The organism is Microbacterium sp. bgisy207 (assembly GCF_965345035.1).
In the GTDB taxonomy this organism is placed as follows: domain Bacteria; phylum Actinomycetota; class Actinomycetes; order Actinomycetales; family Microbacteriaceae; genus Microbacterium.
In genome coordinates this window covers 228,963-281,277 of the sequence record NZ_CBDRMG010000003.1, presented here as the reverse complement: position 1 = coordinate 281,277, position 52,315 = coordinate 228,963, and the positions used below count along the sequence as shown (strand labels likewise).

The 52,315-nt window shown below is 67.9% G+C and carries 51 protein-coding genes and 1 tRNA gene (1 of these 52 running past the window's edge); 36 read left to right on the top strand and 16 right to left on the bottom strand.

What is annotated here, in order from left to right; genetic code table 11:
• The first annotated feature begins 375 nt into the window (after positions 1-375).
• Positions 376-1,230: an endonuclease domain-containing protein gene (locus tag ACSGC5_RS04480; protein ID WP_434969407.1), complete on the top strand. Its 855-nt coding sequence runs from the start codon at positions 376-378 to the stop codon at positions 1,228-1,230.
• Positions 1,231-1,339: 109 nt separating this feature from the next.
• Here the strand turns inward: ACSGC5_RS04480 and ACSGC5_RS04475 are convergent, their stop codons facing one another.
• Entirely contained in the window at positions 1,340-1,876 is a 537-nt protein-coding gene (locus ACSGC5_RS04475; RefSeq protein WP_434969406.1) for a GNAT family N-acetyltransferase, read from the bottom strand.
• 2 nt (positions 1,877-1,878) lie between these two features.
• On the bottom strand, positions 1,879-3,546 hold the full coding sequence (locus ACSGC5_RS04470; RefSeq protein ID WP_434969405.1) for an ABC-F family ATP-binding cassette domain-containing protein: 1,668 nt from the start codon (positions 3,544-3,546) through the stop codon (positions 1,879-1,881).
• 588 nt (positions 3,547-4,134) lie between these two features.
• Between ACSGC5_RS04470 and ileS the strand changes: the two genes are divergently transcribed.
• The 4 genes from ileS to ndk are packed head-to-tail and all read left to right on the top strand — an operon-like array spanning position 4,135 to position 9,717.
• Positions 4,135-7,536: an isoleucine--tRNA ligase gene (ileS, locus tag ACSGC5_RS04465; RefSeq protein ID WP_434969404.1), complete on the top strand. Its 3,402-nt coding sequence runs from the start codon at positions 4,135-4,137 to the stop codon at positions 7,534-7,536.
• On the top strand, positions 7,533-8,885 hold the full coding sequence (locus tag ACSGC5_RS04460) for a bifunctional folylpolyglutamate synthase/dihydrofolate synthase (protein WP_434969403.1): 1,353 nt from the start codon (positions 7,533-7,535) through the stop codon (positions 8,883-8,885). The genes ileS and ACSGC5_RS04460 overlap by 4 nt, the downstream gene beginning before the upstream one ends.
• Entirely contained in the window at positions 8,882-9,298 is a 417-nt protein-coding gene (locus ACSGC5_RS04455; protein ID WP_434969402.1) for a DUF4233 domain-containing protein, read from the top strand. The genes ACSGC5_RS04460 and ACSGC5_RS04455 overlap by 4 nt, the downstream gene beginning before the upstream one ends.
• 2 nt (positions 9,299-9,300) lie before the next feature.
• A complete protein-coding gene (gene ndk, locus ACSGC5_RS04450) occupies positions 9,301-9,717 on the top strand; it encodes a nucleoside-diphosphate kinase (RefSeq protein ID WP_434969401.1) in 417 nt (138 codons plus the stop codon).
• 71 nt (positions 9,718-9,788) lie between these two features.
• Here ndk and ACSGC5_RS04445 read toward each other — a convergent pair whose 3' ends face one another.
• Positions 9,789-10,397, bottom strand: a complete 609-nt coding sequence (locus ACSGC5_RS04445; protein WP_434969400.1) for a vitamin K epoxide reductase family protein — start codon at positions 10,395-10,397, stop codon at positions 9,789-9,791.
• 324 nt (positions 10,398-10,721) lie between these two features.
• Here ACSGC5_RS04445 and ACSGC5_RS04440 point away from each other — a divergent pair, with 324 nt between their 5' ends.
• On the top strand, positions 10,722-13,160 hold the full coding sequence (locus tag ACSGC5_RS04440; RefSeq protein ID WP_434969399.1) for an Rne/Rng family ribonuclease: 2,439 nt from the start codon (positions 10,722-10,724) through the stop codon (positions 13,158-13,160).
• 4 nt (positions 13,161-13,164) lie between these two features.
• On the opposite strand, the gene ACSGC5_RS04435 is transcribed toward ACSGC5_RS04440, so the two are convergent.
• Complete coding sequence (locus ACSGC5_RS04435; RefSeq protein WP_434969398.1) at positions 13,165-13,446, bottom strand: DUF4031 domain-containing protein; 282 nt, start codon at positions 13,444-13,446, stop codon at positions 13,165-13,167.
• Between the two features lie 218 nt (positions 13,447-13,664).
• Between ACSGC5_RS04435 and rplU the strand changes: the two genes are divergently transcribed.
• The 10 genes from rplU (at position 13,665) to ACSGC5_RS04385 (ending at position 20,411) form a co-directional block, all read left to right on the top strand.
• On the top strand, positions 13,665-13,973 hold the full coding sequence (gene rplU, locus ACSGC5_RS04430) for a 50S ribosomal protein L21 (protein WP_434969397.1): 309 nt from the start codon (positions 13,665-13,667) through the stop codon (positions 13,971-13,973).
• A 21-nt stretch (positions 13,974-13,994) separates the two neighbouring features.
• On the top strand, positions 13,995-14,252 hold the full coding sequence (rpmA, locus tag ACSGC5_RS04425; protein WP_228178968.1) for a 50S ribosomal protein L27: 258 nt from the start codon (positions 13,995-13,997) through the stop codon (positions 14,250-14,252).
• 95 nt (positions 14,253-14,347) lie between these two features.
• The gene (gene obgE / locus ACSGC5_RS04420; protein ID WP_434969396.1) at positions 14,348-15,856 is read left to right on the top strand and encodes a GTPase ObgE; all 1,509 of its coding nucleotides are present in this window, start codon (positions 14,348-14,350) and stop codon (positions 15,854-15,856) included.
• Complete coding sequence (gene proB, locus ACSGC5_RS04415; protein ID WP_434969395.1) at positions 15,853-16,680, top strand: glutamate 5-kinase; 828 nt, start codon at positions 15,853-15,855, stop codon at positions 16,678-16,680. The genes obgE and proB overlap by 4 nt, the downstream gene beginning before the upstream one ends.
• A 10-nt stretch (positions 16,681-16,690) precedes the next feature.
• Positions 16,691-17,971 carry a glutamate-5-semialdehyde dehydrogenase gene (locus ACSGC5_RS04410; RefSeq protein ID WP_434969394.1) on the top strand — a complete coding sequence of 427 codons (1,281 nt, stop codon included), beginning with the start codon at positions 16,691-16,693 and terminating at the stop codon, positions 17,969-17,971.
• A gap of 51 nt (positions 17,972-18,022) precedes the next feature.
• Complete coding sequence (locus ACSGC5_RS04405) at positions 18,023-18,247, top strand: hypothetical protein (protein ID WP_434969417.1); 225 nt, start codon at positions 18,023-18,025, stop codon at positions 18,245-18,247.
• Positions 18,248-18,254: 7 nt separating this feature from the next.
• A complete protein-coding gene (nadD, locus tag ACSGC5_RS04400) occupies positions 18,255-18,851 on the top strand; it encodes a nicotinate-nucleotide adenylyltransferase (RefSeq protein WP_434969393.1) in 597 nt (198 codons plus the stop codon).
• Positions 18,848-19,837 (top strand): hypothetical protein, encoded by a 990-nt coding sequence (locus ACSGC5_RS04395; protein WP_434969392.1) that lies wholly within the window; start codon positions 18,848-18,850, stop codon positions 19,835-19,837. Before nadD ends, ACSGC5_RS04395 begins: the two co-directional genes overlap by 4 nt.
• Before the next feature lie 46 nt (positions 19,838-19,883).
• Positions 19,884-20,261, top strand: coding sequence for a ribosome silencing factor (rsfS, locus tag ACSGC5_RS04390; RefSeq protein WP_434969391.1), 378 nt, complete (start codon positions 19,884-19,886; stop codon positions 20,259-20,261).
• 74 nt (positions 20,262-20,335) lie between these two features.
• Positions 20,336-20,411 (top strand) — tRNA-Ala (locus ACSGC5_RS04385).
• Between the two features lie 37 nt (positions 20,412-20,448).
• On the opposite strand, the gene ACSGC5_RS04380 is transcribed toward ACSGC5_RS04385, so the two are convergent.
• From ACSGC5_RS04380 to ACSGC5_RS04360, 5 genes are all read right to left on the bottom strand, one after another.
• On the bottom strand, positions 20,449-20,826 hold the full coding sequence (locus ACSGC5_RS04380; RefSeq protein WP_434969390.1) for a VOC family protein: 378 nt from the start codon (positions 20,824-20,826) through the stop codon (positions 20,449-20,451).
• A 13-nt stretch (positions 20,827-20,839) separates the two neighbouring features.
• Complete coding sequence (locus tag ACSGC5_RS04375) at positions 20,840-21,673, bottom strand: MerR family transcriptional regulator (RefSeq protein ID WP_434969389.1); 834 nt, start codon at positions 21,671-21,673, stop codon at positions 20,840-20,842.
• Positions 21,674-21,739: 66 nt separating this feature from the next.
• Positions 21,740-21,886, bottom strand: a complete 147-nt coding sequence (locus tag ACSGC5_RS04370; protein ID WP_434969388.1) for a hypothetical protein — start codon at positions 21,884-21,886, stop codon at positions 21,740-21,742.
• A gap of 37 nt (positions 21,887-21,923) precedes the next feature.
• The gene (locus ACSGC5_RS04365; protein WP_434969387.1) at positions 21,924-22,142 is read right to left on the bottom strand and encodes a hypothetical protein; all 219 of its coding nucleotides are present in this window, start codon (positions 22,140-22,142) and stop codon (positions 21,924-21,926) included.
• A gap of 64 nt (positions 22,143-22,206) precedes the next feature.
• On the bottom strand, positions 22,207-23,496 hold the full coding sequence (locus tag ACSGC5_RS04360; protein WP_434969386.1) for a M15 family metallopeptidase: 1,290 nt from the start codon (positions 23,494-23,496) through the stop codon (positions 22,207-22,209).
• Positions 23,497-23,538: 42 nt separating this feature from the next.
• Between ACSGC5_RS04360 and ACSGC5_RS04355 the strand changes: the two genes are divergently transcribed.
• On the top strand, positions 23,539-24,822 hold the full coding sequence (locus ACSGC5_RS04355; protein WP_434969385.1) for a glycoside hydrolase family 3 N-terminal domain-containing protein: 1,284 nt from the start codon (positions 23,539-23,541) through the stop codon (positions 24,820-24,822).
• A gap of 24 nt (positions 24,823-24,846) precedes the next feature.
• Here the strand turns inward: ACSGC5_RS04355 and ACSGC5_RS04350 are convergent, their stop codons facing one another.
• Genes ACSGC5_RS04350 through ACSGC5_RS04340 form a run of 3 tightly spaced genes read right to left on the bottom strand, consistent with a single transcriptional unit; the run spans position 24,847 to position 27,325 of the window.
• Positions 24,847-25,572 (bottom strand): SOS response-associated peptidase, encoded by a 726-nt coding sequence (locus tag ACSGC5_RS04350; RefSeq protein ID WP_434969384.1) that lies wholly within the window; start codon positions 25,570-25,572, stop codon positions 24,847-24,849.
• Between the two features lie 9 nt (positions 25,573-25,581).
• On the bottom strand, positions 25,582-26,619 hold the full coding sequence (locus tag ACSGC5_RS04345) for an App1 family protein (protein ID WP_434969383.1): 1,038 nt from the start codon (positions 26,617-26,619) through the stop codon (positions 25,582-25,584).
• A gap of 4 nt (positions 26,620-26,623) precedes the next feature.
• Entirely contained in the window at positions 26,624-27,325 is a 702-nt protein-coding gene (locus ACSGC5_RS04340; protein ID WP_434969382.1) for a DedA family protein, read from the bottom strand.
• A 41-nt stretch (positions 27,326-27,366) separates the two neighbouring features.
• Here ACSGC5_RS04340 and ACSGC5_RS04335 point away from each other — a divergent pair, with 41 nt between their 5' ends.
• From ACSGC5_RS04335 to holA, 5 genes are all read left to right on the top strand, one after another.
• A complete protein-coding gene (locus ACSGC5_RS04335; RefSeq protein ID WP_434969381.1) occupies positions 27,367-28,710 on the top strand; it encodes an anthranilate synthase component I family protein in 1,344 nt (447 codons plus the stop codon).
• An 80-nt stretch (positions 28,711-28,790) separates the two neighbouring features.
• Positions 28,791-31,361: a leucine--tRNA ligase gene (gene leuS / locus ACSGC5_RS04330; RefSeq protein WP_434969380.1), complete on the top strand. Its 2,571-nt coding sequence runs from the start codon at positions 28,791-28,793 to the stop codon at positions 31,359-31,361.
• 91 nt (positions 31,362-31,452) lie between these two features.
• On the top strand, positions 31,453-32,037 hold the full coding sequence (locus tag ACSGC5_RS04325; RefSeq protein WP_434969379.1) for a ComEA family DNA-binding protein: 585 nt from the start codon (positions 31,453-31,455) through the stop codon (positions 32,035-32,037).
• Positions 32,038-32,049: 12 nt separating this feature from the next.
• Positions 32,050-34,452 carry a ComEC/Rec2 family competence protein gene (locus ACSGC5_RS04320; protein ID WP_434969378.1) on the top strand — a complete coding sequence of 801 codons (2,403 nt, stop codon included), beginning with the start codon at positions 32,050-32,052 and terminating at the stop codon, positions 34,450-34,452.
• Between the two features lie 9 nt (positions 34,453-34,461).
• Positions 34,462-35,490 (top strand): DNA polymerase III subunit delta, encoded by a 1,029-nt coding sequence (gene holA / locus ACSGC5_RS04315; RefSeq protein ID WP_434969377.1) that lies wholly within the window; start codon positions 34,462-34,464, stop codon positions 35,488-35,490.
• A gap of 56 nt (positions 35,491-35,546) precedes the next feature.
• Here the strand turns inward: holA and rpsT are convergent, their stop codons facing one another.
• Positions 35,547-35,807 (bottom strand): 30S ribosomal protein S20, encoded by a 261-nt coding sequence (gene rpsT, locus ACSGC5_RS04310; RefSeq protein ID WP_434969376.1) that lies wholly within the window; start codon positions 35,805-35,807, stop codon positions 35,547-35,549.
• 111 nt (positions 35,808-35,918) lie between these two features.
• Complete coding sequence (locus ACSGC5_RS04305; RefSeq protein ID WP_434969375.1) at positions 35,919-36,641, bottom strand: alpha/beta fold hydrolase; 723 nt, start codon at positions 36,639-36,641, stop codon at positions 35,919-35,921.
• Between the two features lie 87 nt (positions 36,642-36,728).
• Between ACSGC5_RS04305 and lepA the strand changes: the two genes are divergently transcribed.
• From lepA to era, 11 genes are all read left to right on the top strand, one after another.
• The gene (gene lepA / locus ACSGC5_RS04300) at positions 36,729-38,576 is read left to right on the top strand and encodes a translation elongation factor 4 (RefSeq protein ID WP_434969374.1); all 1,848 of its coding nucleotides are present in this window, start codon (positions 36,729-36,731) and stop codon (positions 38,574-38,576) included.
• A gap of 10 nt (positions 38,577-38,586) precedes the next feature.
• A complete protein-coding gene (locus tag ACSGC5_RS04295; RefSeq protein WP_434969373.1) occupies positions 38,587-39,231 on the top strand; it encodes a DUF1990 family protein in 645 nt (214 codons plus the stop codon).
• Complete coding sequence (gene hemW, locus ACSGC5_RS04290; protein ID WP_434969372.1) at positions 39,231-40,439, top strand: radical SAM family heme chaperone HemW; 1,209 nt, start codon at positions 39,231-39,233, stop codon at positions 40,437-40,439. The genes ACSGC5_RS04295 and hemW overlap by 1 nt, the downstream gene beginning before the upstream one ends.
• A 103-nt stretch (positions 40,440-40,542) precedes the next feature.
• Entirely contained in the window at positions 40,543-41,577 is a 1,035-nt protein-coding gene (gene hrcA, locus ACSGC5_RS04285) for a heat-inducible transcriptional repressor HrcA (RefSeq protein ID WP_434969371.1), read from the top strand.
• 49 nt (positions 41,578-41,626) lie between these two features.
• A complete protein-coding gene (gene dnaJ, locus ACSGC5_RS04280) occupies positions 41,627-42,742 on the top strand; it encodes a molecular chaperone DnaJ (protein ID WP_434969370.1) in 1,116 nt (371 codons plus the stop codon).
• A 2-nt stretch (positions 42,743-42,744) separates the two neighbouring features.
• The gene (locus tag ACSGC5_RS04275) at positions 42,745-43,482 is read left to right on the top strand and encodes a 16S rRNA (uracil(1498)-N(3))-methyltransferase (RefSeq protein WP_434969369.1); all 738 of its coding nucleotides are present in this window, start codon (positions 42,745-42,747) and stop codon (positions 43,480-43,482) included.
• A gap of 22 nt (positions 43,483-43,504) precedes the next feature.
• Positions 43,505-43,852 (top strand): HIT domain-containing protein, encoded by a 348-nt coding sequence (locus tag ACSGC5_RS04270; RefSeq protein ID WP_434969368.1) that lies wholly within the window; start codon positions 43,505-43,507, stop codon positions 43,850-43,852.
• A 64-nt stretch (positions 43,853-43,916) separates the two neighbouring features.
• Complete coding sequence (locus tag ACSGC5_RS04265) at positions 43,917-44,945, top strand: PhoH family protein (RefSeq protein ID WP_434969416.1); 1,029 nt, start codon at positions 43,917-43,919, stop codon at positions 44,943-44,945.
• Positions 44,942-45,412 carry an rRNA maturation RNase YbeY gene (gene ybeY, locus ACSGC5_RS04260; RefSeq protein ID WP_434969367.1) on the top strand — a complete coding sequence of 157 codons (471 nt, stop codon included), beginning with the start codon at positions 44,942-44,944 and terminating at the stop codon, positions 45,410-45,412. The genes ACSGC5_RS04265 and ybeY overlap by 4 nt, the downstream gene beginning before the upstream one ends.
• Complete coding sequence (locus ACSGC5_RS04255) at positions 45,409-46,743, top strand: hemolysin family protein (protein WP_434969366.1); 1,335 nt, start codon at positions 45,409-45,411, stop codon at positions 46,741-46,743. Before ybeY ends, ACSGC5_RS04255 begins: the two co-directional genes overlap by 4 nt.
• Positions 46,740-47,639 (top strand): GTPase Era, encoded by a 900-nt coding sequence (gene era, locus ACSGC5_RS04250; RefSeq protein WP_434969364.1) that lies wholly within the window; start codon positions 46,740-46,742, stop codon positions 47,637-47,639. The genes ACSGC5_RS04255 and era overlap by 4 nt, the downstream gene beginning before the upstream one ends.
• A gap of 15 nt (positions 47,640-47,654) precedes the next feature.
• Here the strand turns inward: era and ACSGC5_RS04245 are convergent, their stop codons facing one another.
• Positions 47,655-48,266, bottom strand: coding sequence for a hypothetical protein (locus ACSGC5_RS04245; RefSeq protein WP_434969362.1), 612 nt, complete (start codon positions 48,264-48,266; stop codon positions 47,655-47,657).
• Positions 48,267-48,459: 193 nt separating this feature from the next.
• On the opposite strand from ACSGC5_RS04245, the gene leuA reads away from it, so the two are divergent.
• Positions 48,460-50,220 carry a 2-isopropylmalate synthase gene (gene leuA, locus ACSGC5_RS04240; protein ID WP_434969361.1) on the top strand — a complete coding sequence of 587 codons (1,761 nt, stop codon included), beginning with the start codon at positions 48,460-48,462 and terminating at the stop codon, positions 50,218-50,220.
• A gap of 28 nt (positions 50,221-50,248) precedes the next feature.
• On the opposite strand, the gene ACSGC5_RS04235 is transcribed toward leuA, so the two are convergent.
• On the bottom strand, positions 50,249-50,974 hold the full coding sequence (locus tag ACSGC5_RS04235) for a trimeric intracellular cation channel family protein (RefSeq protein ID WP_434969360.1): 726 nt from the start codon (positions 50,972-50,974) through the stop codon (positions 50,249-50,251).
• Between the two features lie 36 nt (positions 50,975-51,010).
• Between ACSGC5_RS04235 and recO the strand changes: the two genes are divergently transcribed.
• Complete coding sequence (gene recO / locus ACSGC5_RS04230) at positions 51,011-51,769, top strand: DNA repair protein RecO (RefSeq protein ID WP_434969359.1); 759 nt, start codon at positions 51,011-51,013, stop codon at positions 51,767-51,769.
• Positions 51,766-52,315, top strand: partial view of an isoprenyl transferase gene (locus tag ACSGC5_RS04225; protein ID WP_434969357.1) — the 5' portion only. 263 nt of this gene lie beyond the right edge of the window; the window shows 550 of its 813 coding nt (coding positions 1-550); its start codon is at positions 51,766-51,768; its stop codon lies off the right edge, out of view. Before recO ends, ACSGC5_RS04225 begins: the two co-directional genes overlap by 4 nt.

The window sequence follows — 52,315 nt, the reverse complement described above, 5'->3', positions numbered from 1 at the left end:
CCAGGGACGTCACCGCTCGCGCAACGACGGGCATCCGCACGACGACGGATGGCTTGCGCGCATCGGGCTGTTGTTGTGCAGATCTCCGCGCGGTTGGGCGGACGGTGGGCATCCGCACCCAGCGCGACAGTGCCGTTGTTTCCTCGGCGCGTCTCCGCTTGCCGCCGCGCAGTGACGAGCATCCGCACAATGACGGATGGTTTGACCGTATCGGGCTGTTGTTGTGCAGATCTCCGTGCGAGGGCGGGGCCCGGGTTCGCGATAGCCGGGGGACGGCGGGGCGGATGTCTCCTCCCCAGGCTCTGATGGAGGCGAGTTGTGCGGCGTGGGGCGGTCGGGATGCCGTGCGGACCGTCGCGACCGGAGCCTGGAGGGGTGGCCACTACTGATCCGCTTCTTGCGCTCGCGCGTACGGTGACGGATGCCGGGGGAGTGGCGCGGTGCACCACGCTCGTCGAGCGCGGACACAGCCGCTACCGCATCGACCGGGCGATCGCGGCTGGGTGGCTGGTGCGTGTGCGCCGCAATTGGGTCGCGTTGGCGGATGCGGATGCGGAACTGGTCGATGCCTCACGTCGCGGCGTGGTGCTCACGTGCGTCACGCTCGCGCGTCGGCGCGGGCTCTGGGTGCCATCCGACGAGGAGGTTGCGCACGTGGCGGCACGGGCGGACTCCTCTGCGTATGACACGAGGGGCGTCGTCGTCCATTGGCGTCGCCCCGTCGTGCCGCGGCATCCGGATGCCCTCGAGGACTCGATCGAAAACGCGCTCGTGCTCGCTGCGACGTGCATGGCTCGTGAATCGGCGCTGGCGATCTGGGAGTCCGCGCTTCGGCAAGGCCTCGTTTCCCGAGAGGGGCTCAGCCGCCTCCACCTTCCGCCCGCCGCCCGCGCCCTGTTGACGAGCGCGGTGGGCTGGTCGGACTCGGGTCTGGAGACCCTGTTTCGTGACCGACTGCGGTGGCTCGGCATCCGTATTCTGCCGCAGGCATGGATCTGTGGGCACCGGGTCGATTTCCTGATCGGCGAGCGGCTGGTGATTCAGATCGACGGTGGGACGCACGTCGGTGCGCAGCGAACGAGCGACATCGCGCACGACGCCGAGCTCGTACTGCGCGGCTACCACGTGTTGCGGTTCTCTTATGCGCACATCATGCACGACTGGCCGCACGTGCAGGACACGATCATGCGCGCCGTTGCGCAGGGCCTGCACCTCGCACAACGCCCGTGATCTGCACGACGACCCCCCGCCGCGCCGCATCCGTCGGTTGTTGCGCGGATCACGGTTGTTGTGCGGCGCCGCCGGTGGCGACTTCGGGGGCGGATGCCTAGGGCTCGGGTTATGCCACGGATGCCGCGGGCCAGCCCGCCCTGTCGACAGCGAATGCCAGATGCGGCATATCAATGCCCCGGTAGCGGACGACGAAACGCTCGCGCACGGTCATCCCCAGTCGGATGGCGACGTTCATAGACCGGAGGTTCGTGTCGCGCACCCGCGCATAGACGCTGTCGGTGTCCAGGTGTGCGAACGCCCAGTCCACGCAGGCGCGGGCCGCCTCCGTCGCATACCCGTGTCCCCAGTGGCCTCGCGCGAGGTGGTACCCGACTTCGATGACGGTCCTATCTCCCACGGGCTGGGTCGTGATCCCGCAGTCACCGATCAGTTCTTCGGTATCCGCGCGCAGGAGTGCCCACAGGCCGTACCCCTCCGTCGCGTAGCGGTGCCGCTGCTTCGCGATCCACTCGTTCGTCTCCTCGAGCGAGAAGCCGTGCTCGTAGGCGGCCATCGCGATCGGGTCGCCGAGCGCCACGTGCAGGGCGGGGGCGTCGGATGCCTCCAGTTCGCGCATCCGCAGCCGCGGCGTGACCAGGTCCACGGTCAGGCCTCGGTCACTATGCCGGCCTCGACATGCCAGTGACGGGTGAGGCGCACCGTGTCGAGCATCCGGCGATCGTGGGTGACCAGCAGCAGGGTGCCGTCGTAGCTGTCGAGCGCCTGTTCGAGCTGCTCGATCGCGACGAGGTCGAGGTGGTTGGTCGGTTCGTCGAGCACGAGGACGTTCACGCCCCGGGCCTGTAACAGCGCCAGCCCGGCGCGGGTGCGCTCCCCGGGAGAAAGCTCATCGACGGCGCGACCGACGTGGTCGGCCTTGAGGCCGAACTTCGCGAGCAGGGTGCGCACGTCAGCGGCGGTCCATTCCGGCACCTGCGCTTCGAACGCCGTAGCCAGGTCCCGGCTGCCGGCGAGAGTCCTCCGCGCCTGATCGATCTCACCGATCGCGACGCTCGCGCCGAGACTCGCGCTCCCGGCATCCGGCTGCACGCGCCCCAGCAGCAGGCGCAGCAGCGTCGACTTGCCCGCGCCGTTGGGTCCCGTGATCCCGATCCGGTCGCCCGCGTCGATCTGCACCGATACCGGACCGAGCGTGAAGTCGCCCTGCCGCACCACGGCGGCGGATGCCGTCGAGACGACCGAGCTCGACCGCGGCGCCTGCCCGATCGTGAACTGCAGCTGCCACTCCTTGCGCGGCTCCTCGACCTCGACGAGGCGCGCGATCCGGCTCTCCATCTGCCGTACCTTCTGCGCCTGCTTCTCGCTGGACTCCGTCGAGGCCTTCCGCCGAATCTTGTCGTTGTCGGGCGCCTTGCGCATCGCATTGCGCACGCCCTGACTCGACCACTCCCGCTGGGTGCGCGCGCGGCTGACGAGGTCCGCCTTCTTCTCGGCGAACTCCTCGTACTCTTCCCGCGCGTGGCGCCGCACGGTCGCGCGCTCCTCGAGGAACGCGTCGTACCCGCCGCCGTAGACGCGGTTGGTGCCCTGCGCGAGGTCCAGCTCGACGACGCGCGTCACGATCGCCGAGAGGAACTCCCGGTCGTGGCTGACGAGGACGACCGCGCCGCGATATCCGCGCAGAAACCCCTCGAGCCGGGCCAGCCCGTCGAGGTCGAGATCGTTGGTGGGCTCGTCGAGCAGCACGACATCGAAGCGCGAGAGCAGCAGGGCAGCGAGCGCGACGCGCGCGGCCTGCCCTCCCGAAAGCGCGGTCATCGGCACGTCGATCGACAGCTCGAGTCCGAGTTCGGCGAGCGTGGCGGGGAGGCGCTCGTCGAGATCGGCCGCTCCGCTCGCAAGCCACCGTTCGAGCGCCGCCGCATACACGTCGCCGGGGTCCGCGGCGGGACCGGCATCCGAGGATTGGGCATCCGTGGAGCCGGCGAGCGCGGCGGCTGCCGCATCCATCTCCCGCGTCGCCTGGGCCGCGCCCGTGCGCCGCCCGACGTAGTCCGCGACCGTCTCGCCGGGGATCCGCTCGTGCTCCTGTGGCAGCCATCCGATGAACGCGTCGGCCGGCGTGCGGATGACGTTGCCCTCGAGCGGCTCGTCGATCCCGGCCAGGATGCGCAGCAGCGTCGACTTTCCCGCGCCGTTGGCGCCGACGACCCCGACGACATCGCCCGGCGCGACGACAAGGTCGAGCGCGCTGAAGAGCACGCGATGGTCGTGTCCGCCCGCGAGCTGCTTGGCGACGAGGGTGGCACTCATCCGTCCATTCTCGTCCACGCGGCATCCGTCGCCATCCGGGCGAGCAGCCTACGCACGGCGTCTGCTCTGTGCCGCCGATCTGCACAGGGACCGATGAATGCGCGGCATTCGTGCGTCGGTGTGCGGATGTCCGTGGTTGTACGGGCGGGTGCGCGGATGCCAGGACGTGCAGGTGCGCGGATGCCGGGACGTGCGGGTGCGACACGTTTGCTCGGCGACGGCGATCCGCACAAGGACGGATGAATGGGCGGCATCCGTGCGTCGTTGTGCGGATCTGCGTGGCTGTGCGGGTGGGCGCGGCGGGTGGGGATGGCGGACGCGGGTCGAGGGCGGGGACTGGGGCATGGGCGGGCGCACGGCGGGGCCTGGGCGCGGGTAGAATCGTGCCAGCAGCATCGATCCGGCCATCACCGGGGAGCTCTCGGAAGAACGGTCCCGCGAGGGGCTCAGTAGAACCGAGCGGGGCAGGCCCGTCACAGCCGCAGTGAGAGGGGCCGAACCGGACGCAGACCGGTACGGCACGCAGGGTGGTACCGCGGTCCGCGAGGATCGTCCCGGCAGACGTATCCGTGACCCCTGCGAGAGACCATGACCTACCCCCGCCCCTCGGCCTTCGGGCCCGCCGCCGACGTCTCCCCGAGCCCGCGGTTCCCCGCCATCGAGCGCGAGATCCTCGACTTCTGGCAGCGCGACGACACCTTCCGCGCGTCCATCGAGCAGCGTGAGGGCGCGCCCGAGTGGGTCTTCTACGACGGCCCCCCGTTCGCTAACGGCCTGCCGCACTACGGCCACCTGCTGACCGGCTACGCCAAGGACCTGTTCCCGCGGTTCCAGACGATGCGCGGCAAGAAGGTCGACCGGGTGTTCGGCTGGGACACGCACGGCCTGCCCGCCGAGCTCGAGGCGATGAAGCAGCTCGGCATCACGGAGAAGGCCGAGATCGAGCAGATGGGGATCGCCGCCTTCAACGCGAAGGCCCGGGAGTCGGTCCTCACCTACACGCGCGAGTGGGAGGACTACGTCACCCGCCAGGCGCGCTGGGTCGACTTCGAGCGCGGGTACAAGACCCTCGACACCGGATACATGGAGTCGGTCCTCTGGGCCTTCAAGACCCTCTACGACAAGGGCCTCGCATACGAGGGCTACCGCGTCCTCCCGTACTGCTGGCGTGACGAGACCCCGCTGTCGAGCCACGAGCTGCGCATGGACGACGACGTCTACAAGATGCGCCAGGACCCCTCGGTCACCGTCACCTTCCCCCTCGTGGGCGCGAAGGCCGAGGCGCTCGGGCTCACCGCCGTCCGAGCGCTCGCGTGGACGACGACCCCCTGGACCCTGCCGACGAACCTCGCGCTCGCGGTCGGTCCCGGCATCCGTTACGTCGTCGTGCCCGGCGGCCCGAACGGCGCCGCCGACGTGCACCGAACCCCCGCGGGCGAGGCGGACGACGCGCTCGAGGCGACCGCGCACGAGTACCTACTGGCCGAAGACCTGCTCGCCGGGTACGCGAAGGACCTCGGGTACGAGAGCGCCGAGGATGCCCGGGCGGCGGTCTCGCGCAGCATCCTGGGCGCAGAGCTTGCCGGGGTCGCGTACGACCGCCTGTTCGACTACTACGCGGATGCCGAGACCTGGGGCACCGGACACGCGTGGCAGATCCTCGTCGACGACTACGTCACCACCACCGACGGCACCGGCATCGTCCACCAGGCGCCGGCCTACGGTGAGGACGACCAGCGGGTCGCCGAGGCCGCCGGCATCCCGACGATCCTGTCCCTCGACGAGGGCGGCAGGTTCCTGCCGCAGGTCACGGATGTCGCCGGCGAGCTGTGGATGGATGCCAACCGTCCCCTCATCCGGCTGCTGCGCGAGCGGGGACGGATGCTGCGCGAAGCCAGCTACGAGCACTCCTACCCGCACTGCTGGCGGTGCCGGAACCCCCTGATCTACAAGGCGGTCTCGAGCTGGTTCGTGCGGGTGACCGAGATCAAGGACCGGCTGCTCGAGCTCAACGAGCAGATCACGTGGGCTCCCGAGAACGTCAAGCACGGTCAGTTCGGCAAGTGGCTCGAAGGGGCGCGAGACTGGTCGATCAGCCGCAACAGGTACTGGGGCTCGCCGATCCCGATCTGGAAGAGCGATGACCCCGAATACCCGCGCGTTGACGCGTACGGGTCGCTGGAAGAACTCGAGCGGGACTTCGGCACGCTACCGCGCAACGAGGCGGGCGAGGTCGACCTGCACCGCCCGTACATCGACGATCTCACGAGGCCCAACCCCGACGACCCGACGGGGCGTTCGACGATGCGGCGCATCGAGGACGTCTTCGACGTGTGGTTCGACTCCGGGTCGATGCCCTACGCGCAGGTGCACTACCCCTTCGAGAACCAGGAGTGGTTCGACGAGCACGCCCCAGCCGACTTCATCGTCGAGTACATCGGCCAGACCCGCGGCTGGTTCTACGTCATGCACGTGCTCTCAGGGGCGCTGTTCGACCGGCCGGCCTTCACGGGCGTCTCGTGCCACGGCATTGTGCTGGGCTCCGACGGCCAGAAGATGTCGAAGTCGCTGCGCAACTACCCCGACGTGTCGGAGGTGTTCGATCGCGACGGTTCCGACGCGATGCGGTGGTTCCTCATGTCCAGCTCGGTGCTGCGCGGCGGCAACCTCGTCGTCACCGAAGAGGGCATCCGCGCCGGGGTCCGCGAGTTCCTGCTGCCGTTATGGAACGCGTGGTACTTCTTCGCGACCTACGCCAACGCGGCATCCGGGCCCGACGGCGCCGGATACGAGGCATCCTGGCGCACCGACTCGACCGACGTGCTCGACCGTTACATCCTCGCGCTGCTCGGCGATCTGGTGACCGGGGTGGCGGCCGACCTCGACGTGCTCGACTCCACGAGCGCGGCCGAGAAGCTGCGCGACTTCGCCGAGGCGCTCACCAACTGGTACATCCGGCGCTCCCGCGACCGGTTCTGGCTGGGCGTCACGGACGATCCGGCCAGCCGCGAGGCGTTCGACACCCTCTACACGGTGCTCGAGACGCTCACCCGCGTGGCCGCACCGCTGATCCCGCTGGTTGCCGAGCGCGTCTGGCAGGGGCTCACCGGGGGCCGCAGTGTGCATCTGCAGGACTGGCCGGAAGCGGCATCCTTCGCCCCCGCCGCCGACATCCGCACCGCGATGGATGCCGTCCGCGAGGTCTCGAGCGTTGCCAACGCCCTGCGCAAGAAGGAGGGCAAGCGCGTGCGCCTCCCGCTGCCGCGGCTGACGGTCGCGGTGACGGGTGCCGCGGCCCTGAGCCAGTTCGAGGCGATCCTGCGCGATGAACTCAACGTCAAGAGCGTCGAGCTCGTCGAACTCACCGACGGCCTCGCGGAGTCCTACGGCATCAGCCAGCGGCTCGCGGTCAACGCGCGGGCGGCCGGTCCGCGCCTGGGCAAGCAGGTGCAGCACGTGATCGCCGGCGCGAAGGCAGGCCTGTGGAGCGAGCAGGACGGCGTGGTCGTCGTCGACGGCGTCGCACTGGAGCCCGGCGAGTACGAGCTGACGCTCGAGGCTGGGGGAGTGGCAGAGGGCACCGCGATCGCGCTGCTGGGCGCGGGAGGATTCGTGCTGCTCGACACGACCACGACACCCGAGCTGGAGGCCGAGGGGCTCGCGCGTGATGTCATTCGCGCCGTGCAGGACACCCGCAAGTCGGCAGGTTTCGAGGTCAGCGACCGCATCCGTCTGCGCCTGCTGTTCCAGGACCCGGATGACGGCCGCGCGGTCCAGTCCGCGTTCGAGGCTGCCGACGTGGCGGGGGAGACCCTCGCCGTCGACGCGCGGGTGCTGATCGCGGGCGAGCTCGACCCCGGCGAGGCAGGCGGCGTGAACACGTTCTCGGCCGTTGCCGCGCGCGGGCACGGAGCGAACGTCGCGGCGGGAACCTACGCGAACCGTGGATCGTTCATGGTCGTCGTCGAGCGCGTGGGAGGGGCCGAATGAACGACCGCGAGCGCGCGGACGCCGTGTACGACATCCTGCTGGCCCGCCAGGGCGAGCAGTGGGTGCAGCCGCGCATCGAGCGCACCCAGAAGCTCCTGGACTACCTCGATAACCCCCAGCGCACCTACCGCGTCATCCACGTCACCGGCACCAACGGCAAGACCTCGACCAGCCGCATCATCGAGAGTCTCGTCCGGGCCCACGGGCTGCGGACCGGCCTGTTCACGAGCCCGCACCTGGAGCGGTTCACCGAGCGCATCCTCATCGATGGTGAGCCCGTCGCCGACGAGGATCTCGCGGCCGCGTGGGACGAGATCGCCCCGTTCGTCGACCTCGTGGATGCCGAACTCACCGGAGCCGGCGATGCCGAGCTCACCTTCTTCGAGCTGCTCACCGTCCTGGCCTTCGTCGTATGCGCCGACGCGCCCGTCGATGTCCTGGTCCTCGAGGTCGGCATGGGCGGACTGTGGGACTCGACCAACACCGCCGACGGGGACGTCGCCGTGTTCGCCCCGATCGATCTGGACCATGCCTCGCGCCTGGGCGACACGATTGAGCAGATCGCCACTGTGAAAGCCGGGATCATCAAGCAGGATGCCGCGGTCGTGTCGGCCCGTCAGGCGTCGCCCGCTGAAGCGATCCTGCGCGGGCAGGCCGGGCGGCGCGACGCGTCCTTCGCGATCGAGGGGGAGCAGTTCGCGTTGCAGCGGTCGGCTCTGGCCGTCGGCGGGCAGCTCATCTCGGTGCGCGGACTCGCTGCCGAGTACGCCGATCTCTACCTCCCGCTGTATGGCGCTCACCAGGCATTCAACGCGGCGCTTGCCATCGCCGCGGTCGAGGCGCTCATCGGGGGCGGGCGTCAGCCGATCGCTCCGGACGTGCTGGTAGAGGGGCTTGCGAGCGTCACCTCTCCCGGACGACTCCAGCTCGTGGGCACGAGTCCCACGGTGCTGGTGGATGCCGCGCACAACCCCCACGGAGCCCGTGCGCTCGCGCAGGCGCTGGGCGAAGCGTTCGACTTCGACGAGTGGGGACTCGTGGTGGGTGTGCTGTCCGATAAGGACGCCGACGGGATCATCGCGGAACTCAGCGAGGTGGCGACGGAGATCTTCGTGACGGCGCCGGACTCGGACAGGGCGACGGATGCCGACGCTCTTGCCGATCTGATTGAGGCACGCGGTATGCCGGTGGCGGTTTTCCCGGAGCTCGAGGCGGCTGCGGAGGCGGCGCGGGCCTGGGCTGTGCAGGCACAGCGGCGCGCGGTGATCATCACCGGCTCCGTCGTCCTGGCCGGCGAGGCCATCACCCTCTCGGCCGAGAACGCGTGGAAGGGTGGAGCACAGGCATGACCACTGCAGAGCCGGCATCCGCCCCGCGACCACGCCGACGCCGCGGCGCCCGCGAGTCCCTGGGCTCGGTGGTTCTCGGCTTCGAATCGATCATCGTATTCCTCGGTGGACTCGTCGTGTACGGCCTTCGCGTCCTCCCCGAGGGCATCGAGCCATGGTGGGGAATCGTCGGCGGGTCTGTCCTGGCGCTCCTCATGATCGTCACCTCTGGCCTGTTGCGGCACTCGTGGGCCGTCGTCGTGGGGTGGCTGTTGCAGTTCGTCGTGCTGCTCGGAGGGTTCCTCGTGCCGACGCTGTTCGTTGTCGCACTCATTTTCGGCGGCATGTGGGCGTATGCGACGATCAAGGGGGCGGCTTTGGACGCCCGCAACGCCCGACTCGCGGCACCCCCGGAACCTCAGAACGGAGAATGACGATGTCGACCGAAGAGACCCTCGTCCTGGTCAAGCCCGACGGTGTCGCGAGGGGGCTCACCGGCTCGATCCTCGCCCGCATCGAGGCGAAAGGGTACGCGCTTGTCGACATCCGCCTCGTGGAGCCCGATCGCGATCGGCTTGAGCAGCACTACGCCGAGCACGCCGGAAAGCCCTTCTACGAGCCGCTTCTCGAGTTCATGATGTCGGGCCCCTCTGTGGCCATTCGCCTCGCGGGCAACCGCGTCATCGAGGGCTTCCGCTCCCTCGCAGGCACGACCGACCCCACAACCGCTGCACCAGGAACCATCCGCGGTGACTTCGGTCGCGACTGGGGTCTGGCAGTGCAGCAGAACCTCGTGCACGGCTCCGACAGCCCCGAGTCGGCCGCGCGTGAACTGGAGATCTGGTTCGGCTGAGAACCGCCAAGCGCGGTATGACGCTCACCCACACAGCCGGCACTCTCTGCGCACGACCTCGAGTGCTGAGGTCAAAGACCGAAGATGTTGGTGAGGGCGCGCGTCGGGGCCAGCTGGGCCACGATGATGATGATGCCGTAGCTGACGATCGTGGCCAGCGGTACCCACGTCATGAGCTGGCCTGAGACTCGGAGCAGGCCGGGAGAGCGTCCGAACACGCCCAGCCGCATCACGTGCACCGTCACCGCGTAGAAGGTGGGGATCGTCACGCTCCACGTGACCATGCACCAGGGGCACAGGGTGCCGAGTTCGAACAGGCTCTGGCTGATGAGCCAGATCACGAACCCGAAGGCGAACAGCAGTCCCGCCCAGAAGAGCGTCCAGAACCATCGGGCGAAGCGGGCCCCGGCCAGCAGCGCAGCGCCCACGACGATGGGCGCCATCCACCCGGCCAGACCCAGGATCGGGTTCGGGAACCCGAAAACGCTGCCCTGCCACGACTGAAGGTTGGCCGTGCACTGAACGAGGATGCTGAAGTCGCACGATGCGGTCGCATCCGGGTCTGCAAGCAGATGGAACCGCTCGACCGTCAGCGCGAAGGCGGCGTACCAGCCGATCGCGCCTGCAGCGATGAGCCAGATGGCAAGGCCGACAGGGCGGCGAGTGGGTGCGTCGAGCATGTCTCGATTCTGGCATCCGTCTGCCCGGGAGTTCCCCGTGTGGGGCGGCTCGCACGCCGGCGGAGGAGGCAGCCGCCCTCGACCCCGCCGTCGGTCGTTGCGGAGTGTGCGAGCCGATGGGGTGTTTGCGGTCGGATAGTGCGATAATTGCCGGGACGAGTCCGCGGCCGCGCCGCGGGACATGTCGTCACAGACTTCCGGGCAATGGCTGCCCGTCGCAGCGCGAGCGTCGAGCCCGCTGCACACCGAGTTGATGAGCGACCTGCTGGTCGCGGAGATTTCGTCGGGCCACGCGCGGGGTCGCCCGACAAGGAGTACGCCGACATGGGCGATGAGAACGATGCACAGAACACGATCGACCTGGACGAGACAGGAGCACGAGAGGAGCTGAGTACGCTCCCGCACCTGCCGGAAGGCGAGTCGGCTCCCGTGTCGGACGCCGACGGAGCGAGCGAGACGGATGCGTCCCCCGCCGATCGGGCGGAACCGGCGCCGGTCGCGGCAGAGGCTGGAGCACCGGAGACCGCAGGTGATGCCGAGAGCGCACCTCTGGCCGAAGACAGCGCACCTGTTGCCGAGGACCCGGCGGAATCGGCGCTGGACGCCGACGAGCAGGCCGTGGCCGACACGGAGGAGCAGCCCCCCGCGGACACCGACGAGCAGCCCTCCGCTGACGCCCAAGAAGAGCCCGCCGCCGGCGAGCCCGAGAAGCCGGAGGGGCCGCCGACTGCGGTGAGCCTCGGGTTGCTACCCGAGAACTTCGTCTCCGCGGTCTCGACGGCGCTTGTCTTCTACGCACCAGAGATCGCGCCGCTCCCGGCGCTTCCCGAGGACGAGCAGGACGAACCCGAACAGGGCGGCTCCTCGAGGCGGCGAAACCGTCGTCGCGGCGGGGGAGAGCCTCGCGACGAGAACAGATCGACCGGGTCGCGGCAGCGGCAGGCCGAAGTGATCACCGAGCCTCAGCGCATCAAAGGATCGACTCGGCTCGAAGCCAAGAAGCAGCGCCGCCGGGACGGCCGCGAGGCGGGTCGGCGTCGCACCGTCGTCACCGAGGCGGAGTTCCTCGCTCGCCGTGAGGCCGTGGATCGGGTCATGGTCGTACGTTCCAAGAACGGGCGAGTCCAAATCGGCGTGCTCGAAGACAACGTCCTCGTGGAGCACTACGTCGCTCGTAGTCAAGACGCCTCCCTCATCGGCAACGTCTACCTCGGGCGCGTGCAGAACGTGCTGCCGAGCATGGAGGCAGCCTTCGTGGACATCGGCCGGGGCCGCAACGCGGTGCTCTACTCCGGCGAGGTCGACTGGGATTCGGTCGAGACCGGAAACCAGCCTCGCCGTATCGAACTCGCGCTGAAATCCGGCGACAAGGTGCTCGTCCAGGTCACGAAGGACCCGGTGGGACACAAGGGTGCTCGTCTGACGAGCCAGATCTCGCTCCCGGGTCGCTATCTGGTCTACGTGCCCGGTGGCGCGATGAATGGGATCTCGCGCAAGCTCCCCGATACTGAGCGTGCGCGTCTCAAGAAGATCCTCAAGGAAGTGCTCCCCGAATCGTCGGGAGTGATCGTCCGCACGGCAGCCGAGGGCGCGACAGAAGACCAGCTGACACGCGATGTCCAGCGGCTGACAGCGCAGTGGGAGCACATCAACCGCCAGGTGGAGACCACGGGGGCGCCGGCGCTCCTGCACTCAGAACCCGACCTTCTCGTCAAGATCGTCCGCGACGTGTTCAACGAGGACTTCTCCCGGATGCTGATCCAGGGCGAGGACGCTCTCCACACGATCTCGCGGTACCTCGAGGGCGTTGCTCCTGACCTGCTGGAGCGTGTGTCGGCCTACGAGGGTGAGAACGATCCGTTCGACGAGTTCCGGATCACGGAGCAGATCGAGAAGGCGCTCGACCGCAAGGTCTGGCTGCCGTCGGGGGGCTCGCTCGTCATCGACCGGACCGAGGCGATGACCGTCATCGACGTCAACACCGGAAAATTCGTGGGATCCGGCGGAAACCTCGAAGAGACCGTCACCAAGAACAACCTCGAAGCGGCCGAGGAGATCGTCCGTCAGCTCCGCCTGCGCGACATCGGCGGCATCATCGTCGTCGACTTCATCGACATGGTCCTCGAGTCCAACCGTGATCTCGTGCTGCGACGACTGGTTGAGTGTCTCAGCCGAGACCGCACGAAGCACCAGGTCGCCGAGGTCACCTCTCTCGGCTTGGTGCAGATGACCCGCAAGAAGCTCGGCCTCGGTCTCCTGGAGACCTTCAGTGAGCCCTGCGAGGTGTGCGCCGGTCGGGGGATCATCGTGCATCACGACCCCGTCGTGAAGCACCGGGCTTCGTCGGGAGGAAACGGCTCTCAGCGCCGGTCCCGGGGATCTGCGGGCACCGGCTCGACGTCGTCGTCGGCGGGCGGGAACGGAACACACGTCATCACTGAGGGTGTGAAATCGGCGCTGGCGCAGATCGCGGCATCCACGATTCACGCGCCGGTCGATGCTGCCGCCGTGGAGGAGGCTGTTGTCGCCGTCGTCGAGGAGGCGAGCGAACCGGCGCCGGAGAAGCCCAAGCGTCGCAAGAAGAAGGCGGAGGCCGCCGAGAAGCCGAAGTCCGAGAAGGAACTGCTTCTGGATTCGGTGCTCAACGCCCTTCCTGAGCCCAAGGCTCCGGGTCAGGGGCGCGGCCGGCGGCGCGTGACGACGGCCGCGCTGACCGGAACCCCGGTCTCGGCGACGCCGACGACGTCTGACGACGAGTCCTGACCGGTTAGGGCTGTCGGTCGCCGCGTCGCTCTCGAGCCGTCACACGCAAGCCGGAGGAGATGAGCGCACGCACGAGCGTGTGGCCGTCCACGGGTCGCGCTCCGGCGGCAACCAGCCGGGCGTGGGCCTCCGCGGGAACGTCGTAGTGGTCGCGATCGAAGCCGCGTCGCGGGATATCATTCACGGCGGCGAACTCGTGCAGTTCGGCGATGTCGCTATCGCTGATCAGGTGCGACCAGAGACGCCCGTGCGCCGGCCAGCGCGGATCGTCGATGAGAATCGCCACGCGCCGATTTTAGGTGGTCCCGACGGCGGGGATCGCGGCGCGCCAGACCGCTTTGCGAGGACGGTGTCGAATCGGGTAAAGTATTCCTTTGGTGCGTCGTGTGCCGCGTTCCGGACGGCGGCACGTCAGGGCCTCGGTTCCGCACCGCAGTGGACATCCCCACGGATGGCCCCTCAGACAGACCGGAGCGCTGTGCTCCCAGAAGAAACAGGTGTGAAGTGGTTTACGCAGTAGTGCGCGCCGGTGGCCGTCAGGAAAAGGTCTCGGTCGGCTCGATCGTCGTCCTCGACCGTCTCGCTGCCCAGATCGGCGACAAGGTCGAGCTTCCGGCCGTGCTGCTCGTGGACGGCGACACCGTCACGACCGACGCTGCGAAGCTCTCCAAGGTCAGCGTGACGGCCGAGGTCCTCGGCGAGGAGCGCGGGCCGAAGATCGTCATCCAGAAGTTCAAGAACAAGACCGGCTACAAGAAGCGTGAGGGGCACCGCCAGGACCTCACGCGCGTCAAGGTCACCGGCATCAAGTAAGACCCAGGAAGAGGCGCAGCAATGGCACACAAGAAGGGCGCAAGCTCTACCCGTAACGGTCGTGACTCCAACGCACAGCGACTGGGCGTCAAGCGATTCGGCGGCCAGGTCGTGAACGCGGGCGAGATCCTCGTCCGTCAGCGCGGCACCCACTTCCACCCCGGCGCCAACGTCGGCCGCGGTGGCGACGACACGCTGTTCGCGCTCTCCGCCGGTGCGGTCGAGTTCGGCACCAAGGGCGGCCGCAAGGTCGTGAACGTGGTGGCCGCCGCGGAGTGATCTGCAGCTGATATCAGTTTTCGGAAGGGGCGGGCTTCGGCTCGCCCCTTCCCGTCATCCGGCTCATCCCCGTACCCGAAGTCAGGAGATCACGCATGGTCACCTTTGTGGACCGCGTCACCCTGCATCTGCGCGCGGGTAAGGGCGGCAACGGATGCGTCTCGGTGCGCCGCGAGAAGTTCAAGCCCCTCGCCGGTCCCGACGGCGGCAATGGTGGGCACGGGGGCGACATCGTCCTCGTCGCCGATCCCCAAGTCACGACGCTGCTGTCGTACCATCACTCGCCCCACCGTTCCGGCGGGAACGGGGGGTTCGGCATGGGCGACAATCGGTCAGGCGCCGCCGGGGAGTCGGTGGAGCTGCCGGTTCCCCTCGGCACCGTCGTGAAGGACACCTCGGGGGAGGTGCTGGTCGATCTGATCGAGCCGGGCATGCGCTACGTCGTCGCCCCGGGGGGTCTGGGTGGTCTGGGAAACGCCGCGCTCGCCTCGCCCAAGCGCAAGGCTCCTGGCTTCGCGCTGCTGGGCACACCCGGCTGGGAGGGCGACGTCGTCCTCGAACTGAAGACTGTCGCCGATGTCGCGCTCGTCGGTTACCCGTCCGCGGGCAAGTCCAGCCTGATCGCCGCGATCTCGGCGGCTCGACCCAAGATCGCGGACTACCCTTTCACGACGCTCCACCCGAACCTGGGTGTGGTCGAGGCCGGTGATGTGCGGTTCACCGTCGCGGACGTTCCTGGACTGATCGAGGGCGCCAGCAGCGGCCGCGGGCTCGGTCTCGAGTTCCTCCGACACGTGGAACGCTGCACCGCTCTCGTTCACGTGCTGGACTGTGCGACGCTTGATCCCGGGAGGGATCCGATCAGCGATCTCGACGTCATCCTCGCCGAACTGGCGGCGTACCCCGTTCCTGACGGGCAGCGTCCGCTGCTCGAGCGTCCGCAGGTGATCGCACTGAACAAAGTCGACGTGCCGGAGGCGAAGGACCTTGCGGATCTGGTGCGTCCCGAACTCGAGTCCCGCGGGTTCCGCGTCTTCGAGATTTCCACAGTGAGTCGTTCCGGCTTGCGCGAGCTGAGTTTCGCTCTCGCGTCGATCGTCGCCGAGCATCGCGCAGCCGAAGCGGATGCGCCGCGCCCCGAACGCGTCATCATCCGTCCGCGCGGTGCCGAGCAGGACTTCTCCGTGCGTGTCGAAGGGGGAACCTACGGTCCCGTGTACCGGATCCTCGGCGCGAAGCCAGTCCGGTGGGTGCAGCAGACCGACTTCCAGAATGATGAAGCAGTCGGGTATCTGGCGGATCGGCTCGAGAAGCTCGGCGTCGAGGATGAGCTGTACCGTCTCGGAGCTACTCCGGGCGCCACGGTTGTCATCGGCGAGGAGGACGGCGTCGTGTTCGACTGGCAGCCCTCGCTCAGTTCGGTATCGGAGTTGATGACGGCGCCGCGTGGCACAGATCCGCGCCTGGACCAGAACGCCCGCCGCACGACGGCGCAGCGCCGCGAGCAGTACCACGAGCGGATGGATGCGAAGGCCGAGGCCCGGGAGGAGCTCGAGGCAGAGCGCATCGCTGCGAGGAATGATCGGGAGGACGACGAGCAGTGACTGTGACCGAGCGTGAGGGCCTCCGCGCCTGCCGGCGCCTTGTCGTGAAGGTCGGTTCGTCGTCCATCAGCGGGGAACACGCGTGGCGCATCGACGCGATCGTCGCCGCCATCGCCGCGGCGCACGGTCGAGGCACCGAGGTCGTTCTCGTCTCCTCGGGGGCGATAGCCACCGCGCTCCCGCTACTGAATCTGGAGGGGCGACCCGACGACCTCGCGACGCAGCAGGCATCGGCAGCGGTCGGGCAGAACGTCCTCATGTGGCGATATCAGACCAGCCTGGATCGGTTCGGCATCCTGGCGGGGCAGGTTCTGCTGACAGCCGGTGATCTCGAGAATGCGACGCACAGGTCGAACGCGCGGCGAGCGATGGAGCGACTTCTGGGGTTACGGATCCTGCCGATCGTGAACGAGAACGACACCGTCGCGACGCACGAGATCCGCTTTGGCGACAACGACAGGCTCGCCGCCTTGGTGGCGCAGCTCGTGGGAGCCGATGCTCTCGTCCTGCTCAGCGACATCGAAGCCCTCTACACGCGGCCGCCGGGGGAGCCGGGTGCAATGCCGATCGATCGCGTCGAACCGGGCGATGACCTCCACGGCTTTCAGTTCGGCTCGGTGGTCGTCAACAGCGTGGGCACCGGCGGCGCTGCGACGAAGGTCTCGGCGGCACGGCTTGCGGCGGCGGCGGGTGTGGGCGTCCTGGTGACCAGCGCCGATCGGGTCGACGACGCGTTGCTGGGCGAACGGATCGGCACGTGGTTCGCTCCACACCCCGATCCGGTGCCCTCCGCTTTGACAGGTCCCATCAGCGTCGATCGGTAGGCTGGCGTCCATGGCAACGACCCTTGTTTCGCCCACGGATGCCGTCACGGGCGCGCGCGAGCGCATGGCGCTGGCCAAGCGTGCCGCGCGGACGCTCGGCCTTCTCTCGTCGGAGCGCAAGAGCGAGATGCTGCGCGCCGTCGCCGCTCGGCTCGAGGCCGATTCCGAGGCAATCGTCGCCGCCAATGCGGGAGATCTCGAGCGCGGAAGGGAGTCCGGGCTCTCGGCCGCACTCCAGGATCGACTCCGGCTGGACCCGTCGCGTGTGGCGGCGCTTGCCGACGCAGTGCGAGATGTGGCCGAGCTTCCTGACCCCGTCGGGCGTGTCATCGAACAGCGGCGGCTCGAGAACGGCCTGTCTCTGACGAAGGTGGCTGTGCCGTTCGGGGTCGTCGGTTCGATTTATGAAGCGCGCCCGAACGTGACCGTCGATATCGCTGCCCTCGCGCTTCGGTCAGGCAATGCGGTCGTCCTGCGCGGGGGCTCAGCCGCTGAGCAGAGCAACCGAGCGCTGATCTCGAGCATGCGGGCGGCGCTGGAGAGCGTCGGGGTGGATCCCGACGCCATTCAGACCGTCGACGATTTCGGGCGTGAGGGTGCGCGAGCGATGATGCAGGCGCGCGGGTTGATCGACGTGCTCGTGCCCCGCGGGAGCGCGCAACTCATCGAGACAGTCGTGACCGAGTCGACCGTCCCCGTCATTGAAACCGGTGCCGGCATCGTGCATATCGTGCTCGATGAGAGCGCGCGAGCGGACTGGGCCATCGACATTGTTGTCAACGCGAAGGTGCAACGCCCGAGCGTGTGCAACGCCGTCGAGACGATACTGGTGCATCGTGGCGCAGCCGATCGCCTCATCCCCGCCCTCGTCTCCTCCCTGCGCGCGGCGGGCGTGACTGTTCACGGCGATGCAGAGGTCTCGGCTCGGGCGGAGGGGGTCGTGCCCGCGACACCCCAGGACTGGGCGACCGAGTACTTGAGCCTGGACATCGCGATCCGTGTCGTCGACGATCTCGATGACGCGATCGAGCACATCCGCACCTACTCGTCGCAGCACACGGAATCGATCATCACGGAGGACGCGGCAGCTGCGGAGAGGTTCCTCGCGGAAGTGGATTCCGCGGTCGTGATGGTCAACTCGTCGACGCGGTTCACGGACGGCGGTGAATTCGGATTCGGGGCCGAAGTCGGTATCTCGACGCAGAAGCTGCACGCGCGGGGGCCCATGGGTCTGCCTGAACTCACGAGCACGAAGTGGCTGGTGCGCGGTGCGGGTCAGGTCCGCGGCTGACAGCTAAGCTGGATGAGCGCACTTGTCGCCGCAGCCACGAACGGAGTTCCTATGACCCTCGTCTCGCTTCTCACCTTCGCCGCAGAAGAGTCGGAGCACCACGGCAACGTGGCATTGGAGACCGTCATCTTCGGGATCATCGCGCTTGCCGTCTTCGGGCTCCTGGCACTGGTGACAGCGTCGTACCGTAACGTTGCCAACCGTCACGCGCACAAGGCGGAGGCGTACGCCAAGACGCACGCGGCTGAGCTGCAGCGATCGGGGCACGGCCACTAGGCATCCGATGTCGGCAGCACGCGCACGCCGCATCGGGGTGATGGGTGGAACCTTCGATCCCATCCACCACGGACACCTGGTCGCGGCAAGCGAGGTTGCCGATTCATTCGGACTCGACGAGGTCGTGTTCGTCCCGACTGGTCAACCCTGGCAGAAGCAAGAGGTCACCGAATCCGAGCACCGCTATCTCATGACGGTGATCGCGACGGCATCGAACCCGAGTTTCTCGGTGAGCCGCGTCGACATCGATCGAGACGGTCCGACGTACACGATCGACACGCTGCGGGATCTGCAACGTCTCAATCCTGGCGCCGACTTGTACTTCATCACGGGCGCTGACGCGATCGCACAGATCCTGAGTTGGAGAAACCATGATGAACTGTGGGAGTTGGCGCATTTTGTCGCGGTCTCCCGCCCGGGCCATGTTCTGAACACCGACGGATTGCCCGTCGAGGATGTGAGCCAGTTGGAGATCCCCGCACTGGCGATCTCGTCGACGGACTGTCGCGACCGGGTTCGTGGGGGACACCCCGTGTGGTACCTGGTCCCTGACGGAGTCGTCCAATACATTGCGAAGCACCATCTGTATCGGAGCAACGAATGACCAATGAGCAGCAACCGAACCAGCCGTTGACACGTCGGCAGCTTCGGGAGCTCCGTAGCACGGGCGCGACGCCGATTCTGACGCCAGAAGGCACGCCCGTCATGCCCGCCGCACCCGCGCCGGAGTCGGACGCGGCAGCACCGGGCGCCGGTGGACCGACGGATGCCGCAGATTCACCGCATATCCCGGAACCTGCCGACGGCGCGACCGAACAGGAGCCCTCCGCAGCGACCGCTCCGGAGCCTGAGGTCGCTCCCGAGGGTCCCGCCGCTGCGGCACCGCATGCGACATCGCCCGAGTCGACCGTGTCAGTCGGCGACTCTGCTCCGCTGACCCGTCGGCGCGCGCGAGAGCGCACGGGAAACACGGATGCGGTTGCTGTCAGCGAGCGCGACGGGGACCACCGAGCGCCGTTCGTCTCGGCACCGCCGGAGGAGCATCCGATCTCGCAAGCGGCGGCAGGCCTGGCTGTGGAGGATTCCACCGAGCGCGGAACGGTCAGTCCGCAGCTCGGTGCAGCGCTGCTGGCCGGCATCGCGACCGAGCCCGACCCGCGGCCCAGCTTCGATCAGCTGATCGCCCGCCCGAGCGCCGGATCCACCGGCACGGGCAGTTCTCTCATCGTGACCGACTCGCCGCCCCAAGGCATCACGGCGCCGGTCAACGCGACAGGAGAGGTGCTCGTGACCGGCAGTTTGGCGTTGCCGGACCTCTTCGCGACGACCGGGCAGATGCCGGGCGCCTCCGAAGGACTCGACATCGACGCGACCTTCGCCGACGGTGAGCTGCCGCAACACTCGTCACCGACGCCCATCGCCGCGAGCGCCGCGATCAGCACCGTCAAGACCACGGCGGAGATCATCAAGCCGCCCGCGCCCGAGAAGGGCTCGAGGCTCATGCTCGCGTTGGCCATCACCGCGGGAGTGTTGGCTCTCGCGCTCGTCGGGGTGCTTATCCTCGCCTTCGCGACGGGGGTCTTCTCATGACGCGTCGTCCGGTGAGCTGCTGCGTCGTCAATGAAGGCCTGAGCGCGTGACGGCTTCAGGCGAATCGAGGCACATGCTCGCGGTGGCGGCGGCTGCCGCGGAGGCCATCGGCGGCGAGGACCTCGTTGCGCTGGACGTGTCCGACCCGCTGCCGCTCGTCGACATCTTCTTGCTGGTGACCGGACGCAGCGAGCGAAACGTCGCCGCAATCGCCGACGAGGTGGAGGAGAAGCTTCTCGAAGCCGGCTACAAGCGCCTCCGGCGTGAGGGGCGTCAGGAGTCCCGCTGGATCCTGCTTGACTTCGGTGACCTGGTCGTCCACGTGTTTCACGAGCAGGAGCGTGCTTTCTACGGGCTGGAACGCCTGTGGAAGGACTGCCCCGTCGTTCCCATCGACCGGACGACCCAGACCATTGCCGAGTGAGCGGATGCTGCCTCGGTTCGGCAGCCGTCCGCCGATGTAGTAATCTGTTCTAGTTGCCTCTCGGGGCAGCATCCGGGCCTGTGGCGCAGCTGGTAGCGCACCTGCATGGCATGCAGGGGGTCAGGGGTTCGAGTCCCCTCAGGTCCACCATGTGATGAGTCGCGACAGACATGTCATCTGAGTCGCGTCATTGTTCGCTTCGTTCTCGCTGGAGAAACACGAGTCCATTTCCATCGGGGTCTTCGAAGTGGAACATCGGCGGCGAGCCGTCCAGGTGAAGGACATCGTCGTTGTGGAGCCTCACCCCTGCATCAACGATCTGCGCGTGCGCCGACTGAACATCGTCCGTTTCCATTCGAATCGCCATCGGAATCTCGCTCCCGTGCGGCAGGAGCACGATCGTGATACCGGTACCGGGGAGCCCGATCTCCACGGCTCGGGCGCCGGGCCACGCCTCTGCGTCGCCCCGGAGCTCGAAGCCCAGGACGTCGGTGTAGAACCGCAGCGCCTCGTCCTGATCGCTGACCGGAACCGAGATGCTCACGATACGAAGGGTTGTGATCATGGGGGAGTACCCTTCAGGCTCGCCTATCCGGCTCGATGGGGAACTGCATCTCGGTCCGTGCCAGTGAGATGTCGTCGGGCCATTCGAGGTAGACCTCGCGCGAATAGCCCGTGGTGCGGAACGCGTTGGCGCGTAGCCACTCGAACACGGCTGGAGTGGTGTCGACATCGACCGTCTCCATGTCTCCGTGATGGATGGCGACAGCAGCCAGCTCGATACCAGGAAGGTCGACGATGTCGACCCCCGGGACGTGTGTGACGGCACGAGGGACCGGGACGCCGACGTGGACGCTGATCGCGCCATCGTCCGTATCGTCGTAGTACGCGATCGACGGCCCGCCCGCGGCGACACCGGCTGCCTGCAGCGCCTCGAACAGTCGAGGGTATAGCGGCTGGATGACCGGACTGATGTCGGCAGGGTCGAACGTGGGGCTGACTCCGGATGCCACCGCCAGGTGCGCGCCGGGGATTGATCTCGTGGTGATGTCCAGCTGCGAGGTCTCGTGCGTCATGGAATTCTCCAACCGTTGGATGTGGGTTTCGATGCGCCGCAGCCTGGCGTCGGCCTCGTCGCGTTCTGACTCGAGTTCGGCGCGCCGCAGCAGCAGCATCCCGCGGAGTTCGGCAGGACTCACGTCGCCCTCCGTGATCCGCTTGATGTCGCCGAGCGGAAACCCGAGGCCTTTGAGCGCGACGACCCGGAGGAGGTCGGCGAGCTGGGTCTCGTCGTAGCGGCGGTATCCGCTGTCGTCGACCTCGGCGGGAATGAGGATGCCAAGCGCGTGGTAGTGCCTGAGCATGCGCGGCGTGACGCCACCGAGCTGTGAGAGGTCGCCGATCGAGTACATGAGCCGACCGTACGGGCTGACACCGTGTGAGGGTCAAGCTCGTTCTCGGCGGGCACCTCTAGCGCGCTAGAACCACGTGAACGGGATGATGGCCGTCAGGACGACGCCGAGAATGAAGATCCCGCTACTGACGCCGATGAGAATCCACTGCGCGCGGCGGTTGCGGATGACGGCGGCGATACCAAGAAGGAACAGCGAGATGGCCATCAGCACGGTGTTCAGCGTCAGTCGATCGCTGTACTGATTGGCTTCATCGCCCTCGGCCAGTAGCGCCTCGGCCTCGGCATCCGTGTCCGACCATGCCGCCCCTCGAGTAGGCCGACGCCTGCTGACCGCCGTACAGGGCCGCTGGGAAAGAGACGTACGCCGTCGCCACCGAGACGACGCCGAGGAGGATGACGATCAACAGCTGCAGGTCGTCGAAGAACGATCGGCGGGGTGCCGTGATCGCGTTGGATGAGATGGACACGAGCGAGATCGTACTGCCCCCGAGAGGGTGTCGATGACCGAGCCGCAGGTCGGGCTGTCGCAGATCAGTCGTACGACGACGTGATGCCGAGGTACTCCTCCAGCGAGAGCCCGCTGTTGTACACGGCCGTGGCCACGTCGACCCCGAGATAGCGCAGGTGCCAGGGTTCCCAGATATAGCCGGTGACCCCCTCTTTGCCCTGGGGGTACCGCACGATGAAGCCGAACCGATGCGCGTTGGCCGCGACCCACTGTCCCTCGGGCGTGTACCCGAAGGACTCGGTGATCGTGTTCAGATCGAACGCGAGCCCCGACTGGTGCTCGCTGTGTCCGGGTCGCGCGGAGTAGCGGTCTGCGGCGGCCGAACCGTCGCGGGACGCGTAGCTGTTGTACACCGAGACCTGGGTCGAATAGGAGCGGAACCCGCTCGCGATCCAGAGGTTGTGGCCGAGTGAGGCGGCTTCGGCCCGCATGCGTTCGAACGCTGCCAGCGTGTCACCCGTGAGTCCGTTCCCGTACCAACTCGGAAGCCGGTAGGTCTTGTTGACGATCAGGATGCCGTTCACATAGGTCGGCTGGATGTCATCGTCCGTGGACCCGCCGCCGCGGGACTGGGCGGCCTCGGCCGCCGCGTGGGAATCTTCGACGGCCGTCCACGCCGACTGGTAGGCGCTGATGCGGTCGGATGCGGACCCGGCTGCCGGGTCCGCGAGCGCTCCGAGCGCCGTCGCGTACGCATCCTTCGTCTCTTGAGTAGCAAGCTCCGGCACCTCGGCCGCTGCGCCGTGTGCAGCCGCGGCGGCAACGACGGCCTCGATCCGGCCGCGAGTGGTATCCGCGGCGGATTCCAGCTCGGTGACGGACCGCTCCGTCCCCGCGGCTGCGTCGGCGAGGCGGGTGGCTTGCGCGGACAGGGCCTGCGCCTGTGCCAACTGCGCTTCCCGGCCCTCAGGAGCGGCGGGCGTCGAGCGCGGTTCCGGTTCGGAGGGCGAGGCGGTCACCTCACCCGGAGACACGATCGTGAGCAGGCCCGCAGCGACCAGGGCATCCAGTGACGCGCGCAGCGTGTCGAGGGTTGCCGAGTCGTCGATCATCTCCGGGTCGGTGACCTCGAGGACCCGCGACGCTTCCGCTGCCACGGTGACGGCATCCGACTGAGCGGCGCTGAAGGACGCGGCGGAGGCATCCATAGCCTCGCCGGCCGACGTCCAGGCGGAGAGAGCGTCGTCGAAGGCCGCTCGGGCCTTCGCATTGTCGGTGGTGATCGTGCCGACGACGCCGGCTGTGGTGAACGCCGCAGCAAAGCCGAGGAAGGTCCGGCGCGCGATCGCGCGATCTTTTCGGCTCGAACCCATGTGGACCAGGGTAGTGCGCGCGGGACCGGGTACCGTGAACTCGTGAGTTCGGAAAGTCGCAGCCTCGTCGCGCGGCGAGGGAGCGTCCGCCGGCGAGGTCCTGCTGCGTCGGCCATCCGCACCACGGTGACGGCCGGAGCGGTCTGCGCGCTCGCGATCGGTGCGCTCACGGCAGCGCCGTCCGCGGATGCGGCCACGGACGCACCCGACCTCGCCGGGGTCTCCGCGCCGGCAGGCGAAGTAATCGTCACGGGGGGCGAGCCCACGAGTCTTGCCTCGCGAGCGGCCGCCGCTGTCGCCGGCATGAGCCTCAGTGAACGCGCGGCGAGCGTCATCATGGGGCACATCCCGACGACCGACCCCGCCGCGTTGCGCGAGTACATGACCAGCACGGGTGCTGGGGGATTCATCCTGATGGGTGCGAACATCCCGCCGACGGAGGACCGCTTGCGGGAGGTCACGGCGGCGCTGACGGTGAATGCGGCCGCACCGCCGCTGCTGGGCATCGATCAGGAGGGTGGCGATGTCTCACGGCTGCCCTGGGATGACTTCCCCTCGTCGGTGACGCTGAAGAACGAGCCACCAGAGGCCACCGAACTCGCGTTCGCGGGCCGCGGTGCGCTCGTGCAGAGAGCGGGTATCTCCGTGAACTTCGGCATAGTGGCCGACATCACCGACGACACCGGCATGTTCATCTATCGACGCGCCCTCGGCACGACGCCCGAGAGCGGGGCGTCCCACGTCGCCGCCGCCGTGGTGGGCGAGGAACCCGAGGCGCTCTCGACGCTCAAGCACTTTCCGGGTCACGGCGCGGCGCCCGGCGACTCGCACCGCGGCATCCCGTCGACGGACGAGACCTATGACCAGTGGCTCCAGACGGATGCCGTGCCCTTCGCGGCGGGGTTCGACGCCGGCGCTCCGCTTCTGATGTTCGGGCACCTTGCCTATACCGCGGTCGACGCCGCCCCCGCGACCTTGTCGAGTGAGTGGCACCGCATCGCGCGGGAGGAGCTCGGGTTCGCCGGCGTCGCGATTACGGACGATCTCGGGATGCTGGAGGCGTCGGGGCTGCGCGAGTATCAGGATCCCGTGTCCAATGCCGTGGCCGCCCTTTCGGCCGGGAACGACATGGTGCTGTCGGTGCTGGGAACCACGGCGCAGACTGTGCCGAGGCTGACCGCGGGGATTGTCGCGGCCGTCGAGTCCGGCGAGCTTCCCGCGGAGCGCCTGGACGAGGCGGCTGTGCGCGTGATGACACTCCGTCTGGAGACGGCAGCGGCGGGCCGAGGTCTCGTACCGTGTGGCTCATGTGCGCCGGCGGGCTGAGCCCCGCCGCGGCGTCGGGCCGTGTCAGGGCAGCGGCGGGCCCGGGACGCGCTCGATGAGCTCGGGCGAGTTGTTTCGGACGTTGCCCACTGCCGCCCCGACCGGATAGGCCTCGAGGGTGTCGGCGACGACAGCGGCCGCGTCGACAGCGGCGTCCAGGATGTCTCCCGGGTGATCGACGCTGGGGTCCAGCCACGCGTCGGCGTGGTCGGGATCCATGAACACCGGCATTCGGTCGTGGATCGAGCCCAGCCCATCGGAGGCGGCACGGGTGAGGATCGCGAAGGACAGCACCCATCGGTCGGGGGAGTCGCCGGGCTTCGACGGATCCTTCCACCATTCGTACAGGCCCGCGAACAGGAGCGGCTCGCCCGACTCCGGGTGAATGAAGTAGGGCGTCTTACCCGTCTCCGTGCGGTGCCACTCGTAGTAGCCGGTCACGGGGACGATCGCGCGGCGCTTCTCGAGAGCGCCGCGGAACATGGGCTTGTCCTCGAGCTCTTCGGACCGGGCATTGAACGCTCGCGCTCCGATCGAGAGGTCCTTCGCCCACCCCGGCACGAGCCCCCAGCGAGCGGACTCGAGGCGGCGGATCGGTGGTTCCGACTTCGCAGAGTCCAGCACGATCGCGGCTCGATCCGTCGGTGCGACATTGAACGAGGGGCCCGGCAGATCGTCGCCGACAAGGTCGACGCGCAGCATCCCGACCAGCTCGGTTCCGACGCTTGCCACCACGAATCGTCCGCACACGCGGCCAGCCTACGCGGGGGTCACCCCAGCGGACTGAAGACGGTCGAGAAGGCCCGCTCCGTCGGATGCGGTCACCCACGGCACTTGTGCGGCGGAGTGGTCGTTCACGGCGGTACGACCTCCCGCGAGCACCGCCTCGGCGGGGGAGAGGCGGCGGATCGCGACCGCTGCCACGTGCCCCGGATTGTCGCTTGCAAACGCCGTGTAGATCGCGTCATCGTGTTGGCCGTCGTCGCCGACGAGCAACCAGCGGATGTCCGGGAACTCCTCTGCAAGACGCTGCAGACTGCGCTCTTTGTGGGCGCGACCACTGCGAAACCACCGGTCGTGGGTCGGGCCCCAGTCCGTAAGCAGGAGCGCGCCAGGCGGAAAGAGATGGCGGCGCATGAACCGCACGAGCGTGGGCGCGACATTCCACGCGCCGGTCGAGAGGTACACCACTGGGCTCCCGGGATGTTCACGCGCGAGCCTTTCGAGAAGAACCGCCATGCCCGGGACCGGCTGCCGGGCATGTTCGTCGACGACGAAGGAGTTCCAGGCCGCGAGCAAGGGTCGTGGCAGCGCCGTCACCATGACGGTGTCGTCGACATCTGAGACGATCCCGAAACGCGCATCCGGGGCCACGACGAAGACCCGCGACTCCACCGGTTCGCTGCCCTCGACGGTCATTGTGAAGGTCTGCCACCCCGTGGGCAGGGAGGCGTCCAGGACGACATCCACGACACCTCCCCGATCCGCGGTCACGGTGTGGGTCGTTCCCGCCACCGTGACCTCGACGCGGGCGAATCCCACGGGAACGGCGAGGAAGCTGCGCCAACCGCGCACGGATGCGTACTCGCCGCCGCCGCGCGGCTTTCGCGGGGGAACGATGAGCACTCGTCCGAGCACGCGGATCCACCCGTCACCGCCGTACCCGGGAAACGGGGTCACGGTCGGGGTGAGCCCGCGGGCGCGGGCGCGACGCTCTCGCCAGGTGTGGAAGCGTCGCTCAAGTCGTGCGAGCCACAGGATCTTGGGGGGCGCGGTAGTTTCCTCCGGTCCGGGCACCCGTTCAGTCTGTCATGCCCTCGGCAGTCGAGTTCCGGTCGCGCTCCCCGCTGCGCGTGCCATCGTCATCCGACTCCATGTGCCGCTGCTCGAGCCGGTGCAGGATCTTCTTGCCGAGGAAGATCGCCAGGATGAACGCGGCGATCGCGGCAACGAAGATGTAGCCGGCGTAGTGAGCGCTGTCGGCGAGGTCGCGGTATGTTCCCGCCGCGGCCGACGCGACCGACACGTAGATCGCCGCCCACAGGATGCAGGCGGGTGCCGTCCAGGCCAGGAATCGGCGGTACGAGTACCCCGTCATCCCCACGGTGAGGGGAACCAGCGAGTGCAGCACGGGCAGGAACCGGCTCAGGAAGATCGCGACGCCGCCACGTCGATTGACGTACAACTCCGCGCGGATCCAGTTCCGTTCCCCGATCCGCGCGCCTACGCGTGAGTAGCGAATGCGCGGGCCGAGGAAGCGGCCGAGCCAGAAGCCGATACTCTCGCCGATCAGCGCTCCGATCACGACAGTAACGCCCAGAGCCACGGCCTCCCACGGGGTGGCCACGGCCGTCCCCGCAATGATCACGATCGTGTCGCCGGGGACGACCAGTCCGACCAAGACGCTCGTCTCGAGCATGATCGCGAGGCCGGCCAGGAGCGTGCGCAGCACCGGATCGACAGCCTGCACCGTATCCAGCAGCCACGTCAGCCACTCGTTCATCCTTGAAGCGTAGAGCCGTCGCCACCGTTTAGCCTGAGTGCGTGACCACGCCGCCGTCGACCATTGCGCTGATGGACTGGCTCGACCCGGAGCGCGTGTTCTGCGGGTGGGCGCAGCGGTATCCGAACGTGTTCTGGCTGGATGCCGGCCCCGACGCAGCAGGCGGCCGCAGCTGGATCGGTATCGGCGAACCCGTGGCATCCGAGGCGATCGGCGAGATCGATGTCGGATCCGCCGGTGCGCACCCCGACGGCCGGGCGGCTCCGCGAGGACCGCACCCCGGCGGGTGGGTGGGCTGGTTCGGCTACGAACCTGGGGCGCAGCGCGCCGGCGCGCCCGTCTGGGCGGGCGTCGAGGGCGAAGACCGGTGGATGCGTGTGCTCGCGGTCGTCGAGTTCGACCATGAGCGCTCGATGGTCACGGTCCGCTCGGGTGGCGAGTGCGGCGCGGTGACTGGGGATGCGAGCGAGATCGCGGACCAGCTGCGCCGACTGCCGATGCCCGCCGCGGTACCCGACCCGACGCCGGTCAGCGCAGCCGCTCGTCACGAGGCGTCGGAGTATGCCGCTCTCATCGGGGCGTGCCGTGAGCAGATCCGCCAGGGCAACGCGTATCAGCTGTGCCTGACGACTCGATTCGAGGTTCCGGGTCAGATCGACGCGTCCGTGGCCTACCGGCGCCTTCGGCGCGGCGTCAGCGCCCATCACGGCGGCTTCGTCCGCATCGGAGGGCGGGCGCTGTTGAGCGCGAGTCCCGAGCAGTTCCTCGAGGTCAACGGGGGGCGGGTGCGTACGCATCCGATCAAGGGCACCCGGCCGCGGTCCGCGGATGCCCGTAAGGATGCCGACCTTGTCGAGGATCTGCGCTCCGATGTGAAGGAACGCGCCGAGAACGTCATGATCGTGGACCTGATGCGCAACGACCTGTCGCGCGTCTGCCAGACGGGAACCGTGACGGTCGAGCGCCTGTTCGCGGTGGAGTCCTATCCGGCTGTCCATCAGCTCGTCAGCACCATCGCCGGAGACCTGAACCCGGGGCTCCGTCTGGATCAACTGCTCGCGGCAACGTTTCCCGCGGGCAGTATGACGGGCGCGCCGAAGCTCTCGGCGATGACGATTCTGCACCGGCTCGAGAGCGCACCTCGCGGTGTCTTCGCCGGATGCTTCGGCTGGATCTCGCCGCAGGGAGACCTCGATCTGGCGATGGTGATCCGGTCCGTGGTGGTCGAGCGTGATCGGGCATACGTCGGCGCGGGCGGCGGGATCACGTGGCTCTCGCACCCGCGTGCGGAGGTCGCCGAAGTCGTCGTGAAGGCGAGGGGTCCCCTCGCCGCGATCGGCGCAGTCGTCCCGCGGGGCTGGGCGCAGCCCGACCAGGACTCGTGAAACCAGGCATCCGGTAGCCTGGACAGTGCGCTTTTGCGCCCTCCCCCTGCGTCCCGATTGGTATCCGTTACGTGAGTCAAATGGTCCCTACTGACACCGTTGCCGCCCACGGCCCCGAAGGCGGGTACGACCCGCAGGCGATTCAGGCCAAGTGGCAGGAGCGTTGGGCGGCGGCCGATCCGTTCCGTGCCGGCGGCGCCGAGGACGCTCGTCCCCGCAAGTACGTTCTCGCGATGTTCCCGTACCCTTCGGGCGACCTGCACATGGGTCATGCCGAGAACTACCTCTACTCCGACATCGTTGCGCGCGCGTGGCGGCACCGCGGCTACAACGTGCTCAACCCGATCGGATGGGACTCGTTCGGCCTTCCCGCCGAGAACGCCGCGATCAAGCGCGGCGCCGACCCGCGCGAGTGGACCTACGACAACATCGCGCAGCAGAAGGCCGGATTCCGCGCGTACGGTGTCTCCTTCGACTGGAACCGGGTGCTGCACACCAGCGACCCCGAGTACTACCAGTGGAATCAGTGGCTCTTCCAGCGCCTGTTCGAGCGGGGGCTGGCCTACCGCAAAGAGAGTCCGGTCAACTGGTGTCCAGTCGATCAGACCGTGCTCGCGAACGAGCAGGTCGTCGACGGGCATTGCGAACGGTGCGGCGCGGAGGTCGTCAAGAAGAAGCTCACGCAGTGGTACTTCCGCATCACTGACTATGCCGACCGGCTGCTGGATGACCTGAACCAGCTCGAGGGGTTCTGGCCACACAAGGTGATCCAGATGCAGCGCAACTGGATCGGCCGCTCGGTGGGAGCGGATATCGACTTCGAGATCGAAGGTCGCACCGAGAAGGTCACGGTCTTCTCGACACGTCCCGATACCCTCCACGGCGCGACATTCATGGTCGTGGCCCCTGACAGCGACCTCGCGGCAGAGCTGGTATCCGGCTCGACGTCGGATGTCCAGGCACAGTTCCAGGAGTACCTCGAAGCCGTTCAGAAGCAGACCGAGATCGAACGGCAGAACACCGATCGTCCCAAGACCGGGGTCTTCCTTGATCGCTACGCCATCAACCCCGTCAACGGCGAGCGGCTGCCGATCTGGGCTGCCGACTACGTCCTCGCCGACTACGGTCACGGTGCGGTCATGGCGGTGCCCGCGCACGACCAGCGCGACCTCGATTTCGCGCGGGCCTTCGACCTGCCGATCCGGGTCGTCGTGGACACGACGGCGCCCGCAACCGGCGCGATCCCCGTGATCGGACCCGACGGCCAGCTCCCCGAGGGTGCCGACGACCTCGAGTCGATCGACCCTGCCACGACGGGGATCGCACTGACCGGCGAGGGGCGGATGATCAACTCCGGATCCCTCGACGGCCTGAGCAAGCGCAACGCCATCGCGCGGATCGTCGAAGAACTCGAGGCGGCAGGAACGGGACGCGCATCCAAGTCGTACCGCCTCCGCGACTGGCTCATTTCGCGCCAGCGGTTCTGGGGCACGCCGATTCCGATGATCCACACGCAGGATGGTCGCATCGTTCCCGTTCCCGAAGAGGAGCTGCCGGTGCGCCTTCCCGACGCGCACGGACTCGACCTGGCGCCGAAGGGCACCTCGCCGCTGGGCGCGGCCTCCGAGTGGATGGCCACCACGGACCCCGAGACCGGCGACGCCGCGCTTCGTGACCCTGACACGATGGACACGTTCGTCGACAGCTCGTGGTATTTCCTGCGCTTCCTCTCGCCGGGCAACGACACCGTGGCATTCGATCCGGCCGAAGCGCAGCGCTGGGCTCCCGTCGACTTCTACATCGGCGGCGTCGAGCACGCGATCTTGCACCTCCTGTATGCGCGGTTCATCACCAAGGTCCTGTTCGATATGGGGCTCGTCGACTTCACGGAGCCGTTCTCGAGCCTGATCAATCAAGGCATGGTGATCCTGGGCGGATCGAAGATGTCCAAGAGCAAGGGCAACCTCGTGCTCTTCCACGAGGAGCTCGCGACGCACGGTGCGGACGCGCTGCGTGTCGCGCTCGCCTTCGCAGGACCCGTGGAAGACGACAAGGACTGGAATGACGTTTCGACGACGGGGGCCCAGAAGTTCCTGTCGCGAGCGTGGCGGGTCGCACAGGACGTCACGAGCGAACCGGACGTCGTGTGGGCGGAGGGTGACGTCGCGCTCCGGCGCATCACGCATCGCCTGTGGGCGGAAGCTCCGGGGCTGATCGAACAGACGAAGTTCAATGTCGTCGTCGCTCGCCTCATGGAGCTCGTGAACGCGATCCGCAAGACGATCGACACCGGCGCGGGCCCCGCGGACCCGGCGGTTCGTGAAGCGACCGAAGCGGTGGCGATGGTCCTCGACCTCTTCGCGCCCCACACCGCGGAGGAGATGTGGGAAGCGCTCGGTTACGAGCCGTTCGTCGGTCTTGTCGGCTGGCGGCAAGCCGATCCGACGCTGCTGGTCGAAGACACCGTCACGGCTGTCGTTCAGATCGACGGGAAGGTGCGGGCGACCCTCGAGGTCTCGGCGAAGATCGATGGTGCCGAACTTGAGGCGCTGGCCCGCGCGGACGAGCGGGTGGTGCGTTCTCTCGCCGGCCGCGAGATCACGCGCGCCATCGTTCGCACCCCGAAGGTCGTGAGCTTCAGCACTCACTGAGCGTTCCTCCCCAGGGAACCGTTCAACTCGTGTCTTCCGGCACCTGGGATGCGCGGGCGGTCGGATCGTGAGGCGACCCTAGCGTTGCGGCATGGCTGATGCGCAGGGTCATGATCGTCGGCGGTGGGGCACTGGTGCGGTGATCGTGCTGGCGCTCGGCGCGCTCGCCGTCGCCGTGATCGTGGGCATGGTGCGCAGCACGGGCGCGTCAGCATCGCTGACGCCGGCTCCGGTGACCATCGCCTCGAGTTCGGCATCAGCGTCGCTCTACGTACACGTGTCCGGCGCGGTACGTGCGCCCGGACTCTACGTGCTGCATCCGGATGCGCGGGTCGTGGATGCGGTAGCCGCCGCGGGCGGGTTCGCCGATGACGCCGAGGCGTCGGGCGTGAACCTTGCCCGCCAGGTTTCCGATGGGGAGCAGCTCGTCGTCCCGCGTGTCGGGGATGCCATCGAGAGCGGCACGGCCGGCATCGCGGCTGACGGCCGTGTGAATCTCAACACCGCGGACGAGGGAGCCCTGGACACGCTTCCTCGAGTCGGTCCCGCGATCGCCGCGCGGATCATCGAGTGGCGCGAGACGAACGGTCGGTTCTCGAGTGTCGAAGACCTGTTGTCGGTGCCGGGGATCGGCCCGAAGATGCTCGAGTCTCTGCGCGAGCTCGTGACGGTGTGAGCGGGGCGGGCGATGCCGGGTCCTGAGCGCCGCTGGCGTTCCGCTCGTCTCGTGCCGGCGGCCGCGGTGAGCTGGGCTGTCGCGCTCGCCCTGGTGAATGCACCCGCGGCGGCGCCGGCGGCGGTCGGGGTGCTGGCGGTGGCGGCTGGTGCGGGGGCAGGGATGCTCGTCATCCGCTCGCGGCGGGGCGGGGCGATGCCGGAAGCGCGCGGGGGGATTCGGGAGGCAGGCGATGGGACGCGGACGCCCGCCCGTTCGGTCACCGGCATCGTGGCGGTCATGACCGTCGCATTGGCGGCGGGGGCCGCTGTCGGGGTCCATATCAGCCTGGCGCAGCCGGCGCGGGAGAGAGCGCTGGAGGCCTTCGGAAGTGGTTCCCGGGTGGTCGAGGTGGAGGCGAGGGTCACCGGCAAGGTGGAGCCACGCGGCGGCGGTCAGCGCGCCTTCGACGCGGTGATTCGCCTCATCGGCCCCGACGCAGGATCGACCACCGGATGGACCGATGCCACCGTGAGGGTGTCGAGCGAGCAGGTAAGCAGGGAACTCGATGCGGGCGCGTTGGTTTTCGTCACCGGAACCAGTCGGCCTGCGTATCCGGGCGATCGCGCCGTCGTCCAGCTCGTCGCCCACGAGGCTGAGGTCATCGCGCCGCCCGCCGGTGTGTGGCGTGTCACTGCCGATCTGCGGCAGTCCCTCGTGCATGCGGCGGCGGGCCTTCCCGGCGCCGGGGGCGAACTGGTACCAGGACTTGCCGTGGGGGATACCTCCGCCGTGAGTGCCCAGACGGATGCCGACATGAAGGCATCCTCGCTTTCCCACCTCACGGCGGTCTCTGGCGCCAATTGCGCGCTCGTCGTGGGCATAGCCTTCGTTGTCGCGGCCGGGTTGCGAGCGGGGCGAGGCATCCGCGTGGTCGCCGGGGTCGGGGCGCTCGTGGGGTTCGTCATCCTCGTCACGCCCGAGCCGAGCGTCGTACGCGCGGCGATGATGGCCGGCATCGCGATGCTTGCGGTCTTGCTGGGACGTGCAGGCGCCGGCGTCGCGGTGCTGAGCGCAGCCGTCGTGCTGCTCCTGCTCGTGGATCCCTGGTTGTCGGGCTCGCTCGGGTTCGCGCTGTCGGTGGCGGCCACCGCAGCGCTGCTCACGCTCGCGCGCCCCCTCGCATCTGGCTTGACGCGTGTCATGCCGGCGACGCTGGCACTGGCCTTGTCGGTGCCGCTTTCCGCGCAATTGGCCTGCGGTCCGCTGCTCGTGCTGATCGATCCGTCCCTCCCGGTGTGGGGAGTACCGGCTAACCTGCTCGCGGCGCCGGCAGCTCCCGCGGCGACGGTGCTGGGACTTGCCGCCTGCATGGCCGCGCCCATCCCCGTGGTGCAGAGCGGTCTGGCGGCGATCGCATGGCTTCCGGCAGCCTGGATCGCCGGAATCGCTGACACCACGAGTGCGCTGCCGTTCGCTCGCATTCCTTGGGTGGACGGCCTTCTCGGCGCCGCCTTGCTCGCGCTCACGGGCGGACTCGTCGTTCTCGCAGTCGCGCTGCCGGGAGGCGGCCGGCAGCGCGACCGCATCCGGCGAGTGTCGTCGATCCTGCTGGTAGGGGTCGTGACGGTCTGGGGCTGCGGGGCGCTGGCCACCACGATCAGTCAGCGGTGGGGGATCCCCGCGGACTGGTCGATTCTGATGTGCGATGTGGGTCAGGGGGATGCGGTGCTTGTGCGCAGTGACAGCGCGATCGCGCTCATCGACACGGGGCCGGATCCAGCGCTCGTGAGCGCGTGCCTCGATAGGGTCGGCATCTCCCGGGTCGACCTGCTCGTCCTTACGCACTTCGACAAGGATCACGTCGGGGGAAGTGAGGCGGTGATCGGGCGGGTCGGAAGCGTGCTCCATGGTCCGACCGACGGGCGCGCGGATGAACGGCTGCTCGCGGAGTTCGGCGAGGCGGGCGCCCAGGTGGTTCCGGCGGAGGAGGGGATGTCGGGACTGCTCGGTGCCGCGCGATGGAGCGTGCTGTGGCCGCGCGCGGGCGCGCTCTTCCCCGCGGGGAACGACTCGTCGGTGACCGTGAGCATCGAGGGCGGCGGGGTCCCCCGCTCCCTGTTCCTCGGCGATCTTTCTGCCGATCCCCAGCGGATACTGCGCACGAGCGTCCGGGACATCGTCGAGGTCGTCAAGGTGTCCCACCATGGCAGCGCAGACCAGGATCCCGGGCTGTACGACCAGATCGCTCCCCGCGTTGCGTTGATCGGGGTGGGGGCGGAGAACACTTACGGGCACCCGACAGCGACGACGCTGGGGATGCTGCAGGGCAGCGCAGTGGGGCGCACCGACCAAGACGGGATCGTCGCCGTCGTCGGCGAGGGCGACGCCCTCGCCCTGTGGCGGGAGCGGGCACCTGTCGCGGGCGGCGGTTAGGCTTCTGGCATGGCCGCACCCCGTCGATCGAGTTCCTCGAAGTCGGCGATTCGGCAGGTACCATGGCGCGATCCGCGACCCGCCTCGATCGTGTTGGTGTCGGGACCGGAGGACGTGTGCGCCGAGCGCGCGATTGCCGGACTGCGGGACTATGTCCGCGCCGAGGATCCGGCCGTAGAGATCACCGACCTGCGCGCCGATGACTACGTCGCGGGAACGCTGCTGACTGTCACCTCGCCGTCGCTGTTCGGCGAACCGCGGCTTGTGCGTGTCTTCGGTGTCGAAAAGGCGTCCGACCCTTTCCTCACCGAGGCCCTCGCCTACCTCGAGGCGCCCCAGGAAGGGGCGACCGTTGTGCTGCGCCATACCGGTGCGAGCGTTCGAGGCAAGAAGCTGCTCGATGCGGTCCGCAGCGGCACGACGGATGCCGTTGAGATCGCGTGCCCCGCCATCAAGCGCGACAGCGACCGATACGACTTCGCCGCTACCGAGTTCTCGGCCGCGAACACGCGCATCGCGCCAGCGGCTCTTCGTGCGCTCGTCTCGGCGTTCTCCGACGACCTCACGGAGCTGGCCGCAGCCTGCCAGCAGCTCATCGCCGACGTCGACGGGGATGTGACCGACGATGTCGTCCGGCGCTACTACGGCGGTCGAGTCGAAACGACGGCGTTCGCAGTCGCCGACACCGCGATCGCCGGACGGTACGGTGAGGCGCTGATCACGCTTCGACACGCGTTGGCCAGCGGAGCCGATCCCGTGCCGCTGGTCGCAGCAATCGCATCCAAGCTGCGGACGATGGCCCGGGTCGCGGGGCTTCGCGAGTCCTCCGCGGCGATCGCCGCCCGGATCGGTGTCAAGGACTGGCAGGTCGACCGTGCTCGCCGGGATCTCGCAGGTTGGAACGAGGAATCCCTGGGGCGCGCGATACAGGCCGCGGCGCGAGCGGATGCCGAGGTCAAGGGCGCCTCACGGGACCCCATCTTCGCGCTCGAGCGCCTCGTGACGGTCGTCGCGACGCGCAGCGAGTTCGGCAGCTGACGATCCGGAAACGACAAAGCCCGCCTCGGAGGGCGGGCTTTGCGTGATACCTGAGCTCAGAGAGCGGCGACCTGCTTGGCGATGGCCGACTTGCGGTTGGCTGCCTGGTTCGCGTGGATGACGCCCTTGCTGACAGCCTTGTCGAGCTTCTTGGTCGCCGTGGCCAGAGCCTTCTCGGCGGCGGCCTTGTCGCCGGCGGCGATGGCCTCGCGGGTGCGGCGCACCTCGGTCTTCAGCTGGCTCTTGACGGCCTTGTTGCGCTCGTGCGCCTTCTCGTTGGTCTTGTTGCGCTTGATCTGCGACTTGATGTTCGCCACGTGGAGACGTTCTTTCGTTCGAGTGAATGGATGGACTGCCGGCGACGAGAGAGGGGCGTCCACCAGCGATCGTGAGGGTAGAACCCACACACAAGCCAGTAGACGAGTCTATCAGGTCTGCTCGATCGTCGTGAGCGCGAGGTTGAGGACTGCGTTGAAGACACGCGGGCGCATCGCGGTCACGAGGTGGCTGGTGCGGGGAACGACGATGAGCTCGGCATCCGGAACCAGCCGCCGGAACAGCCGCTCATTGACACGCAGCTGATCGAATTGGCCGTTGACGAACCACAGCGGCACCCGAATGCGCTCGAGCGCCACGAGCAGGTCGAGCACCGAGAGGCTCCGCAGCGCCACGTCCTGTGCGTCGAGGGCATAGCCACCCGCGCCGAAGTCGGCCCGGGTCTCGGGCGGGAGGGTGGCATCGAGCACACGATTGCTCAGCCACGCGCCGCGGTCGGGGAAGGAGTCGAGGCCGCGCGCGAGCAAACGGTAGGTGCGCAGCGCGGGGCCCCGCGGAATCGCGGTGCAGGATGCCGCGACCAGTCCCTGGATCGGCGGCGGTATCTCCCGACCCGCGTACTCGACCGACAGCAGGCCGCCCATCGAGTGGCCCACCAGCAGGACGGTGCCGTGTTCGGCGGCGGCATCCTGGACAGCCCGATCGATCGTCGCGAAGGCCTCGTCGATCGTGAAGGTCTCGCCCATCCGACCGCCGTGGCCGGGCAGGTCGACAGCGACGGCGGGGTTGCCGCGCTGCTGGAGGTAGTCCAGCTGCGCCCGCCACATCGTCCGGGACGTGCGGATGCCGTGCACGAGGACGACCGCGACCACCATGCCGCCAGGCTAACCGCGGCGGGCACCCGGATGTGCGTGAGACGCGCGCAGGGCCCAGGGCCTGGCCGCCGGTAGAATCGTGCGGATATGTCCCCACGCGCCCTCACGCCGCTGCAGCCGGCCGCCACGCCGCCCGAGCAGATCCGCAACTTCTGCATCATCGCGCACATCGACCACGGCAAGTCGACCCTGGCCGACCGCATGCTGCAGATCACCGGCGTCGTCTCGGATCGCGACATGCGCGCGCAGTACCTGGACCGGATGGACATCGAGCGCGAGCGCGGCATCACGATCAAGAGCCAGGCTGTGCGGATGCCGTGGCAGACCGAGTCCGGAACGTTCGCGCTCAACATGATCGACACGCCCGGGCACGTCGACTTCACGTATGAGGTCTCCCGGTCCCTCGCCGCGTGTGAGGGGGCGATCCTCCTCGTGGATGCCGCACAGGGCATCGAGGCCCAGACCCTCGCGAACCTGTACCTCGCGCTCGAGAACGATCTGCACATCATCCCCGTGCTCAACAAGATCGACCTGCCAGCCGCCGATCCCGAGAAGTACGCCGCCGAGCTTGCGAACCTCATCGGCGGCGACCCCGCGGATGTGCTGCGCGTGAGCGGCAAGACGGGCCAGGGCGTCGAGGAGCTGCTCGACCGGATCGTCGCTCAGATCCCGGCGCCGACGGGGAATGCCGACGCTCCCGCCCGTGCGATGATCTTCGACTCCGTCTACGACGCCTACCGCGGCGTCGTCACCTACGTCCGGATGGTCGACGGAAAGCTCGAGCCGCGTGAGCGGATCCAGATGATGTCGACGAAGGCCACGCACGACCTGCTCGAGATCGGCGTGTCGAGCCCCGAGCCGGTGCCGACGAAGGGGCTGGGCGTCGGCGAGGTCGGCTATCTCATCACCGGCGTGAAGGATGTGCGCCAGTCGAAGGTGGGCGACACCATCACGAATCAGCGAAAGCCCGCCGCCGAGGCCCTCGCCGGGTACACGGATCCCAAGCCCATGGTGTTCTCGGGGATCTATCCCATCGATGGCAGCGACTACGGCGACCTGCGCGAAGCGCTCGACAAGCTCAAGCTCTCGGACGCCTCGCTGCAGTACGAGCCCGAGACCTCCGTCGCCCTCGGGTTCGGCTTCCGGTGCGGGTTCCTGGGCCTGCTGCACCTCGAGATCATCACCGAGCGCCTCTCGCGGGAGTTCGACCTCGACCTCATCACGACCGCACCGTCGGTGACCTACGAGGTCACGACCGACACGGGAGAGACCGTCACTGTCACCAACCCCAGCGAGTACCCGGATGGACGGGTGGCCGAGGTCTCGGAACCGGTCGTGAAGGTCGGCATCCTGCTGCCCAAGGACTACGTCGGCACCGTCATGGAGTTGTGCCAGTCCCGCCGTGGGTCGCTGCTGGGCATGGACTACCTGAGCGAGGACCGCGTCGAGTTGCGCTACAACATGCCGCTCGGCGAGATCGTCTTCGACTTCTTCGACCAGCTCAAGTCCAAGACGCAGGGCTACGCGAGCCTCGACTACGAACCCGCGGGCTCACAGACGGCGGACCTCGTGAAGGTCGACATCCTGTTGCAGGGCGAGAAGGTGGATGCCTTCAGCTCGATCGTGCACCGTGACAAGGCCTACGGCTACGGCACCATGATGACCGAGCGCCTCCGCAAGCTCATCCCGCGTCAGCAGTTCGAAGTGCCCATCCAGGCCGCGATCGGCGCGCGGATCATCGCCCGCGAGAACATCCGTGCGATTCGCAAGGACGTGCTCGCCAAGTGCTACGGCGGTGACATCACCCGCAAGCGGAAGCTCCTCGAGAAGCAGAAGGAGGGCAAGAAGCGCATGAAGATGGTCGGCCGCGTCGAGGTCCCCCAGGAGGCGTTCATCGCGGCGCTCTCGGGCGACGTCGAGGGCAAAGACAAGTAGTCTGAACGCCATGCGCCGCGGAACCTTCCGGGACGAGACCGTCGACTACGCCGCCGTCGGTGCCACGCAGGCACCCGACCTCATGCAGTACCCGCCGGAGAAGAGCATCCCCGCTGAAGAGTCCTGGCGGATCGGCAGTGGTGAGACGCGGTTCGCCTCAGCAAGCGAAGCCCTGCTCTCGTGGGCGCCGCTGCGTGGCGCGGGACTCACGCTCACCGACATCCATCCCGCATCGGGCGCCGGCTATGCCGGGGTCTCCTACGATTCCGAGGGCGCACCGATCGCTCCCTCCCGGCGGGACGCGGAGCAGCGGTTCGACGCGGAGGGTACGCCGTACGTCAGTGCCGGTGCGACCGTGAACGTGGCAGGTCGCCTCAGCGGCTACCGGGCGGATGCCGAGTTGCGCGTCATCCTCGCGGTCGAAGAGCCCCGCCGCACAGCTTTCGCGCTGGGGACCGTCGGCGGCTCAGTTGTCAGCGGGGAGGAGTTGTTCCTGCTCGAATGGCGCGACAACGACGAGGTGTGGTTCACGGTCCGTGCCTTCGACCGCCCGGTCTCGACGCTGTACCGGATAGTGCCCCGACTGGTTCGCGGTCGGCGGCGTCGCCTGTTCCGCGCCTACCTCACAGCGGTGTCGCCCCTGTTCGTGACCTGATGGGGGCGGCGCTTCCGTTGGGCGATCCCGTTCCCCGTGATGGATCGCTTCCGGGTGTTTCCATCGATGCCGCGACCCCGCTGTCGGCGTACGTCCACATCCCGTTCTGCCGCGTACGGTGCGGCTACTGCGACTTCAACACCTATACGGCCGACGAGCTGCGCGGGGAGCGCCGTGAGGACTATGCCGACAGTGTGCTGCGCGAGATCGACCTCGCGGCCCGTGTCCTCGAGCCTCATCGGCGTTCGCTGAGCACCGTCTTCTTCGGCGGCGGAACACCGACCCTCCTCCCGGCACGCGACCTCACCCGCATCCTGGGGGCGTTGCGGGATCGGTTCGGTCTGGACCCGGATGCCGAGGTGACCGTGGAGGCCAACCCCGACACCGTGCACCCCGCGGTCGCGACAGAGCTGGCGCGCGGAGGCGTGACGCGCCTGTCAGTGGGCATGCAATCCGATGTGAGCGAGGTGCTCGCAACGCTCGATCGCACTCACCGGCGCGAGAACGTCGCGGCCGCGGTCCGCGCGGCGCGGGAGAGCGGGCTCGCTGTGAGCGTCGACCTTATCTATGGCACGCCGGGAGAGTCGCTCGACCAGTGGCGGCAGAGCGTGGATGCGGCGCTCGCGCTGGAGACCGACCACATCTCCGCGTACGCCCTGATCGTCGAAGAGGGCACGGCGCTTGAACGTCGCATCCGCCGCGGTGAACTCCCAGCTCCCGACGACGACCTCCAGGCCGCGATGTACGAATACGCAGACGACGCGTTCGCGTCCGCGGGGTATGACTGGTACGAGGTATCGAACTGGTCTCGCGGACACGAGGCTCGATCCCGGCACAACCTCGCCTACTGGCGAGGTCACGACTGGTGGGGTTTCGGACCGGGCGCGCACAGCCATATCGGCGGTGTCCGGTTCTGGAACGTCCGCCACCCGGCCGCGTATGCTCAGCGCCTCTGGTCAGGGGAGTCGCCAGGAGCGGGACGTGAGGTGCCGGATGAAGCTGCCCGCCTTCTGGAACGGGTGATGCTGCGTGTGCGCACCGTCGAGGGTCTGCCGGTCTCCGAGCTGCCGCGCGAGAATCGTCCCGCCGTCGCCGGCCTGGTCGCCGATGGCCTGGCGGACGGCAAAGAAGCCGTGCGCGGACGGATCATCCTGACCCGGCGCGGGCGGCTGCTCGCCGACGCCGTTGTGCGCGCGCTCACGGTGTGACCCGGGCCGCGAGGGGAAGGCATCCGCTAGAATTGGCACTCCGAGGATGTGAGTGCCAACACCACGGTCGATTCGGTCGACGCCGGATGCGGAAGGAGGCGACATGGTCAGCGAACGAGGACTGCAGGTGCTCCGGGCGATCGTGCAGGACTACGTCGACACCCGCGAGCCCGTCGGGAGCAAAGCCATCGTCGAACGTCACGCGTTCGGCGTATCGGCGGCAACGATCCGCAACGACATGGCCCTCCTCGAAGACGAGGAGTTGATCGCCGCCCCGCACACCTCATCCGGTCGCGTGCCCACCGACAAGGGCTACCGGGTGTTCGTCGACCATCTGGCCGAGATCCGCCCCCTCTCGCCGGCGCAGCGGGCGGCGATCGCGACTTTCCTCGACGGGCCTGGTGATCTGGATGACGCACTGGCGCGCACCGTCCGCGCCCTGACTCAGCTGACGGGTCAAGTCGCGATCGTGCAGTATCCGTCGTTCTCGAAGGCCACGATCACCCACGTGGAACTGGTCGCGCTCGACCCCTCTCGCATCCTTGTGATCGTGGTGACCGATACCGGGCGGGTGTCCCAGCGACTCGCTCTGCTCAGTGGAGCTCTCGACGAGACAGATCTCGCCCGGGTACGCGCGGAGGTTTCGACGCTCCTGGTCGGTCGAAGTGTGCGGCAAGGCGCCAAGCGCGTCGAGGAGCAGACTGACGCGGACGCGCGCACCCCGCACCAATCGGCCGTCACCGAGATTCTGCGAGTGGTGCAGGAGGAACTGGACGAGTTCCGACAGGACCGGCTCGTGATGGCCGGAGCCGCGAACCTCGCCCTGCGCGAGAGCGATTTCCGCGGGAGCATCTACCCGTTGCTCGAGGCCATTGAAGAACAGGTGACGATTCTGCGTCTCATGGGGGAGATGGTCGCCGACGACAACGGCCTGGCCGCCAGTATCGGGCGGGAAAACGAAGCATTCGGACTCTCCGAGGCATCCGTCATCGCGAGCGATTACGATGCGACGGGCGCCCGCGCGCGCGTGGGACTGATGGGGCCGACTCGCATGGACTACCCGAGCAACCTTGCGGCGGTGCGCGCCGTCGCGCGCTACTTGACGCGGCTGCTGGCGGAAGACGAGAAGGGGCGATGAGCCCCGCACGAGATACCCGCTGCCACCAGCGGGATGCAGAAAGGTGACCGTGGCTGACCACTACGAGGTCCTTGGCGTATCGCGCGATGCGTCGCCCGAAGAGATCAAGAAGGCGTACCGGCGCCTTGCTCGGGAGCTTCACCCGGACGTGAACCCGGGTGAGGAAGCCGCGGAGCGGTTCAAGCTCGTCACGCACGCCTACGATGTCCTGAGCGACCCGCAGCAACGGCAGCGCTACGACATGGGTGGCGGGACGAACGGTGGGTTCGGCGCCGCCGGCGACTTCGGTGGGTTCAACGACATCTTCGAGAGCTTCTTCGGCGGGGGAGGTGCGGCCAGGGGCGGCAGGCCGCGCTCGCGCAAGGAGCGGGGGCAGGACGCGTTGGTCCGCGTCGACCTCGACCTCAAGGACGTCGTCTTCGGTGTCCACCGCGATATCGATGTCGATACGGCGGTCCTGTGCGAGACGTGCCAGGGGGCGTGCACTCAGCCGGGGACGTCGCCCGTGCGCTGCGACATCTGCCACGGCACGGGGCACATTCAACGGACCGTCCGAAGCCTGCTCGGCAACGTCGTCACGTCGCAGCCGTGCGGCACCTGTCAGGGCTACGGCACCACGATCCCGTATCCGTGTGCCACGTGCCAGGGGCAGGGGCGGGTACGGGCGCGCCGCACCGTGTCGATCGACATCCCCGCCGGTGTGGATACGGGGCTGCGTCTGCAACTGCCGGGCTCGGGTGAAGTGGGGCCGGGCGGTGGCGCTCACGGTGACCTCTACATCGAGGTGTCCGTTGCGACACATCCGGTGTTCAGCCGCGAGGGCGACGACCTGCTCGCAACGCTGGAAGTCTCGATGCCCGATGCCATCCTCGGCGCGACGACCACCATCGACGGGCTCGACGGGCCCGTCGATCTGGAGGTGCGGCCCGGAGTGCAATCCGGCGACGTGTTGACGATCAAGGGCCGCGGAATCACCCCGCTGCGCGGGAGCCAGCGCGGCGATCTGCGCGTGGGAGTTCACGTCGTCACGCCAACGAAGCTCGATGCGAAGGAACGGGGCCTGATCGAGGAGTTCGCGAAGCGGACGAAAGCACCCGCTCCGCGACTTGCCGAGTTCCACCAGGGACTGTTCTCGAAGCTGCGCGATCGGTTCCGGAACGGCTGACCGTGCCCCTTCACTTCGTCGTCGACGAACCGCTGGATGCCGATGCCGGCGAGACCGTGACGTTGACAGGTGCGGAAGCCCACCACGCAGCGACCGTGCGACGCGTGCGGGTCGGCGAGGCCGTCACGCTGGGCGACGGCGCAGGAGTGTGGCTCGAGGCGCTGTGCGAAACCGTTGCGCCGCGTGAAGTCGTCGTGCGTGTGTCTCGTCGCGTCGTGGTGAGCCCCCCTGCCGTGCGCGTCGAGCTGGTCCAAGCGCTGGCAAAGGGCGATCGCGACGAGCTCGCCGTGCAGGCGGCGACGGAGCTCGGCATCGATGCGATCACCCCGTGGCAGGCGGCCAGAAGCGTGTCACGCTGGGATGGCGCCAAGCGTGACAAGGGCGTTCTTCGGTGGCGTCAGATCACCAGAGAGGCGGGAAAGCAAGCTCATCGCGCGTGGTTGCCCGTGGTCAACGAACCGGCCACGACCTCTCGCCTGTGTGAGCGCGCTGCCGCGAGCCGGATGCTGGTGCTCGAACCGACCGCGACCATCCGCCTCGCCGAGTGGGATGCAGACGCGGACGACCCTCGCGACATCCTGCTTGTGGTGGGACCGGAAGGAGGGATCGACCCGGCAGAACTGCGAGACCTCGAAGCCGCGGGCGCAACACCGGTGCGGCTCGGCGAGCATGTGCTGCGCACCTCGACGGCCGGTCCCGCTGCACTCGCGGTGCTGAGCGCTCACCTCCGCCGGTGGTAGAGGGCGTCGGTAGACTGAGGCCATGACCGAACCCTCAGTCTTCACTCGCATTCTGCGCGGCGAGATCCCCGCGGAGATCCTCGCCGAGACCGAGAACGTGTTCGTCATCCGGGATATCGCCCCGCAGGCGCCGCTGCACCTGCTCGTGATCCCCAAGTCCGGCGACTACCGCGATGTGACGGAACTGGCGGCAGGCGACCCCGCGCTCCTGGCTGAGATGGTCGCTATCGCCAAGCGCGTTGCCATCGACTACGGCGACGGCGACTTCCGGCTGGTGTTCAACACCGGAGCGGGCGCTGGTCAGACGGTCTTCCATGTGCACGCCCATGTGCTCGGTGGCGGCCTCGCAGAAGGCAGTCTCGGTGGCTGAACCCGGCAGCAATGCGCACCCGGATGGCCTCGTCACGGAGCGGCTGTTCGCCGACGGCGTGGCGATGGTGCAACTCCTCGGTCCGCAGGACCGCCTGTTGCGTGTCGTCGAGCGTGAGCATCCGGATGTCGATGTCCACGTGCGCGGCAACGAGATCACTCTTGTGGGCGAGGCGGCCGCCGTCGCAGCAGCACGCGACCTCGTGGAAGAACTCCTCACAATGACCCGCACCGGGCAGGACCTGGCGCCGGCGGACGTGTCCAGCTCGAACCGGATTCTGCGCAGCGAAGGCAATCCTCGTCCGTCCGAAGTGCTCGGGGAAGCGATCCTCTCCAGCCGGGGCCGGGTCATCAGGCCCAAGACCCTCGGACAGAAGTCGTATGTCGACGCGATCGAGCACACGACGATCACGTTCGGTATCGGTCCCGCCGGAACGGGCAAGACCTACCTCGCGATGGCTAAGGCTGTGCAGGCTCTGCAGCGCAAGGAGGTCAGCCGCATCATCCTGACCCGACCCGCGGTCGAAGCGGGGGAGAGACTCGGGTTCTTGCCGGGCACCCTGACTGACAAGATCGATCCGTACCTTCGCCCGCTCTACGACGCGCTCAACGAGATGATAGACCCCGAGATCGTCCCGAAACTCATGGCGACCGGGACGATCGAGGTCGCCCCGTTGGCGTACATGCGCGGTCGGACACTGAACGATTCGTTCGTCGTGCTCGACGAGGCGCAGAACACGACTCCCGAGCAGATGAAGATGTTCCTGACCCGGCTCGGGTTCAACACCAAGATGGTCGTCACCGGCGACATCACGCAGATCGACCTGCCGCAGGGCGCCTCGGGCCTGCGCCTGGTTACGAAGGTGCTCAGCGCGATCGATGACATCCACTTCGCGTACCTCACGAGCGACGACGTCGTGCGGCACTCCCTTGTCGGCAAGATCGTCGATGCCTACTCCGAGTATGACGAGCGGCGACTGTCGGCCAAACGCGAGCGTGACGAGGCCAGCGAGCTCAGCAGCCGGGCCGAGCGCCGGGGCGCCTCCCGCCCGGCCGGCCCCCGCGACCATCTCCCGAAGCGAGGGCGTCGATGACGATCGAGATCACGAACGAATCAGGTATCGACGTTGATGAGACCGTGCTGCTGCGGCTGACGGAGAACAATCTCGCCGAGCTGTTCGTCAGTCCGGATGCCGACCTGGCGATCCTCCTCGTCGACGAGGGAGCGATGGAGTCGCTGCACGTCCAATGGATGGATGAACCCGGGCCCACGGACGTGCTGAGCTTTCCGATGGACGAGTTGCGGCCCGGGACGGAGGACGCCCCGACACCGGAGGGCCTGTTGGGCGATATCGTGCTCTGCCCCCAGGTCGCTGAGAGTCAGGCTCAGGCCGCTGGCCACTCGACGATGGACGAACTGATCCTGCTCACGACGCACGGCCTGCTCCATCTGCTGGGTTTCGATCATGCCGAGCCGGCGGAGGAACGGGAGATGTTCGCGCTGCAGCGTGACCTCATCGCACGATTCCACGCGGCCGAGCGCCGCCGCCTTCGACCGTGACCGCCGCGCTTCTCTTGGCGGCCGCCGCACTCCTCGTTGCGTTCGGCGGTCTGATGGCGGCAGTGGATGCCGCGCTCGGCGTGACATCCAGGTCCGACCTCGACGAGATGAGCCACACCGGCCGCAACGCCGCCTTCCTGCGGGGGATCGCCGACGATCCCCCCGCGCACGCCAACGCCGCGGGATTCATGCGCGTCCTGTCTGAGACGACGGCGGCGGTACTGGTCACGGTTGCCCTGACCATCCTGTTCGACAGCATCTGGTGGGCGATGCTGGCCGCGGCCATCATCATGACGGGCATCTCGTTCGTCGTCGTCGGGGCAAGCCCTCGCACCGTGGGGCGACTGCATGCGAGGAGCCTGTTGCGTGGCGCGGCTCCCGTTATCCGCGCCATGCGCATCGTGCTCGGTCCGCTCGCGCATGGACTCGTGGCCCTCGGCGACCGCGTCACGCCCGGCGTCGCGCGCGGCTCTTCGTTCGCATCCGAAGAGCAACTGCTCAGCATGGTCGACGAGGCAGCGTCTCAGGACCTCATCGAAGAGGACGATCGCGAACTGATCCACTCTGTCTTCGACTTCACGGACACGTATGTTCGCGCGGTCATGGTGCCGCGGACCGAGATGGTCACCGTCGAAGCCGACACCACGACAAAGGACGCGATGGAGTTGTTCCTCGACAAGGGTGTTTCGCGCGTACCGATCGTCGATGACGAAGCCGACGACGTGATCGGCATCCTGTACCTGAAGGATCTGGTCCAGTTCGCGTACCGCGACGAAGCCGGATGGCGCGCGGCAGCGATCTCGCAGCTCGCTCGCCCGGCGGTCTTCGTGCCCGAGTCGATGCGCGCTGAGACGCTGCTGCAGCAGATGAAGCGCGAGGCCGTACACGTGTGCATGGTGGTGGATGAGTACGGCGGCGTGTCGGGACTTGTCACGCTGGAAGACCTCATCGAAGAACTGGTCGGTGAGATCGCAGACGAGTTCGACCCGCGGGCCAATGAGATCGCGGAGGTGGCGGAGGGCCGGTACCGCGTGAGCGCGCGACTGGGCCTCGCGGAGGTCGGAGAGCTGTTCGAGATCGACCTCGAAGATGACGAGGTCGACTCGATCGGCGGACTGCTCGGAAAGCAGCTCGGCAAGGTTCCGCAGCCGGGGGCAGTCACCGAGGTGGAGGGTTTGCGCATCACCGGCGGCGCCTCGCGCGGCAAGGGGCGCGGCATCAGCACCGTGTTCGTCGAACGGATCCCGTCGCCCGCGGATGCAGGAGGCCACGAGACCGATGACGATGATGGCGCGACCCCCGACATGCCGGAACGGAAGGCGCGGTCGTGAGCGATAACGAGTTCCGCTCCGGTTTCGTGACCTTCGTCGGGCGTCCCAACGTCGGGAAGTCGACCCTCATGAACGCGCTCGTCGGCCAGAAGATCGCCATCACGAGCGACAAGCCACAGACAACGAGGCGCGCCATCCGCGGCATCCTCAATCGCCCCGGCGGCCAGATCGTGATCGTCGATACCCCCGGACTGCACCGACCGCGCACCCTGCTGGGCCAGCGTCTGAACGACCTGGTCGAGGAGGTGCTCGGCGACGTCGATGTCATTGCGTTCTGCGCTCCCGCCACGGAGAAGGTCGGACCGGGGGATCGTCGCATCGCCGACTCGCTGGACGGGTACGCGTCGGCGAGCAAGATCGCCGTGGTGACCAAGACGGATGCCGCCTCCCGCGACCAGATCACGGAGCGCCTTCTCGAGGTGGATGCTCTCCGTGAGGACTGGGCGGCCGTCATCCCGCTGTCCGCAGTGATGGATGATCAGTTGGGAACACTCGCCGACGAGATCCTGCGGCTGCTCCCCGAGGGCCCCGCGCTCTACCCGGATGGCATCGTGACCGACGAGTCGGATGACGACCGCATCGCCGAGATCATCCGCGAGGCTGCGCTCGATGGCGTGCGCGACGAGTTGCCGCACTCCATCGCCGTCGTGGTTCAGGAGGTCGAACCTCGTGAGGACTCGGATCTGATCGACGTGTACGCCGACATCGTGGTCGAACGCGACAGTCAGAAGGCGATCATCATCGGGAAGAAGGGTTCGCGACTCGCGCGCGTCGGTGCCACGGCGCGCGAGCAGATCGAACCGCTCCTGGGATCCCGCGTGTTCCTGTCACTGCACGTCAAGGTCGCCAAGGACTGGCAACGAGACCCCAAGCAGCTCGGCCGCCTCGGCTTCTGACTATCGGGCTCGCGCTCAGCCCAGCGGTTTCAGGGCGGACTGGACGATGACGACGCCGTCGCCGAAGTCGGCATCCGCTGCTTCCTGAAGGGTTCCGTCGTCCCAGATCACCTCAGCCCAGAGATAGCCGTCGCTGGTCCAGGTGGCAAGCAGCAGATCGCCAAGCACTGCCGGAAGCTGCGTCGAGATCTCGTCCAGACGCGCCGGAGCCGTGTCGCCGGGAACCCCGCCTGTCGGGTCGTCCGGTCTGATCGGGTCGTACAGCGCGAGCATGATCGGCGGTTGGGTCACGGCGAACACTTCGCCATCGAAGGTGCCGAAGACGGCGTATGTGCCCCACCGGGTATCACCCGACTCTTCGACGCCGGCCACATCGCTCCAGCTCCAGCCCTCCAGCGGGAGACCACTGCACTGTGGTGGGTACGACTCGGCGACGGGGCCGAGGCACAACTGAACATCGCCGGCCACATCCAGCACAGTGCCCGTGCCCACCACCTCGCCTGAGGGGGGTGTGACCGGCGCCGCCGACAGCGAGTCTGCGCCCGGCGTTGCGGCGCACCCCACCATGACGGCGATGACGGAAGCGGCCCCGACAGCCGCCGTGGTGACGCGTGTGATGATCCCCATACCCTTGCAGTGTCCGGGTGCAAGAGATCGTCTCAGGGCGACTGCGCCAATTCCTGGTAGCATCGTGGTATGCGTGCACTCTCGCTTCTTCTTAGCTGCCGCGGCGGGGCCATCTAGGGCCTTCCTCGTCGCGGAGCTTCGTGTCGGCCCGTTCACCTCGAGCCAGAAGACAGAGCCAGGAAGAAGCGACACCATGAAGAACACCCAGCAGCCGTCGGGGATGCCGACGCACAAGTACGTGCCGTATCACGAGCAGATCCGCGTCTCGGTCCCCGACCGCACGTGGCCCGACGCGACGATCACGCAGGCGCCGCGGTGGTGCGCTGTCGATCTGCGTGATGGGAACCAGGCCCTCATCGACCCGATGAGCCCCGAGCGCAAGCGGATCATGTTCGATCTGCTCGTCAAGATGGGCTACAAGGAGATCGAGGTCGGCTTCCCCTCCGCGAGCCAGACCGACTTCGACTTCGTGCGCCATCTGATCGAAGACGATGTCATCCCCGACGATGTCACCATCCAGGTGCTGACCCAGGCGCGTGAACACCTCATCGAGCGCACGTACGAGTCGATCCGCGGCGCGAAGCGGGCGATCGTGCACCTGTACAACTCCACGAGCATCCTGCAGCGCGACGTCGTGTTCCGCACCGACAAGCAGGGCATCATCGACATCGCCCTCGAGGGCGCGCGCCTGTGCAAGAAGTTCGAGGCGACGGTCCCCGGCACCGAGGTGTTCTACGAGTACTCGCCCGAGAGTTACACCGGTACCGAACTCGAGTTCGCCGTCGATGTGTGCAACCAGGTCCTCGAGGTCTTCGAGCCCACGCCCGAGCGCAAGGTGATCATCAACCTGCCCGCGACGGTCGAGATGGCAACCCCCAACGTCTACGCGGACTCGATCGAATGGATGAGCCGCCACCTCAACCACCGCGAGAACGTCATCATTTCGCTGCACCCGCACAACGACCGCGGCACCGCGATCGCCGCCGCCGAGCTCGGGTACATGGCGGGCGCCGATCGCATCGAAGGGTGCCTGTTCGGCAACGGCGAGCGCACCGGCAACGTCGACCTGGTCGCACTGGGCATCAACCTGCTGACGCAGGGAGTCGACCCCCAGATCGACTTCAGCGACATCGACCACGTCAAGCGCACTGTCGAGTACTGCAACCAGCTGCCGGTTCACGAGCGCAGCCCGTGGGCGGGCGATCTCGTGTTCACCGCCTTCAGCGGTTCCCACCAGGATGCGATCAAGAAGGGCTTCGAGTCGATGGCTGCCGCCGCCGACGCGCGCGGCGTACCTGTGGACGAGCTGGTGTGGGCTGTCCCGTACCTGCCGATCGATCCCAAGGATCTCGGTCGCTCCTACGAGGCTGTCATCCGCGTCAACTCGCAGTCCGGGAAGGGTGGCGTCGCCTACCTGCTGAAGACCGACCACGCGCTGGATCTGCCGCGTCGGCTGCAGATCGAGTTCTCGGGCGTCGTGCAGGCCAAGACGGATGCCGAGGGCGGCGAGGTCACGAGCGACCAGATCTGGTCGATCTTCACCGACGAGTACCTGCCGAGCGCCGTCGCCGACGAGCGCTGGGGCCGTTTCGAGTTGCTCTCCACCCGCACCGAGAGCGATATGACCGGCGATGTCACCCTGGACGTGCGGCTGCGCGACGGCGACAGCGAGATCTCCGCGCGCGGGAACGGCAACGGCCCGGTCGCCGCGTTCCTCGAGGTGCTGCGCGAGCAGGGGTTTGAGGTCACGGTGTACGACTACGTCGAGCACGCCCTCAGCGCCGGCGGTGACGCCCAAGCAGCCGCCTACGTCGAACTGCAGGTCGAGGGCGAGCGCCTGTGGGGCGTGGGCATCGACGGTGACATCTCGACGGCGTCGCTGAAAGCCATCGTCTCGGGCGTCAACCGCGCCATTCGCGTTCGCGAAGAATCCGGAGCGCTTGCGGTCGTCTGACGACAGCAGCGCAGGCGGGGGTCGCCGGTCATCCGGCGGCTCCCGCGCCGTCGTCCTCAGTTACTCGGGCGCCGCCGATGACGGTGATTGCCGAGGTCTCGACGGCGACCTTTCGCCGGTAGAGCGCGCGTTGCTCGGGAAGCGAGATATCGAAGACGACGGCCAGAAGCCGGATGACTGTCGTCACGGCGACCGCAATGATCGCGGCGGCAGCCAGCGGCGCCCCGAGCGAGAACGAGACGGTGAGGACGACGCATCCAGCGCCTGCTGCGACCGCGTACAGGGACCCGACGTGCATGATCGCGACGGGCAGGCCCATCAGCACATCGCGCAGGATGCCGCCACCGACCGCGGCCGCGACACCCACGAAGATCGCCGGCACCTCGGGCAGCCCGAGATAGAGCGCCTTGCTGGTGCCGAAAGCACCGAATAGCCCGATGACGAGCGCGTCGAGCCCCACGATGAGCCAGCTCACCCGCTCCAGCACCGTTGCGAGCAGCATCCCCAGCAGCGCGGCCGCGACCGCTGTGAGCAGGTACCAGTTCGACTGCAGGGTCGTGGGAGTCACGACCAGGAGCAGGTCGCGGATGAGCCCGCCCCCCATGCCCATGACGATTCCGATGATCGCGACGCCGAGCAGATCGAGTCGCCTCTGGCCGCGGAATCCGGATGCGAACAGCGCGCCCTGCAGGCCGCCCAGCGCCACGGCGGACAGATCAGCCCACAGCGGGATGACGAAGAGCGGCTCGTTCACCCGTCCATTGTCGCTCGATGCCGGGATAATCGATGAGTGCCCACCTATCGCGACGAGGTCGTGGTCTTGCGCACCCACAAGCTGGGTGAAGCGGATCGCATCGTCACCCTCCTGAGCCGCCGCCACGGCAAGGTCCGCGCGGTGGCCAAAGGAGTCCGTCGCACGTCCTCCCGCTTCGGTGCCCGGCTCGAACCGTTCATGGTCGCTGACGTCCTCCTGTATCAGGGGCGTTCCTTGGACATCGTGCAACAGGCAGACAGCCTCGGCTCCTACGGGGCGGACATCGCCTTGCACTACGACCGATACACGGCTGCGCACGCCATGGTCGAGGCCGCGGATCGTTTGGGCGAGTCGGAGGCCACCACGTCGCAGTATCTGCTGCTGCTGGGAGGATTGCGTGCGCTTGCGCGCGGGGATCACGCGTCGCGCAGCATCCTGGACTCCTATCTCCTGCGAGTCATGGCGCTGTCGGGGTGGGCTCCCGGCCTCGACGCCTGTGCGCGCTGCGGCCGGGTTGGCGAGCATCCCTCGTTCGTCGCTCAGCTCGGCGGCATGGTCTGTCGAGATTGCGCCCCCGCAGGATCGGCACGCGTGGACGCCGAGACGCTCGCCGTGTTGCGCGCGCTCATGGCGGGGGAGTGGGGAGTCGTCGACGCGGCGTCGGCGGCGGCGGGAGGCGCGGCATCCGGCCTGATCGCGGCCTACACCCAGTGGCATCTTGAGCGCGGCATCCGTTCCTTGGACCACCTCGGAACGGTGGTGCTGCCCGCACCCAACCTGGAGCCTGCGCCATGAGCCCGAAGCCCTACACGCACCGGGACGCCGTTCCCTATCGGCCGATCGACTGGACGGGCATCTATCCCCCCGACTTCCCCAAAGGCTCGGTCCCGAATCACGTCGCGATCGTGATGGACGGCAACGGCCGGTGGGCAAACCGCCAGGGGCTCACCCGCGTCGAGGGCCACAAGGCAGGCGAGGCGGCACTCCTGGATGTTGTCGCCGGCGCGATCCAGGCCGGCGTCAAACACCTGTCCGTATATGCCTTCTCAACGGAGAACTGGTCACGTTCACCCGACGAGGTGCGATTCCTCATGGGGTTCAACCGCGACGTCTTGCATCGCCGCCGTGACCAGCTGAACGAGTGGGGCGTCCGGGTTCGCTGGGCGGGCCGCAAACCCCGCCTCTGGTCGAGCGTCATCAAGGAACTGCAGTTCGCAGAAGAACTCACCGCAGCCAATGGCGTGCTCACTCTGACGATGTGCGTCAACTACGGGGGACGAATCGAGCTCGTCGATGCCGTCCGATCGATCGCGGACGACGTCGCGGCCGGTCGGCTGCGCC

What these genes read in the sequence shown, in the direction of transcription:
- ACSGC5_RS04325 (WP_434969379.1), top strand. Translation starts at nt 31,453, where the DNA reads ATGGCTGATGCGCAGGGTCATGATCGTCGGCGGTGGGGCACTGGTGCG.
- hemW (WP_434969372.1), top strand. Translation starts at nt 39,231, where the DNA reads ATGGGGGCGGCGCTTCCGTTGGGCGATCCCGTTCCCCGTGATGGATCG.
- ndk (WP_434969401.1), top strand. Translation starts at nt 9,301, where the DNA reads ATGTCGACCGAAGAGACCCTCGTCCTGGTCAAGCCCGACGGTGTCGCG.
- ACSGC5_RS04295 (WP_434969373.1), top strand. Translation starts at nt 38,587, where the DNA reads ATGCGCCGCGGAACCTTCCGGGACGAGACCGTCGACTACGCCGCCGTC.
- leuA (WP_434969361.1), top strand. Translation starts at nt 48,460, where the DNA reads ATGAAGAACACCCAGCAGCCGTCGGGGATGCCGACGCACAAGTACGTG.
- rpmA (WP_228178968.1), top strand. Translation starts at nt 13,995, where the DNA reads ATGGCACACAAGAAGGGCGCAAGCTCTACCCGTAACGGTCGTGACTCC.
- holA (WP_434969377.1), top strand. Translation starts at nt 34,462, where the DNA reads ATGGCCGCACCCCGTCGATCGAGTTCCTCGAAGTCGGCGATTCGGCAG.
- ACSGC5_RS04340 (WP_434969382.1), bottom strand. Translation starts at nt 27,325, where the DNA reads ATGAACGAGTGGCTGACGTGGCTGCTGGATACGGTGCAGGCTGTCGAT.
- ACSGC5_RS04360 (WP_434969386.1), bottom strand. Translation starts at nt 23,496, where the DNA reads ATGGGTTCGAGCCGAAAAGATCGCGCGATCGCGCGCCGGACCTTCCTC.
- ACSGC5_RS04455 (WP_434969402.1), top strand. Translation starts at nt 8,882, where the DNA reads ATGACCACTGCAGAGCCGGCATCCGCCCCGCGACCACGCCGACGCCGC.
- ybeY (WP_434969367.1), top strand. Translation starts at nt 44,942, where the DNA reads ATGACGATCGAGATCACGAACGAATCAGGTATCGACGTTGATGAGACC.
- ACSGC5_RS04305 (WP_434969375.1), bottom strand. Translation starts at nt 36,641, where the DNA reads ATGGTGGTCGCGGTCGTCCTCGTGCACGGCATCCGCACGTCCCGGACG.
- leuS (WP_434969380.1), top strand. Translation starts at nt 28,791, where the DNA reads ATGGTCCCTACTGACACCGTTGCCGCCCACGGCCCCGAAGGCGGGTAC.
- ACSGC5_RS04460 (WP_434969403.1), top strand. Translation starts at nt 7,533, where the DNA reads ATGAACGACCGCGAGCGCGCGGACGCCGTGTACGACATCCTGCTGGCC.
- obgE (WP_434969396.1), top strand. Translation starts at nt 14,348, where the DNA reads ATGGTCACCTTTGTGGACCGCGTCACCCTGCATCTGCGCGCGGGTAAG.
- ACSGC5_RS04320 (WP_434969378.1), top strand. Translation starts at nt 32,050, where the DNA reads ATGCCGGGTCCTGAGCGCCGCTGGCGTTCCGCTCGTCTCGTGCCGGCG.
- ACSGC5_RS04380 (WP_434969390.1), bottom strand. Translation starts at nt 20,826, where the DNA reads ATGATCACAACCCTTCGTATCGTGAGCATCTCGGTTCCGGTCAGCGAT.
- ACSGC5_RS04375 (WP_434969389.1), bottom strand. Translation starts at nt 21,673, where the DNA reads ATGTACTCGATCGGCGACCTCTCACAGCTCGGTGGCGTCACGCCGCGC.
- hrcA (WP_434969371.1), top strand. Translation starts at nt 40,543, where the DNA reads ATGGTCAGCGAACGAGGACTGCAGGTGCTCCGGGCGATCGTGCAGGAC.
- nadD (WP_434969393.1), top strand. Translation starts at nt 18,255, where the DNA reads ATGTCGGCAGCACGCGCACGCCGCATCGGGGTGATGGGTGGAACCTTC.
- ACSGC5_RS04445 (WP_434969400.1), bottom strand. Translation starts at nt 10,397, where the DNA reads ATGCTCGACGCACCCACTCGCCGCCCTGTCGGCCTTGCCATCTGGCTC.
- ACSGC5_RS04245 (WP_434969362.1), bottom strand. Translation starts at nt 48,266, where the DNA reads ATGGGGATCATCACACGCGTCACCACGGCGGCTGTCGGGGCCGCTTCC.
- ACSGC5_RS04405 (WP_434969417.1), top strand. Translation starts at nt 18,023, where the DNA reads ATGACCCTCGTCTCGCTTCTCACCTTCGCCGCAGAAGAGTCGGAGCAC.
- ileS (WP_434969404.1), top strand. Translation starts at nt 4,135, where the DNA reads ATGACCTACCCCCGCCCCTCGGCCTTCGGGCCCGCCGCCGACGTCTCC.
- ACSGC5_RS04410 (WP_434969394.1), top strand. Translation starts at nt 16,691, where the DNA reads ATGGCAACGACCCTTGTTTCGCCCACGGATGCCGTCACGGGCGCGCGC.
- ACSGC5_RS04270 (WP_434969368.1), top strand. Translation starts at nt 43,505, where the DNA reads ATGACCGAACCCTCAGTCTTCACTCGCATTCTGCGCGGCGAGATCCCC.
- ACSGC5_RS04265 (WP_434969416.1), top strand. Translation starts at nt 43,917, where the DNA reads ATGGTGCAACTCCTCGGTCCGCAGGACCGCCTGTTGCGTGTCGTCGAG.
- ACSGC5_RS04440 (WP_434969399.1), top strand. Translation starts at nt 10,722, where the DNA reads ATGGGCGATGAGAACGATGCACAGAACACGATCGACCTGGACGAGACA.
- ACSGC5_RS04470 (WP_434969405.1), bottom strand. Translation starts at nt 3,546, where the DNA reads ATGAGTGCCACCCTCGTCGCCAAGCAGCTCGCGGGCGGACACGACCAT.
- ACSGC5_RS04395 (WP_434969392.1), top strand. Translation starts at nt 18,848, where the DNA reads ATGACCAATGAGCAGCAACCGAACCAGCCGTTGACACGTCGGCAGCTT.
- lepA (WP_434969374.1), top strand. Translation starts at nt 36,729, where the DNA reads ATGTCCCCACGCGCCCTCACGCCGCTGCAGCCGGCCGCCACGCCGCCC.